The 44,501-nt window shown below is 70.8% G+C and carries 35 protein-coding genes and 2 pseudogenes; 11 read left to right on the top strand and 26 right to left on the bottom strand.

Going from position 1 to position 44,501, the window contains the following annotated elements:
* Positions 1-178 precede the first annotated feature (178 nt).
* The gene (locus tag ACFWA7_RS26745) at positions 179-2,134 is read left to right on the top strand and encodes an APC family permease (protein ID WP_385538076.1); all 1,956 of its coding nucleotides are present in this window, start codon (positions 179-181) and stop codon (positions 2,132-2,134) included.
* A 3-nt stretch (positions 2,135-2,137) separates the two neighbouring features.
* Here ACFWA7_RS26745 and ACFWA7_RS26740 read toward each other — a convergent pair whose 3' ends face one another.
* On the bottom strand, positions 2,138-2,527 hold the full coding sequence (locus tag ACFWA7_RS26740) for a winged helix-turn-helix transcriptional regulator (protein WP_385538073.1): 390 nt from the start codon (positions 2,525-2,527) through the stop codon (positions 2,138-2,140).
* A 105-nt stretch (positions 2,528-2,632) separates the two neighbouring features.
* Between ACFWA7_RS26740 and ACFWA7_RS26735 the strand changes: the two genes are divergently transcribed.
* From ACFWA7_RS26735 to ACFWA7_RS26720, 4 genes and pseudogenes are all read left to right on the top strand, one after another.
* Positions 2,633-3,502 carry an SDR family oxidoreductase gene (locus tag ACFWA7_RS26735; protein WP_385538071.1) on the top strand — a complete coding sequence of 290 codons (870 nt, stop codon included), beginning with the start codon at positions 2,633-2,635 and terminating at the stop codon, positions 3,500-3,502.
* Positions 3,503-3,709: 207 nt separating this feature from the next.
* Positions 3,710-4,526: pseudogene (gene rarD, locus ACFWA7_RS26730) on the top strand (EamA family transporter RarD); the annotation flags it as partial.
* A 566-nt stretch (positions 4,527-5,092) separates the two neighbouring features.
* Positions 5,093-6,418 carry a M28 family metallopeptidase gene (locus tag ACFWA7_RS26725; RefSeq protein WP_385825556.1) on the top strand — a complete coding sequence of 442 codons (1,326 nt, stop codon included), beginning with the start codon at positions 5,093-5,095 and terminating at the stop codon, positions 6,416-6,418.
* Positions 6,419-6,530: 112 nt separating this feature from the next.
* Positions 6,531-7,106, top strand: coding sequence for a flavodoxin family protein (locus ACFWA7_RS26720; protein ID WP_385538065.1), 576 nt, complete (start codon positions 6,531-6,533; stop codon positions 7,104-7,106).
* Here the strand turns inward: ACFWA7_RS26720 and ACFWA7_RS26715 are convergent.
* From ACFWA7_RS26715 to ACFWA7_RS26700, 4 genes are all read right to left on the bottom strand, one after another.
* Positions 7,072-7,677, bottom strand: a complete 606-nt coding sequence (locus ACFWA7_RS26715; RefSeq protein ID WP_385538062.1) for a TetR/AcrR family transcriptional regulator — start codon at positions 7,675-7,677, stop codon at positions 7,072-7,074. The genes ACFWA7_RS26720 and ACFWA7_RS26715 overlap by 35 nt on opposite strands.
* A 150-nt stretch (positions 7,678-7,827) precedes the next feature.
* Positions 7,828-8,736 carry an ABC transporter permease gene (locus ACFWA7_RS26710; protein WP_385825558.1) on the bottom strand — a complete coding sequence of 303 codons (909 nt, stop codon included), beginning with the start codon at positions 8,734-8,736 and terminating at the stop codon, positions 7,828-7,830.
* Between the two features lie 88 nt (positions 8,737-8,824).
* A complete protein-coding gene (locus ACFWA7_RS26705; protein WP_385538059.1) occupies positions 8,825-9,772 on the bottom strand; it encodes an ATP-binding cassette domain-containing protein in 948 nt (315 codons plus the stop codon).
* Between the two features lie 105 nt (positions 9,773-9,877).
* Positions 9,878-11,134, bottom strand: a complete 1,257-nt coding sequence (locus tag ACFWA7_RS26700) for an outer membrane lipoprotein carrier protein LolA (RefSeq protein WP_385825554.1) — start codon at positions 11,132-11,134, stop codon at positions 9,878-9,880.
* A gap of 556 nt (positions 11,135-11,690) precedes the next feature.
* On the opposite strand from ACFWA7_RS26700, the gene ACFWA7_RS26695 reads away from it, so the two are divergent.
* Positions 11,691-12,257, top strand: coding sequence for a hypothetical protein (locus ACFWA7_RS26695; RefSeq protein WP_385538053.1), 567 nt, complete (start codon positions 11,691-11,693; stop codon positions 12,255-12,257).
* Positions 12,258-12,336: 79 nt separating this feature from the next.
* Here ACFWA7_RS26695 and ACFWA7_RS26690 read toward each other — a convergent pair whose 3' ends face one another.
* Positions 12,337-13,347: a polyprenyl synthetase family protein gene (locus ACFWA7_RS26690; protein WP_385538050.1), complete on the bottom strand. Its 1,011-nt coding sequence runs from the start codon at positions 13,345-13,347 to the stop codon at positions 12,337-12,339.
* Between the two features lie 42 nt (positions 13,348-13,389).
* Here ACFWA7_RS26690 and ACFWA7_RS26685 point away from each other — a divergent pair.
* Positions 13,390-13,990, top strand: a pseudogene (locus ACFWA7_RS26685) (MFS transporter); the annotation flags it as partial.
* A gap of 137 nt (positions 13,991-14,127) precedes the next feature.
* On the top strand, positions 14,128-16,125 hold the full coding sequence (locus tag ACFWA7_RS26680; RefSeq protein WP_385825552.1) for a CocE/NonD family hydrolase: 1,998 nt from the start codon (positions 14,128-14,130) through the stop codon (positions 16,123-16,125).
* A gap of 18 nt (positions 16,126-16,143) precedes the next feature.
* Here the strand turns inward: ACFWA7_RS26680 and ACFWA7_RS26675 are convergent, their stop codons facing one another.
* Both ACFWA7_RS26675 and ACFWA7_RS26670 read right to left on the bottom strand, forming a co-directional pair.
* Entirely contained in the window at positions 16,144-17,343 is a 1,200-nt protein-coding gene (locus ACFWA7_RS26675) for an NAD(P)-binding domain-containing protein (protein WP_385538044.1), read from the bottom strand.
* A gap of 68 nt (positions 17,344-17,411) precedes the next feature.
* Positions 17,412-18,662, bottom strand: coding sequence for an ATP-grasp domain-containing protein (locus ACFWA7_RS26670; RefSeq protein ID WP_385825550.1), 1,251 nt, complete (start codon positions 18,660-18,662; stop codon positions 17,412-17,414).
* A 181-nt stretch (positions 18,663-18,843) separates the two neighbouring features.
* Here ACFWA7_RS26670 and fahA point away from each other — a divergent pair, with 181 nt between their 5' ends.
* The gene (gene fahA / locus ACFWA7_RS26665; protein ID WP_385538039.1) at positions 18,844-20,067 is read left to right on the top strand and encodes a fumarylacetoacetase; all 1,224 of its coding nucleotides are present in this window, start codon (positions 18,844-18,846) and stop codon (positions 20,065-20,067) included.
* A gap of 36 nt (positions 20,068-20,103) precedes the next feature.
* On the opposite strand, the gene recQ is transcribed toward fahA, so the two are convergent.
* From recQ to ACFWA7_RS26590, 15 genes are all read right to left on the bottom strand, one after another.
* Positions 20,104-21,963 (bottom strand): DNA helicase RecQ, encoded by a 1,860-nt coding sequence (gene recQ, locus ACFWA7_RS26660; protein ID WP_385825548.1) that lies wholly within the window; start codon positions 21,961-21,963, stop codon positions 20,104-20,106.
* A gap of 270 nt (positions 21,964-22,233) precedes the next feature.
* Complete coding sequence (gene nuoN / locus ACFWA7_RS26655; RefSeq protein WP_385538033.1) at positions 22,234-23,889, bottom strand: NADH-quinone oxidoreductase subunit NuoN; 1,656 nt, start codon at positions 23,887-23,889, stop codon at positions 22,234-22,236.
* A complete protein-coding gene (locus ACFWA7_RS26650; RefSeq protein ID WP_385538030.1) occupies positions 23,886-25,496 on the bottom strand; it encodes an NADH-quinone oxidoreductase subunit M in 1,611 nt (536 codons plus the stop codon). Before ACFWA7_RS26650 ends, nuoN begins: the two co-directional genes overlap by 4 nt.
* A 3-nt stretch (positions 25,497-25,499) precedes the next feature.
* Positions 25,500-27,446, bottom strand: a complete 1,947-nt coding sequence (gene nuoL, locus ACFWA7_RS26645) for an NADH-quinone oxidoreductase subunit L (RefSeq protein WP_385538027.1) — start codon at positions 27,444-27,446, stop codon at positions 25,500-25,502.
* A 14-nt stretch (positions 27,447-27,460) separates the two neighbouring features.
* Positions 27,461-27,760 (bottom strand): NADH-quinone oxidoreductase subunit NuoK, encoded by a 300-nt coding sequence (gene nuoK, locus ACFWA7_RS26640; RefSeq protein WP_385538024.1) that lies wholly within the window; start codon positions 27,758-27,760, stop codon positions 27,461-27,463.
* Positions 27,757-28,569 carry an NADH-quinone oxidoreductase subunit J gene (locus ACFWA7_RS26635; protein ID WP_385538087.1) on the bottom strand — a complete coding sequence of 271 codons (813 nt, stop codon included), beginning with the start codon at positions 28,567-28,569 and terminating at the stop codon, positions 27,757-27,759. Before ACFWA7_RS26635 ends, nuoK begins: the two co-directional genes overlap by 4 nt.
* Positions 28,569-29,213: an NADH-quinone oxidoreductase subunit NuoI gene (nuoI, locus tag ACFWA7_RS26630; protein WP_385538021.1), complete on the bottom strand. Its 645-nt coding sequence runs from the start codon at positions 29,211-29,213 to the stop codon at positions 28,569-28,571. The genes ACFWA7_RS26635 and nuoI overlap by 1 nt, the downstream gene beginning before the upstream one ends.
* Positions 29,206-30,603 carry an NADH-quinone oxidoreductase subunit NuoH gene (gene nuoH / locus ACFWA7_RS26625; RefSeq protein ID WP_385825546.1) on the bottom strand — a complete coding sequence of 466 codons (1,398 nt, stop codon included), beginning with the start codon at positions 30,601-30,603 and terminating at the stop codon, positions 29,206-29,208. The genes nuoI and nuoH overlap by 8 nt, the downstream gene beginning before the upstream one ends.
* A gap of 61 nt (positions 30,604-30,664) precedes the next feature.
* Positions 30,665-33,166, bottom strand: coding sequence for an NADH-quinone oxidoreductase subunit G (locus tag ACFWA7_RS26620; protein ID WP_385825544.1), 2,502 nt, complete (start codon positions 33,164-33,166; stop codon positions 30,665-30,667).
* Positions 33,163-34,533 carry an NADH-quinone oxidoreductase subunit NuoF gene (gene nuoF, locus ACFWA7_RS26615; RefSeq protein WP_385825542.1) on the bottom strand — a complete coding sequence of 457 codons (1,371 nt, stop codon included), beginning with the start codon at positions 34,531-34,533 and terminating at the stop codon, positions 33,163-33,165. Before nuoF ends, ACFWA7_RS26620 begins: the two co-directional genes overlap by 4 nt.
* Positions 34,533-35,345 carry an NADH-quinone oxidoreductase subunit NuoE gene (gene nuoE / locus ACFWA7_RS26610; RefSeq protein ID WP_385538084.1) on the bottom strand — a complete coding sequence of 271 codons (813 nt, stop codon included), beginning with the start codon at positions 35,343-35,345 and terminating at the stop codon, positions 34,533-34,535. The genes nuoF and nuoE overlap by 1 nt, the downstream gene beginning before the upstream one ends.
* Positions 35,346-35,371: 26 nt before the next feature.
* Positions 35,372-36,706, bottom strand: a complete 1,335-nt coding sequence (locus ACFWA7_RS26605; RefSeq protein WP_385538010.1) for an NADH-quinone oxidoreductase subunit D — start codon at positions 36,704-36,706, stop codon at positions 35,372-35,374.
* Positions 36,706-37,431 (bottom strand): NADH-quinone oxidoreductase subunit C, encoded by a 726-nt coding sequence (locus ACFWA7_RS26600; RefSeq protein ID WP_385538007.1) that lies wholly within the window; start codon positions 37,429-37,431, stop codon positions 36,706-36,708. Before ACFWA7_RS26600 ends, ACFWA7_RS26605 begins: the two co-directional genes overlap by 1 nt.
* The gene (locus tag ACFWA7_RS26595) at positions 37,428-37,982 is read right to left on the bottom strand and encodes an NADH-quinone oxidoreductase subunit B family protein (RefSeq protein WP_067163033.1); all 555 of its coding nucleotides are present in this window, start codon (positions 37,980-37,982) and stop codon (positions 37,428-37,430) included. The genes ACFWA7_RS26600 and ACFWA7_RS26595 overlap by 4 nt, the downstream gene beginning before the upstream one ends.
* Before the next feature lie 17 nt (positions 37,983-37,999).
* Entirely contained in the window at positions 38,000-38,359 is a 360-nt protein-coding gene (locus ACFWA7_RS26590; RefSeq protein ID WP_007383963.1) for an NADH-quinone oxidoreductase subunit A, read from the bottom strand.
* 805 nt (positions 38,360-39,164) lie between these two features.
* Here ACFWA7_RS26590 and ACFWA7_RS26585 point away from each other — a divergent pair.
* A complete protein-coding gene (locus ACFWA7_RS26585) occupies positions 39,165-39,986 on the top strand; it encodes a C40 family peptidase (protein ID WP_385538004.1) in 822 nt (273 codons plus the stop codon).
* Positions 39,987-40,239: 253 nt separating this feature from the next.
* Here ACFWA7_RS26585 and ACFWA7_RS26580 read toward each other — a convergent pair whose 3' ends face one another.
* On the bottom strand, positions 40,240-41,526 hold the full coding sequence (locus ACFWA7_RS26580) for a geranylgeranyl reductase family protein (protein ID WP_385825540.1): 1,287 nt from the start codon (positions 41,524-41,526) through the stop codon (positions 40,240-40,242).
* A 100-nt stretch (positions 41,527-41,626) separates the two neighbouring features.
* Here ACFWA7_RS26580 and ACFWA7_RS26575 point away from each other — a divergent pair, with 100 nt between their 5' ends.
* A complete protein-coding gene (locus ACFWA7_RS26575; RefSeq protein ID WP_385537998.1) occupies positions 41,627-42,178 on the top strand; it encodes a GNAT family N-acetyltransferase in 552 nt (183 codons plus the stop codon).
* A 521-nt stretch (positions 42,179-42,699) separates the two neighbouring features.
* On the opposite strand, the gene ACFWA7_RS26570 is transcribed toward ACFWA7_RS26575, so the two are convergent.
* Positions 42,700-43,611: a glutaminase gene (locus tag ACFWA7_RS26570; RefSeq protein WP_385825538.1), complete on the bottom strand. Its 912-nt coding sequence runs from the start codon at positions 43,609-43,611 to the stop codon at positions 42,700-42,702.
* 21 nt (positions 43,612-43,632) lie between these two features.
* Positions 43,633-44,328 (bottom strand): demethylmenaquinone methyltransferase, encoded by a 696-nt coding sequence (locus tag ACFWA7_RS26565; protein WP_385825536.1) that lies wholly within the window; start codon positions 44,326-44,328, stop codon positions 43,633-43,635.
* Positions 44,329-44,501 lie beyond the last annotated feature (173 nt).

Below are 44,501 nucleotides of genomic sequence, written 5' to 3'. Positions count from 1 at the left end.
TGGCCGACCAGCTCGACACCGCCACCGAACAGCATGGCAAGGGCGACCTCGACGCCCTCCTCACCGGCAACGACACCTGGACCGTCCCCGGTTAGGACCACCATGGGGGCAACCTGAATCAGTACGGGTGCCCGGCCGGGGAGTCTGCGCGGGCACCCGGGCGGGCACCCGTACTGATATGCCCATGGACCGTCTCGCGTACCGCGTCAAACGGCGGCTGCTCGGCAAACCGCTCACCACCGAGCGCATCGGCGACGAGAAACTGGACAACCGCACCGCGCTCGGGGTGCTGGCATCGGACTGCATCAGCTCGTCGGCGTACGGTTCCGAGGAGATACTCCGGGTCCTGGTGCCCGTGGTCGGGGCGGCGGCGTTCAGTCTGCTCATGCCCGTGACCGGGGCGATCCTCTTCGTCCTGGTGCTTCTGACGCTCTGTTACAGCGATGTCGTCACCATCTACACGCGGGCCGGCGGCTCGTATGTCGTGGCGCGCGAGAACTTCGGGCCGGACGTCGCGCAGATCGCGGCCGTGGCGCTGCTCGTCGACTACATCGTGACCGTCGCCGTCCAGGTGTCGGCCGGGACCAACGCGATCATCTCGCTCGCGCACCTGCTGGGCGGCGGCTGGACCGGCATGGACCACCTCCAACTGCCCATCTCCGTCGGAGTGGTCCTCCTGCTCGCGTACGGGAACCTGCGCGGGGTGCGCGAGGCCGGGCGGCTGTTCGCGCTGCCCGCCTATCTGTTCATGGCGGCCATCGCGCTGCTGCTGGCCGTCTCCGCCGCGCGCGGGCTCAGCTCCGGGCTGCCGCGCGCCGATCTGCACGCGGCGGGGGCGATCCCGGTCGGCAGTGCGGGCAGCGGCTGGCTGTACGGGGCGTCGCTGTTCATGGTGCTGCGGGCGTTCGCCAACGGCGGGTCGTCGCTCACGGGGCTCGAAGCGATCTCGAACGGCATCTCGGCGTTCCGCGAGCCGCAGGGCCGCAACGCCCGCCGCACGCTGATCACGATGAGCTGTGTCCTGGGCGTGCTGGTGCTCGGTGTGTCGACGCTCGCGCACTTCACGCACGCGGTGCCGTACAGCGACGGGACCCCGACCGTCATCGCGCAGGAGGCCCACTTCGCGTTCGGCGGCGGGGCGCTGGGCACGGCCGGGCTCGTCTTCGTACAGCTCGCGACCGCGCTGATCCTCTACACCGGCGCCAACACGCCGTTCACCGGCTTCCCCTACCTGGCCAGCTTTGTGGCCGAGGACCGGTTCCTGCCACGGCTGTTGACCCGGCGCGGGCACCGGCTCGCGTTCTCCAACGGGATCATCTCGCTGACCGTCGTCGCGATGGCGCTGCTGCTCGTGACCCGCGCCAACGTCGACGAGCTGGTGGCGCTGTACGCGATCGGGGTGTTCACCGCCTTCACCATGGCCGGGGCCGGGCTCACCGCGTACCACCTGCGGCGGCGCGAGCGGCACCGGCGGCTGAAGGTCGCCGTCAACGGGCTCGCGGCCGTGGTGTCGGCGGCCGTCGTGCTGATCTTCGCGGTCACCAAGTTCACCGAGGGCGCCTGGCTGGTGGTCGTGGTGTTCCCGCTGGGGGTGTGGGCGCTGACGCGGATCAACCGGGAGTACCGGCGGGAGGCGGCGGCCCTCGACACCCTCCAGGCGCCCGGCGCCGATCTGCCGCACGGCCGCCGCCATCTGGTGTTCGTGCTGGTGGAGACGCTGGACCTGGCGGCGCTCAAGGCGCTGCGGTACGCGCACGAGCTGCGGCCCGACGAGACCCGGGCGGTCCACTTCGCGATCGACGAGCCGCACGCGCGGCGGCTCTCGGCGCAGTGGGAGGCGACGGCGGCGACCACGGTGGCGCTGGAGCTGGTGGAGTGCCCGGACCGGCGGCTGCGGCACGCCATGAAGGAGCTGGCGGCCCGGACGACCGAGGACGGCCGGACCTGGCTGACGGTGCTGGTCCCGCACCGCACGTACACCGGATTCCTCGGCAGGCTGCTGCACCGGGGCACCGGCGAGGCGATGGCCAAGGCGCTGGAGCAGCTGCCGTCGGTGGCGGTGACGGTGCTGCCGTTCGACGTGTCGCGGGCGCTGCGGTCGCTGGACGCGGGGCGGGAGCCGCAGCGCGACTAGGCATCACGCCTGCCTGGCCTCCCGGGCCGTGTCGTAGACGGCGCGTGCCTCCTGCACCTGCTCCATCCGCACGCCGGTCCACTCGGCGAGGGCCCGGACGCGTTCGGCGGCCTCGCGGCCTAGGGGGGTCAGCGAGTAGTCGACGCGCGGCGGGATGACCGGCTTGGCGTCTCGGTCCACGAAACCGTCGCGCTCCAGCGTCTGGAGGGTCTGGGCCAGCATCTTCTCGCTGACCCGGCCGACGTGCCGGCGCAGCTCGCCGAACCGGTACGACCGGTCGAGCAGCGCGAGCAGGACGAGGACGCCCCAGCGGCTGGTCACGTGCTCCAGGACGAGCCGGTGCGGACACATCGCCTCGCGGAGGTCCTCGGAAGACCGAGTACTTACTGCCATGCCAGTACCTTACTTCAAAGTGGGTACTTACGAAAGGTTAGCGCCAGCCGTACGGTGAGTGGCACGGGGTCCGCACGGGAACCCAGAGCCAAGGAGTCAGCAGCCATGAGCATCGTCGTCACCGGAGCCACCGGAGCCCTCGGCCGTCTCGTCGTCGACGAGCTGCTCGCTGCGGGCGTGCCCGCGAGCGGGATAGCGGCCGTCGTACGCAACAAGGAGAAGGCCGCCGGGCTCGCCGAGCGCGGTGTGGAGCTGCGCGTGGCCGACTACAGCGCGCCCGAGACGCTGGCCGGGGCCTTCCGCGCCGGTGACCGCGTGCTGCTGATCTCCGGCAGCGAAGTCGGGCAGCGGGTGGCCCAGCATGCGGCCGTGATCACGGCCGCGAAGGACGCCGGGGTGGCGCAGCTCGCCTACACCGGCATCCTCGGCGGACCGCAGGCCGACTTCCGCCTCGCGGACGAGCACAAGGCCACCGAGCAGCTGATCCTCGACTCGGAGCTGCCGTACACCTTCCTGCGCAACGGCTGGTACACCGAGAACTACACCGCCCACCTGGAGCCGGTCCTGGCGCACGGGGCCGTCGTCTCCAACGCCGGCGAGGGCCGGGTGGCCTCGGCCGCCCGCGCCGACTACGCGGCCGCAGCGGCGGCGGTGCTGACCGGCGAGGGCCACCTGGGCCGGACGTACGAGCTGAGCGGTGACGTCGCGTGGTCCTTCGCGGAGTACGCGGCCGAGGTCGCGCGGGCGACCGGCAAGGAGATCGCGTACCAGGCCGTCGCCCCCGAGGTGCACCTCGGCATCCTCACGGGCGCGGGCATCCCGGCGCCGTTCGCCGAGATCCTGGTCGACGTGGACCTGGCGATCGGGCGGGGGCGGCTGGCGGGCACGTCCGGCGAGCTGTCCCGGCTGATCGGGCGGCCGACGACGCCGATCTCGGAGACGATAGCGGCGGCCACCGCGGGGGCCGTGGCCTGACGGGATCCGGCAGCGAAATCGGGCCACACCACGGTCAGGACCGTTTTCGGATATAGGGCATGACAGGTGCGGACACCTGGCGCTACCTTCGATCACGTCGACGTGCGCGCGTCGACGTGCGCGCAGGGAGGGCCCGTGGCCGAGGAACCGAGTACCGCCGCCGGTGAAGAGCGGACAGGACTGCTCTACGGGATCGGCGCCTACGGGATGTGGGGGCTGGTCCCGCTCTTCTGGCCGCTCCTGAAGCCGTCCGGCGCGATCGAGATCCTGGCCCACCGGATGGTGTGGTCCCTCGCCGCCGTCGGCGTCGCGCTCCTCGTACTGCGCCGCTGGGCGTGGATCGGTGAACTCCTGCACCAGCCGCGCCGGCTCGCGCTCATCGGCCTCGCCGCCGCCGTGATCACGGTCAACTGGGGCGTCTACATCTGGTCGGTGAACTCCGGCCACGTCGTCGAGGCTTCGCTCGGCTACTTCATCAACCCGCTGGTCACCATCGCGATGGGCGTACTCCTGCTCAAGGAGCGGCTGCGGCCGGTGCAGTGGGCGGCGGTGGGGATCGGCGCGGCGGCGGTGGTCGTCCTGGCGGTGGGCGCCGGCCGGCCGCCGTGGATCTCACTCACCCTCGCGCTGTCGTTCGCCACGTACGGACTGGTGAAGAAGAAGGTGAACCTCGGCGGGCTGGAGTCGCTGGCCGCCGAGACGGCCATGCAGTTCCTGCCTGCGCTGGCGTATCTGGTGTGGCTCGGGACGCGGGGGGAGGCGACCTTCGCGTCCCACGGCGCCGGGCACGGGGCGCTGCTCGCCGCGACCGGGGTCGTCACGGCGGCGCCGCTGGTCTGCTTCGGCGCGGCCGCGATCCGTGTCCCGCTGTCGACGCTGGGGCTGCTGCAGTACCTGGCGCCGGTGTTCCAGTTCGGCCTGGGCATCCTGTACTTCCACGAGGCGATGCCGGCCGAGCGGTGGGCCGGGTTCTCACTGGTGTGGCTGGCGCTGACGCTGCTGACGTGGGACGCGACGGGGGCGGGTCGCGCTGGCGGCGGCTGGGCGGCGGGTCGAGCCCCTCCCCGCCCCTTCGCCAAACCCTCCGGGGGTGAGGGTGGGGGAAGAGTAGGGGTTTCTTCCCGGGGCTCCGCCCCGGGACCCCCGTTGCGGGGCCTGCGGCCCCTGCACCCCGCTTTCGGAGCTCCGCCGGATCCCCTTCGCCCGCGGGTCGTCTGTGGCCGGTCGCGCCCACGCGGCGGATCCGCACATGTCACAGCCCGCGCCTTCGAGGGGCGGGGCCCACGCCCCTGCCCCGTCCCTCGAACGCCGGAGGGGCTGGAGGCACCCGCCCCCCTTCTGCCTGCCTTTAGGGGCGCGGGGAACTGCGCGACCTCCCCCACCGGCCCGCAGTCAAACGGGTCCCCGGGGCGAGGCCCCCGGCCGCCCGCCCAGGGCTTGAGGGAACGGGCGGGGTGAGGGAACAATCCAGCCACTGTCCGCCCACCGAACACCCGTGTCCGGAATACGTTCTTGACGGTGAGTGAAACTCTCCCTGAACATCAGGCTCGCGTTTCCGTACCATCCCCGAACGGAATACGGAGCCCCCACATGCGCACCAAGCACTCCAAGTACCCCAAGTACCGCAGAAGCACCCTCGCGGCCGCGACCCTCGCCGTCACCACCCTCGGCCTCGGCCTCGCCGCGCCAGCCGCTCAGGCCACCGCCACCGCCGCCGCGCCCGACATACCCCTCGCCAACGTCAAGGCACACCTCGCCCAGTTCCAGCAGATAGCCAACGCCAACGGCGGCAACCGCGCCCACGGCCGGGCCGGTTACAAGGCCTCGCTCGACTATGTGAAGGGCAAGCTGGACGCGGCCGGGTACACCACCTCCGTCCAGCAGTTCACCTCGTCCGGCGCCACCGGCTACAACCTGATCGCCGACTGGCCGGGCGGTGACACCTCGCAGACCGTGATGACCGGCGCGCACCTCGACTCGGTGACCGAGGGGCCCGGCGTCAACGACAACGGCTCCGGCTCGGCCGGGGTCCTGGAGACCGCGCTCGCCGTCTCCCGCGCCCAGCTCAAGCCCGACAAGCACCTGCGGTTCGGCTGGTTCGGCGCGGAGGAGCTGGGTCTGGTCGGCTCGAAGTACTACGTCAACAGCCTGTCGTCGGCCGACCGCGGCAAGATCTCCTCGTACCTCAACTTCGACATGATCGGCTCACCGAACCCGGGTTACTTCGTGTACGACGACGACCCGGCCCTGGAGAAGGTCTTCAAGGACTACTTCGCGACCCTCTCCATACCCACCGAGATCGAGACGGAGGGCGACGGGCGCTCCGACCACGCGCCGTTCAAGAACGCCGGCATACGCGTCGGCGGCCTCTTCTCCGGCGCCGACTACACCAAGACCTCGGCCCAGGCCCAGAAGTGGGGCGGCACGGCGGGCCGCGCCTTCGACGCCTGCTATCACTCCTCCTGCGACACCAGCGCCAACATCGACGACTCCGCGCTCGACCACAACAGCGACGCCATCGCGTACGCGCTGTGGCAGCTGTCCGCGGGCACCACGACCCCGCCCACCGGGGACGCGTACGAGAACACCACCGACGTGACCATCCCGGACTCCCCCGGCGCGGCCGTGACCTCGTCGGTCTCGGTCACCGGGCGTACGGGCAACGCGCCCGCCGCGCTCAAGGTCGGGGTGAACATCGTCCACACCTACAGCGGCGACCTGGTGGTCGATCTGATCGGCCCGAGCGGCAAGGCGTACCGGCTGCACAACTCGTCGTCGGACTCCACGCCGAACATCAACACCACGTACACCGTGAACGCGTCCACCGAGACGGCGAACGGGACCTGGAAGCTGAAGGTGCAGGACAAGGGGCCGCAGGACACCGGCTACATCAACAGCTGGAAGCTGACCTTCTGACGGCCCGCCCCCGGACCCTGGCCCTGGCCCTGGCCCTGGCTCTGGGGCCACCACTCCCGCAATGAGCATGCGCGTGCATACTGCACGCGCATGCTTTTCTCTGGAGGGGACCATGGCCCGCAACTTCCTTTTCCTGCTCGGCAGTACGCGCTCCGGCGGCAACACGGAGGCGCTGGCCAGGCTGGCCGCCGAGCAGCTGCCGAGTGATGTCTCGCAGCGCTGGCTGAACCTCTCCCAGCTGCGGCTGCCCGAGTTCACCGACCGGCGCCACGACGGCGAGGGCCTGTACGCCGACCCGGCCGGGGACGCCGCGACCCTGCTCGGCGCGACCCTGGAGGCGACCGACCTGGTCATCGCCTCACCGCTGTACTGGTACGGCGTCTCGACCCCCGTCAAGCACTACCTCGACCACTGGTCGGGGTGGATGCGGGTGCCGGGTCTGGAGTTCCGGCCGCGGATGGCCGGGCGCACCATGTGGGGTGTGACGGCGCTCGCCACCGCCGACCAGTCCGTGGCCGATCCGCTGGTGGGGACCCTGCGCCACACCGCCGCGTATATGAGCATGCGGTGGGGCGGCGTACTGCTCGGCTCCGCCAACCGGCCCGGCACCATCGGGCAGGACACGGGGGCGACGGTCCGCGCCAAGACCTTCTTCAGCTCGGAGACGGTGCTCGCAACGCACGCATGACGTGCGCCACCAGCGAGGCGATCCTGTCAGGGGCGTGGAACGGCCGCTTCAGCGCATGCCGGTAGTACAGCGGCCCGTACAGCATCTCCACGGCCAGCTCCAGATCGGCGTCCGGCGGCAGCTGGCCCTGGCGCTGTCCGGCGCGCAGCCGCTCGTGCACCAGCGCGACGCGCGGGCCGACCAGCTCCTCGTTGACGGCCGCCGCCAGCGCCTCGTCGTGGAGCAGCTCGGAGAGGATGCCGGTGTACGCGGGGCCGATCACCGGCGAGGTGAAGACCCGCATCACGCTGGTGACATGCGTCACCATGTCCGTGTCGATGTCCCCCGTGTCGGGCAACGGCGAGGTGCTGACCACGGCCTCGATCACGGCCTCCAGGAGCACCGCGCCCTTCGTCGCCCACCAGCGGTAGATCGTCTTCTTGCTCACACCCGCACGGGCGGCGATGCCCTCGATCGTGACGCGTCCATAGCCGTTTTCCGCGCAGAGTGCGAGGGCCGCGGAGAGGATCGCGCGGCGCGATCTCTCGCTCCGGCGCCGGGGGTTGGGGGCGGGGCGTGGCGACTCGGTCACGAGGCGAGTCTACGAGGACGGTCCGTAGCGTATTGACAGCGGAATGGTCTGCTCCAAGAATGTGCCAAGGAAACGGTACGTGTCGTGTCGAGCCGCCACGGGGGTCGGCTCGCACGACCCGTCCCTTCCGTCGTCGCCCCGGGCCCTTTCTCAGGCCGTGATGTCCTTCGCCGTGAAGCGCGCCCAGGCCGCCGAGCCGAACACCGCCACGTACAGCGCCTGCAGCTCCAGGTTCTTCACCAGCTGGTCCCAGTAGACCGGCACCCGCAGCAGGTCCGCGAAGGACAGCCAGTAGTGCGGGAACAGATACGGGTGTATCGCGTGCAGCTGGGGGATCTGGTCCAGGATCTGCACGGTGATCAGCAGGCCGACCGTCGCCGCCATCGCCGCGACACCGCTGCTGGTGAGAGTGGAGATGAACAGGCCGAGCGCGGCCACGCCGGTCAGCGACAGGGCCACCACCCCGGCGATCGCGAGCGCGCGTACCAGTCCGTCCGCGAACGATATCTGCGTGCCGGAGATGGTCGTGACCTCGCCGAGCGGGAAGAGCAACGCGCCCACGGCGAGCGCCGACGCCGCCACGACCAGGGTGGCCAACAGGCAGAACGCGAGCACCGACGCGTACTTGGCGAGCAGCAGCCTGGTCCGCCCGGCCGGGGCGACCAGGAGGTAGCGAAGGGTGCCGCTGTTGGCCTCGCCCGCTATCGCGTCGCCCGCGACCACGCCGATCGCCATCGGCAGGAAGACGGGGAGGGTCGCGGCGAGCCCCGCGAAGACGAGGAAGAGCCCGTTGTTGGTGACCTGCGAGATGAAGGCGGGGCCGTCACCGCCGCTGGGACCGGCCGTGCCGCCGTCGCTCGTCTCGATCTTCACGGCGATGCCGATCAGGACCGGGACGGCCGCAAGCACCCCGAGCAGCGCGAGGGTGCGCCACCGCCGCACGACGGTGACCAGCTCGGACCGGAAGAGCCCGAGCGCCCAGAGGAGGCTGGGCCGCCGGCCCCCGGGGCCCGGCCCGTCCGGAGCGGCCTGGGCCTCTGCGGCCTCGGCCCTCTCCACCCCTGTGGCGGACCCGGCCTCTGCGGTCCGTGCCGCGTCCGGGCCCGGCGGGGGCGCCGACGTGGGCACGTCCTCCGTTGCGTTCACCTCAGCCCGCGACATCGAACCCCTCCCCCGTCAGTGCCACGAACGCGTCCTCCAGCGAGGCCCGTTCGACCCCGAAGGCCCTCACCCGTACGCCGCCGTGCACCAGCGCGGCGTTGAGCTCCGCCAGTTCCACGTCGTCCGGCGGGACTTCGCCCGTCACGCGGTCTCCGTCCACGGTCACGTCCGCGACCCCGCGCTCCTTGAGCAGCCGGGCCGCGTCGGCCGGGTCCGGGGTGGTGACGGCGAGCCGGCCCCGGTTGCCCGCCGAGAGCTCGGCGACCTCGCCCTGGACGACCAGACGGCCCTGGGTCATCACCGCCGCGTGCGTACAGACCTGCTCGATCTCGTCCAGGAGGTGCGAGGAGAGGAAGACCGTGGTGCCGTCGGCGGCGAGCTCCCGCACCAGGGCGCGGATCTCCCGCATGCCCTGCGGGTCGAGGCCGTTGGTCGGCTCGTCCAGGACCAGCAGCTTGCGCGGCTGGAGCAGAGCGGACGCGAGCCCGAGCCGCTGCTTCATGCCCAGCGAGTACGCCCGCGCCTTCTTGCCGGAGGCGGCGGCGAGCCCGACCCGCTCCAGGGCGTGGGCGACCCGGCTCGCGCGGGTGCGGGGGTCGGCGGTCGGGTCGGCCGAGTCGTACCGTACGAGGTTGTCGCGGCCGGACAGGAATCCGTACAGCGCGGGGCCCTCGATCAGGGCGCCCACCTGCGGCAGGACCGTGCGCCCCGCGCGGGGCATGGGGCTGCCGAGGACCCGGGCCGTGCCGGAGGTCGGCTCGATCAGGCCCATCAGCATGCGGATGGTGGTCGTCTTGCCCGAGCCGTTGGGGCCGAGGAAGCCGAAGACGCTGCCGCTGGGGACGGTGAGGTCGAGGCCGTCCACGGCGAGTTGGCCGCCGCGGTAGCGCTTGCTGAGACCGTGGGTCTCGATCACCGATGGAGAGTTCCCCACCCCGCCCCTTCCCGTAACTGGTGCTTGGCCCCGGCCCCCCCGGCCGGTCAGCGCTGAGATTCCAGGAGGTTGCGAGGGGGGACCCGAGTCCCCCCTCCTCCCTCACTACTTCGCCGCGTTCGCCGCGTTCACCAGCGCGTCCTTGTTGACCGCGCCCACGAACACCTTGCCGTCGTCCGTCACCAGCGCGTTGACCAGGCGGGTCTTGTAGACCGTGCCCGAGCCGAACTTGCCCGTGACCTTGTCGCCCAGGGAGTCGAGGAACTTCCGGGCCTCCGGCGGGACATCGCCCTTGCCGCCCTTGCCGGAAGGTGCGGTCGGGATGCCCTTACCTCCTGGAACGTCGAGGCGGGCGATGGAGTTCCAGCCCTTCCCGATGATGTTGAGGCCCTTGAACTCGCTGCCGTCGGAGCCCTTGAAGCCCTTGTCGCCCCGGCCCGCGTGCGCCTTGCCGTCGTCCTGGGTGACCTTCGCCCCCTTGGGCGGGGTGAAGTCGAACGTCGAGGCGGACGGCTTGCCGAAGTCGACCTTGGTGAAGCCCGCGTCGATCACGGCCTTGCCCCCGCCGGACGGCGCGAGCGTGAACTTCAGCGGCACCCCGTTCTTCGCGTCCACCGCGATCCGGATCGCGCCGATGGTCGAGCCGGACTGCTTCGGCTTGATCACCAGCTGGTAGGCGTCCCGGCCCGCCACGTGGGACGTGCCGTCGACGGTGACCGAGGTGGTCGGGTCGACCGCCTTCAGGGCCTGCTCGGCCATCGCCTTGGGCGTGGTCGGCAGGGCCTCCGGAGCCTTCCCGGGACGGCCGTGGCGCTTGGCCGCGTCGCCCCCGAGCTCCTTCTTGCCGTCGCCGGCCCGCTTCGAGTGGTACACCTCGTTCGAGGCGCTGTCGTACGCCCACACGTCGTCCCCGGTGTGGATGACGCTGTACTCCGACGCGTTGTCGAGCACCGACAGCTTCTGCTTGTCCGGGCCGTCGGCCGCGACCCGCAGGGTGTGCGAGCCGGAGGCGAGCTCCATCAGCTTGCTGTCGGGCGAGGCGGACGAGCCGCCCTTGCCCGCGCCGCCCTTGGGGGCGAACGAGCCGAGGCCGCCGAAGGACGGCAGACCCAGGTCCGTCTTGATCTTCACCGTGCCGGAGAGCTGCTGGGCGTCCGACGCGGCGATCTTCTCGATGAGCTGCTGTGCGCTGATCTTCGGCAGATCGGGGTCACCTGAATCCGCGAGCGCCGGGACCAGCCCGATGGTCGCGGCCGCCACCCCCGCCACCGCGACCGGGACCAGATACCGCGCGGCCTTGCGGCGGCCCGCGACGAGGTCCCCGGCCTCCTCGGTGGTGTGTGCGCTGTCGTTCGGTGCCATGTGTGCCTTACCTCCGTGGTCGGCGGCGTCCGTCCGTAGTGCTGCGCTCTGTCCACTCCGCGCCGCCATTCTCACCCGAATTGGTCAGGAGTGGTTGTTCTCAATCTGACCAAATCAGCCGCCGTCAGGCGTCACCCCTCGGGAGCAACCTCGTGTACCTCTCTGGGATGACAACGGCACGTGAGACCTCCCCCGACCAGTAGGGGTTGTACGTCGCGTACCTGTCAGAAGCGCCAACTCCGCCGAGGCCGGGCGGGATTGCCTCCCGCCACCGCCAACGACCCTCGGCGCGCTCCGGGCTGAGCCGCCTTCAGGAGCGGCCCGTACGCCGAGACACTCCACCGCCGCCCACCCCCCACGGCGGCGACATCCGCGAGCCGCTCCCCTCCTCGCGGTTCACGTTGTTTCGCCAGCTATGCCACCGTTTGCACAGCGTCACCAGGCATCCAATAGTGTGACCTGGGCCACACTATTGACAGATCGGGTGTTCGAGTCGCTTTGGGCCGGAATCCGTACACCTGAGTGAGAGCAACCGGCACCACAAAAGGGGATCGCCATGCTCACCGTCCACCGCATCGCCGTCGGCGCTGCCGCCGGGACAGCCGTCCTCGCGCTGGCCGCCACGGGGTGCGGAAGCAGCAACAGCAGCAGCAAGACCGAGAAGCCGTCGACCACCACGACGGCCCCCGCGACCCCGAATCCGGCCGCCCCCACCCTCAGCGCCGCCGACGTCGACAAGGTAGGCACGGTCGTCACCGACAGCAACGGATACGTCCTGTACCGCTTCGACGAGGACACCGCGAAGCCGTCCCACTCGAACTGTCTGGCCGCCTGCGCCGCGATCTGGCCCCCGGCCCCCGCCACCGACGCACTGACCGTCAAGGGCATCGACAAGGCCCTGGTCGGCAAGGTCACCCGCCCGGACGGCAGCGCCCAGCTGACCCTCGCGGGCTGGCCGCTCTACCGGTACGCCAAGGACGACGGGCCCCGCGAGGCGTACGGGCAGGGCGCCGGCGGCACCTGGTTCGCGATCACCCCGACCGGGGCGAAGGCCACGGCCGACACGGGCGGAGGCACGACCTCGGGCGGTGTCATGACACCGCCGGGCGGCTCCGGCTACTAGAACGGGTGCTCGTTACGGGTACCCGTAACGAGCACCGGAACAGGAACCGGACGGGTACCGGGACCGGCGGAGACGGGTCCTAACCCGCCCGGTGCACCACCGCGTCGCACAGCTCCTCCAGAGCCGACTTCGCGTAGCACCCCGGCAGCGGCGCCAGCGTGGCGCGGGCCTCCTCCGCGTACCGCACGGTGTCCCTGCGTGCCTGTTCGAGCGCCGGGTGCACCCGCAGCCGGCGCAGCGCCTCGGCGTGCCGGGCGTCGTCCGTCAGGTCGCCGTCGAGCAGCGCGACGAGCTCCAGGTCCTCCGGACGGCCGTGCTGGGCGGCATGCGCCCGCACGTGCAGGACCGGCAGCGTCGGGATGCCCTCGCGCAGGTCGGTGCCGGGGGTCTTGCCGGACTCGTGCGAGTCGCTGGCGATGTCCAGGACGTCGTCGGCCAGCTGGAACGCGGTGCCGAGCCGCTCGCCGTACTGCGTGAGGATGTCGACGACCGACTCGTCGGCGCCCGACATCATCGCGCCGAACCGGCCGGAGACGGCCACCAGCGAGCCGGTCTTGCCCGCGAGCACGTCGAGGTAGTGGTCCACCGGGTCGCGGCCGTCGCGCGGACCGGCGGTCTCCAGGATCTGGCCGGTGACCAGCCGTTCGAACGCCTCGGCCTGGATGCGCACGGCCTCCGGGCCCAGGTCGGCCAGGATGTGCGAGGCGCGGGCGAACAGGAAGTCGCCGGTGAGGACCGCGACCGAGTTGCCCCAGCGGACGTTGGCGCTGGGCACCCCGCGCCGCACCTCGGCCTCGTCCATGACGTCGTCGTGGTACAGCGTCGCCAGATGCGTGAGCTCGACCACCACCGCCGAGGGCACGACACCCGGCGCGTAGGGGTCGCCGAACTGCGCGGAGAGCATCACGAGCAGTGGCCGGAAGCGTTTGCCGCCCGCGCGCACCAGGTGCTGCGCGGCCTCCGTGATGAAGGGGACCTCGCTCTTGGTGGCGTCGAGCAGGCCCGCCTCGACTGCCGCCAATCCGGTCTGGACATCGGCTTCAAGAGCCTGGTCCCGCACGCTCAGCCCGAACGGCCCGACGACGGTCACGAGGGGTACTCCTGTCTGCTGACGATCACACGGATTGTCGATGTGTCGCTGCCTTCACTCAAGTCAGCGTATCCGGTCGCTGTTCGATCACCGCTGGCGCCTTCCCGTCACCCCCCGCGCACAGCCCGATGGACCCCGGTATGTTCGTGATCAACTCATACGATCAGGAGTAGACCTTTTGTCCGGAACGACCATCGACACCGCGACCGACCCCGGCGCCGAGCGGCCGCCGCCCCGGGACGACCACGCCTCCCTCGGCCACCCGAAGGGGTCGCTGACGCCCTCCGGCCTGAAGGTGTGGGAGCGCTTCTCCTTCCTGGGAATGCAGGCGATCCCGGTCCTCTCCTTCGCCGACACCGTGGCGCACGGCGGCATGGGCCTGGACGCGGCCACGGCGGCCTCGGTCTCGGGCGGCGTACGGAACGCTCGTCCATCTGGTCTCGCTCGCGGGCGGCCGGCTCGCGGACCGCATCCTCGGCTCGTACCGCGCGGCCTTGTACGGCGGCGTCCTGATCGCCTGCGGCCACCACACGATGGCCGTCCCCGCCCAGCCGCGACCTGGGCCGGACTCGGCCTGATCAGCGCCGGTACGGGCCTGCTCAAGCCGAATACGGCCTCAATGGTGGGCAAGCCCCACCGCACCTGCGGAAAGGTCTCCAACGCCGCCTGCTCCGGCGTCAACGGCGCGATCGCGGTGGCGCCCGGCCTCGCGGTGATCGCGGCCGCGCCCTGGCCCAAGCGCACCATGCACCCCGTCCACTGAGGTCCTGCGAGGCTGCCATGCGGATCCGAACCGACTTCCCGTACGAGACCACCCGAGTGGACGTGCGCATTCCGCTCCCCGACGGGACGCTCCTCTACGCCCGGATCTGGCGCCCGGTGACCGACGAGCCCGTGCCGGCGCTGCTCGAATACCTGCCGTACCGGCTGACCGACTGGACCGCGCCGCGCGACTGGCAGCGCCATCCCTGGTACGCGGGGCACGGCTACGCCTCCGTGCGCGTCGATGTGCGCGGGCACGGCAACAGTGAGGGCCTGCCGGGCGACGAGTACGACGCGCGGGAGCTCGCGGACGGGGTCGCGGTCGTCGAGTGGCTCGCCGCGCAGCCCTGGTGCGACGGCAAGGTCGGCATGTTCGGGATCTCCTGGGGCGGCTTCAACTCCCTCCAGATCGCGGCCCTCGCGCCCGAGCCGCTCAAGGCGGTCGTCACGGTCTGCTCGTCGGACGACCGCTATGACAACGACGCGCACTACATGGGAGGTTCCGTCCTCGCCGTGGACATGCACGCCTGGGCGGCGACGATGCTGGCGTTCACGGCGCGCCCGCCGGACCCCGCGTACGTCGGCGACCAGTGGCGGGACATGTGGCTGACGCGCCTGGAATCCATGGAGCCCTACATCCACACCTGGCTGGCGCACCAGACCCGCGACGACTACTGGAAGCACGGCAGCGTCCGCGAGGACTACGGGGCGATCGGCGCGGCGGTGCTCGCGGTGGGCGGCTGGCACGACCCGTACCGGGACACCGTGCTGCGGCTGGTGGAGCACCTGCCCGCCGACCGGGTGCGCGGGCTGATCGGGCCGTGGTCGCACCAGTACCCCGACCGGGGGCTGCCGCCGGGGCCTGCCATCGGCTTCCTCCAGGAGACGCTGCGCTGGTGGGACCACTGGCTCAAGGGCAAGGACAGCGGGGCCATGGAGGAGCCGCTGCTGCGCTGCTGGATCAGCGAGTCGCACCGGCCCGCCACGGTGTACGAGGAGCTGCCCGGCCGCTGGGTCGGCGACCCGGCGTGGCCCTCGCCGCACGTCACCCCCGTCCCGTACGCGCTCGGGGGCGCCCCCGTCCGGGTCGACTCGCCGCAGCACACCGGCCTGGACGCGGGCCGCTTCTTCCCGTTCGGCAACGACGGCGACCTGCCGCCGGACCAGCGCGCCGAGGACGCGCACTCGGCGGCGTTCGACTTCGCGGTGCCGGACGACGGGCCGCCCCTTGAGATCCTCGGGCGCCCGGAGGTGACGCTGCGGCTGCGCATGGACGTCCCGTTCGGGCAGGCGATCGCGCGGCTCTGCGACGTGGCGCCGGACGGCTCGTCCACGCTGGTCACCCGGGGCGCGCTCAATCTGTCCGCGCGCGAGGGCCGGGACCGCGCGGACGCCTGGCCGCTGGGCGCCACCCAGGACGTGACGTTTCTCCTCAACGGCATCGGCCACAGCTTCCCGCCGGGCCACCGCGTCCGCCTCGCGGTCTCCTCCGCGTACTGGCCGTGGATCTGGCCGCAGGCGGACTCGGTGGGCTTCACGATCGACCCGGAGGGCAGCTCTCTGAGCCTGCCGGTCCGGGAGCGGACGGCCGACGCGATCGCCTTCGAGGAGCCCGAGCAGTCGGCGCCCCTCGGTGTGGTCTCCCCCGCCTCGCTGGACGAGCCCCGCCCGGAGCGCCTCGTCGTCCGCGACGTCGCCAAGGGCGAGTGGCGCCTGGAGGTGGACCCGCGCTACGGCGGTACGCGGGTCTACCCCGACGGCCTGGAGTTCACCGAGGACGCCCTGGAGACGTACACGATCGACGAGGCGGACCCCCAGTCCGCGCGCACCCGCTCGGACTGGACGATCCGGCTGCACCGGCCGGAGCTGGCCTGGGACGTCACGATCACCACGCGGTCCGAGATCGCCTGCGACGCGGCGGACTTCCTCACCTCGGACGAGGTGGTGTGCCGGGACGGCGGGGAGGTCGTCTTCCACCGGACGTGGGAGAAGCGCATCCCCCGGACGGCGGGCTGACGCGGCGCCCCGGCCGTTTCAGCCGCCCGCCGCCACCGACGCCGCGAGCCGGGGCGAGGCGTACTCCGTACCGCACACGAACCGCATCACCGGCCCGAACGACGACGCGGCCGGCAGCCCCGTGAAGTACAGGCCGGGCACCGTCGACCGGTACCCGGCGTCCAGGACCGGCGCGCCCCGCGAGGTGGAGAGCTGGGTGCGCAGGCCCGGGCCGAGGTAGTCGAGGGCGGCGACGTCCATGCGGTAGCCGGTCGCCGCCAGCACGTGGTCGGCGGCCAGTTCGCGCTGGGCGCCGGCGGCGCCGCTCAGCGTCAGGACCGGGCGGCCGGACTCGACGCGCGCGTGGACCACGCGGCGGCCGTCGGTCACCGCGACCCTGCCGGTGAACCGGTCGCGCAGCCACCACGCGCCCAGCGGGCCCAGCACCCTGCGCACCAGGTAGTGCCGGGTGGGCGCGGGCAAGTGGCGGAAGTGGGTGGCGTGGTACGAGAACGCGTACAGCGACCAGGCGCGGCCGAACGGCGAGTCGGGGCTGAGCCGGGGCTGCTGGTCGGGCGCGGCGCCGAAGCGGACGGCCCCGCTCCGGCGCGCCACGATCCGTACGCTCGCGCCCGCCTCCGCCATCAGCACCGCGCTCTCGATGGCCGACTGGCCGGCGCCCACGACCAGCACCTCGCGCCCGGCGAAGCGGGAGAGGTCGGCGTGCTGCGAGGCGTGCGAGACGGGGCCGGTGACACAGGGGCCGTCGGGGACCGCGGCGGCCAGCTCGCGCGGCATCCGGGCCAGTCCGGCGAGCCCGGTCGCGACCACCACCGCGCGCGCCTCGAAGGCCTCGCCGGAGTCCAGCTTCAGCTCGAAGTGGCCCGTCCTGGTGCGGTCCACGGAGACCACCCGTACGTCCTCCAGACCGGGCAGCAGCTTCTGGGCGAACCACTGCCCGTACGCCGCGAAGTCCTCCACCGCGATGAGGTCCCAGTCGGATTCGTACCGCCGGATCCCGGTGTCGGCGCAGAAGTCGACCAGGGTGTGGCCGGGTTGGGGCGCGTCGATGCTGGAGGCGGACGGCGTCGACTTCAGGACCATGCCCGCGGGCATGTGCGCGCGCCAGCTCACCATGGGCGAGCCGAAGACGCGGACCGGGAGGCCGCGCCCGCGCAGATGCGCGGCGGTGGACAGACCGTAGGGCCCCGCCCCGATGACAGCTACCGGACGAATCACGTGAAGGTCCCCTCCCCAGGGTGGTACGCGCAGGTGCTGGTCGTGCCTGTTCCGCTGGTCCCGCCGGGCTACTCGGCGATCGCGCGACGGGAGCTCCGCCACAACTGGTACAGGTGCTCGGCCCCCGGTCGTACGAAGCGGGCGAGCATGGTGAAGAACGGCCTCGGGTCGTCCCGGGCGAGCCACGCCAGCTCGGTGCCACGGGGGCGCGCGGGCGCGTGCGGGGTGGTGTAGCCGCTGCGCCGGTAGGCGAGCAGCGCGGGCAGGTCGATGTTCTCCACTACATAGCGCCGCCCCGCCCGCTGTTCGCCCTCGGGGACCGCGCGGCCGGTGAGGTGCAGATGCTGGGCGCGGACGACGTCGATGCCCGCCTCGCTCTCGAAGAGGCGGAACTGGGCGCCCATCCGCGGGTTGAAGTCGAGCAGTTTGTACCGGCCGTCACGCCGGTCGAACCGCAGGTCGAGGTCGACGATCCCGCTGAAGCCGATCCGCTTCACGAACTGTTCGGCCAGCAGCGCGAGTTCGGGGTTGTCGACGACGTACGCGGTGGCGGTCATCCCCGCGTGCGGCGGCCAGGAGCGGACCTTGACGCCGGTGAACATCGCCAGCGGCGTCGCGTTCTCGTCGAAGTAGGCGTGGACGATCCAGTCCTCGGCCTCCTCGCGCGGCAGGTACTCCTGGAGGATCACACCCGGCCGCTCGCCCCACTCGCGGGCGAGGGCGAGCAGGTGCGCGGCGCTCTCCACACGGGTGGTGCCGCGGACCGCGGGCCGCCGGCGCCGGACGAACGCCTCGCGGTTCTTGGCGACCAGCGGGAAGCGGGCGTGCCGGGCGAAGTCCTCGATGTCGTCGTACGTGTCGGGGAAGGCGGCCGCGGGCGAGGGCACCCCGTGCTCGACACACAGCTCGTGCAGCCCGCGCTTGCTGGCCAGCCTGCGGGGCAACTCCGGGGCCACGGGCGGGAAGAGGAAGTGCCCGTCGAGCTCCTTCTGGTGCTCGGCGATCAGCACCGCCGCCTCCTCGTCGGTCGGCACGAGGACGGTCGGCCGGCCGATCCGCCGCCCGATCCGCAGCAGCCCGTCGACCAGGGCGTCCGGGTCCTCGCGGCCGGTGGTGGGCCAGGCGAAGGCGCGGCGCAGATAGCGGGAGTGCGCCGCGGGTGTCCAGCGGTCCTCGGTGATCGCGTACATCGGCACGCCGAGTCTGCCGAGGCTGCGGATGGCGCCGACGCCGCCGTGGTGCAGCGGATAGCTCCCGATCTTCACGATGAGTGCGGGCACGGTCCGGTCGGCCGTGAACAGGGCATTACTGCTCGACACCAGTCCCCCCTCAGGACGCACGGCCCCCTCGCCGCGTTCGTGTCCCGGCAAGGACGGTAAGGGGGAATCTCCCCCTCCGGACGGGAAGTTTCCGGACATTACGAACTCTTTAGACACTGCCTACGCAACCATCGCCGACGTAACGTGTCCTGCACACCCGTGGAAAGCGAGGCAGGCACAGATGTCCGAGCAGAGCCCGCTCGACCTGGCCGAGGGCGACCCCTTCGGCCCGCACAACCTTCCGTACGGCGTCTTCTCCACGCCCGACGCGCCCGAGCACCGCCGCGTCGGCGTCCGCGTCGGCGATCACGTCCTGGACGCGGGAGCCGCCGCGCACGCACTCGGCTCCCCGTACGCGGCACTGCTCGCCCGGCCTTCGCTGAACCCGCTGCTCGCGGCCGGGCGCACGGCCTGGCGCGATGTGCGGCGCGCGCTGACGGCGTGGGTCACCGTCCCCGCGCACCGGCCCGACATAGAGCCCCTGCTGCACCCGCTGGACACGGTCACCCTGCATCTGCCGTACGAGGTCTCGGACTACGTCGACTTCTACGCGAGCGAGCACCACGCCACCAATGTGGGCCGGATCTTCCGGCCGGACGGGGACGCGCTCACCCCCAACTGGAAGCACCTGCCGATCGGTTACCACGGCCGGTCCGGCACGATCGTGGTCTCCGGTACGGACGTGGCGCGCCCGCACGGGCAGCGCAAGGCGCCCACCGACCCGGCCCCGGTGTTCGGCCCCTCGGTGAAGCTGGACATCGAGGCGGAGGTGGGCTTCGTGGTGGGCACCCCGTCCGCCCTCGGCCGGCCGGTGGACCTGGCCTCCTTCGAGGACCACGTCTTCGGCCTCTTCCTTCTGAACGACTGGTCGGCGCGGGACATCCAGGCGTGGGAGTACGTGCCGCTCGGCCCGTTCCTGGGCAAGTCCTTCGCCACGTCGGTCTCGGCGTGGGTCACTCCGCTGGAGGCGCTGACGGCCGCCCGGGTGGCCCCGCCCGCGCGGGACTTCCCGCTGCTGCCCTACCTCGACGACGCGGACGCCGAGGTGCCGGGCGGCTTCGACATCCGCATCGCCGTCGCGCTCAACGGTCAGCTGGTGGCCGAGCCGCCGTTCGCGGGCATGTACTGGACGGCCGCCCAGCAGCTCGCCCACATGACGGTGAACGGCGCGTCGCTGCGGACGGGCGACGTGTACGGCTCGGGGACCGTCAGCGGCCCCGAGCGCGACCAGCGCGGCTCGTTCCTGGAGCTGACCTGGAACGGTACGGAGCCGATGGAACTCCCCACCGGCAAGCGCACGTTCCTGGAGGACGGCGACGTCGTCACGATGACGGCGTGGGCCCCGGGGCCGGACGGGGTCCGGGTGGGTCTCGGCGAGGTCACCGGGCGGATCGTGGAGGCCTGACGGGCGTGCGGGGGGCGCCCCCGGCGCCCCCCGCGGCTACTCCTGCTCCCCCAGCACCTCCAGCACACCCTCCCCGTACGTCGCCAGCTTCTTCTCGCCCACCCCGGCGATCGTGCCCAGCTCCTCCACCGAGCCGGGGCGGGCGACGGCGATCTCCCGCAGGGTCGCGTCGTGGAAGATCACATACGCCGGGACGCCCTGCTCGCGGGCCTGCGCGGCCCGCCACGCGCGCAGCGCCTCGAAGAGCGGGGCCGCCTCCTCCGGGAAGTCGGCCGGGGCCGCCTTCGCCTTGGCCGCGCCCCGCGCGCGGGGCGCGCGCTCCGGCTTCGCCGGTTCCGAGCGGAACCTCACCTCGCGCCGGCGCCCGAGGACCTCGCCGCTGGTCTCCGTCAGGACCAGCGTCCCGTACTCGCCCTCCACCGCCAGCAGGCCCTGGGCGAGCAACTGCCGCACCACGCCCCGCCACTGCGCCTCGGAGAGGTCCTCGCCGATACCGAACACCGACAGCGCGTCGTGGTCGAACTGGATCACCTTCGCCGTCTTGCGGCCGAGCAGGATGTCGATGATCTGGCCCGCCCCGAACTTCTGGCGCCGTTCCCGCTCCAGCCGTACGACCGTGGACAGCGCCTTCTGCGCGGCCACCGTGCCGTCCCAGGTCTCGGGCGGGTTCAGACACGTGTCGCAGTTGCCGCAGTGGTCGGCCGGGGCGTCCTGGCCGAAGTAGCCGAGGAGCTGGGCGCGGCGGCACCCGGCCGTCTCGCAGAGCGCCAGCATCGAGTCCAGGTGCGCGGCCGCCCGGCGCCGGAACGCCTCGTCGCCCTCGCCGCTCTGGATGAGCTTGCGCTGCTGGACCACGTCCTGCAGGCCATACGCCATCCACGCCGTGGACGGCAGGCCGTCGCGGCCCGCGCGGCCCGTCTCCTGGTAGTAGCCCTCGACCGACTTGGGCAGGTCCAGATGAGCCACGAACCGGACGTCAGGCTTGTCGATGCCCATGCCGAACGCGATGGTCGCCACCACGACCAGCCCGTCCTCCCGCAGGAAGCGGGACTGGTGCCGCGCGCGCGTGCCCGCGTCCAGCCCCGCGTGGTACGGCACCGCCGCCACCCCGTTGTCGCTCAGATACTGCGCGGTCTTGTCCACGGAGGCGCGCGAGAGGCAGTAGACGATGCCCGCGTCCCCCTCGTGCTCCTCCTTCAGGAAGGTCAGGAGCTGCTTCTTCGGGTCGTTCTTCGGCACGACCCGGTACTGGATGTTCGGCCGGTCGAAGCTCGCCTCGAAGTGGCGCGCGTGCGGCATCACCAGGCGGTCGGTGATCTCCCGGTGGGTGACCCGCGTCGCCGTCGCCGTCAGCGCGATGCGCGGCACGTCCGGCCAGCGCTCCCCCAGCAGCGAGAGCGCCAGGTAGTCCGGGCGGAAGTCGTGGCCCCACTGCGCCACACAGTGCGCCTCGTCGATCGCGAAGACCGAGATCCTGGCCCGCGAGAGCAGGTCGAGCGTGGCCTCCACGCGCAGCCGCTCGGGAGCCAGATACAGCAGGTCGAGCTCGCCCGCGAGGAGCTCCGCCTCCACCGTGCGGCGCTCGTCGAAGTCCTGGGTGGAGTTGATGAACCCGGCCCGCACACCGAGCGCCCGCAGGGCGTCCACCTGGTCCTGCATCAGGGCGATCAGCGGCGAGACGACGACGCCCGTACCCGGTCTGACCAGGGCCGGGATCTGGTAGCAGAGCGACTTTCCGGCGCCCGTCGGCATGAGCACCACGGCGTCCCCGCCGGCCACCACGTGCTCGATGACCGCGCCCTGGTCACCGCGGAAGGTCTCGTAGCCGAAGACCCGGTTCAGCGTCCGCAGCGCCTCGCTCTCACCCACCGCAGCCTTCTCGTCCGTCCCGATCATCGCTCTGTCCCCGCCCGTCGTCCTCGTAACTCCGCCACCCCTGCCACGATAGGTGCCCGGGCCGACAGGCCCGGCCGAGGCGGTGCCAGATTTCCCCGGTACGGGCAAGAAACCCAAGGTCAGGGGCGGTAAAAAGTTATCCACAGGGGGCAGCGCAAAGCCCCGGCACCACCCGCACGTGCCAGGGCCATGCACCCCTTGAGGGGCGCGGGGAACCGCGCGACCAGCCACAGCGGACCCGCGGCCAAACCGAACCGCCCCCGCGGAGCGTCAGCGCACGAACACCCCCGCCTGACTGGCCAGATCCAGGAAGTACTGCGGCGCCACACCCAGCACCAGCGTCACCGCGACACCGACGCCGATCGTCGTCATCGTCAGCGGCGAGGGGACCGCCACCGTCGGCCCGTCGGCCTTCGGCTCGCTGAAGAACATCAGCACGATCACCCGGATGTAGAAGAACGCCGCGATCGCCGACGAGATCACACCGACCACGACCAGCGGGCCCGCGCCGCCCTCCGCCGCCGCCTTGAACACGGCGAACTTCCCGGTGAAGCCGGACGTCAGCGGGATGCCCGCGAAGGCGAGCAGGAAGACCGCGAACACGGCCGCCACCAGGGGCGAACGGCGCCCGAGCCCGGCCCACTTGGACAGGTGCGTCGCCTCACCGCCCGCGTCGCGCACCAGCGTGACCACCGCGAACGCCCCGATCGTCACGAACGAGTACGCCGCCAGGTAGAACAGCACCGACGAGATGCCGTCCGCGTTGGTCGCGATGACACCCGCCAGGATGAACCCCGCGTGCGCGATCGACGAGTACGCGAGGAGCCGCTTGATGTCGGTCTGGGTGATCGCGACGATCGCGCCACCCACCATCGTGACGATGGCGACGCCCCACATCACCGGCCGCCAGTCCCACCGCATCCCGGGCAGCACCACGTACAGCAGCCGCAGCAGCGCGCCGAAGGCCGCGACCTTGGTGGCGGCCGCCATGAAGCCGGTGACCGGGGTGGGCGCGCCCTGGTAGACGTCCGGCGTCCACATGTGGAACGGCACGGCGCCGACCTTGAACAGCAGCCCCATCAGGAGCATCGCGCCGCCGATCAGCAGCAGCGCGTCGTTGCCCATCGTGCCCGCGAGCGCCGGGTCCACGGTCTGGACCGTGCCGTCGACGACGTCCGCGATGGTCGCGTACTGGACCGAGCCCGCGTAGCCGTACAGGAGCGCGATGCCGAACAGCAGGAACGCCGACGAGAAGGCGCCGAGCAGGAAGTACTTCACCGCCGCTTCCTGCGACATCAGCCGCTTGCGGCGGGCCAGCGCGCACAGGAGGTACAGCGGGAGGGAGAAGACCTCCAGCGCCACGAAGAGCGTCAGCAGGTCGTTGGCCGCCGGGAACACCAGCATCCCGGAGATCGCGAAGAGCGCCAGCGGGAAGACCTCGGTGGTCGTGAAACCGGCCTTGACCGCGGCCTTCTCGCTCTCGCTGCCCGGTACGGACGCGGCCTGCGCGGCGAAGGAGTCGACCCGGTTGCCGTGCACGTCGGGGTCGAGGCGGCGCTCGGCGAAGGTGAAGATCGCGACGATCGAGGCGAGGAGAATGGTGCCCTGGAGGAAGAGCGCCGGGCCGTCGACGGCCACCGCGCCCATCGCCGCGATGTGCGCCTTCGTCGTGCCGTATCCGTCGGCGGCGAGCCCGACGACCGCGGCGAAGGCGGCGGCGAGCGCGACGACGGAGAGGAACACCTGGGCGTAGTAACGGCTCTTGCGCGGGACGAACGCCTCGATCAGTACGCCCACCACCGCCGCGCCGATCACGATCAGCGTGGGGGAAAGCTGGGCGTACTCGATGTGCGGCGCAGGGATCTTGTCCACCTTGCCGTCGGCCGCCGTCGTCCACAGGCTGTGGACAGCTGCTGCTGTACTCACTGGGCCGCCTCCACCACGGGCTTGGGGTCCTTCTTGTGTACGTCTGTCATGGTGTGCTGCACCGCCGGGTTGACGATGTCGGTCAGCGGCTTCGGGTAGACCCCCAGGAAGACCAGGAGCGCGATCAGCGGGGCGACCACCAGGAGCTCGCGGACCCTGAGGTCCGGCATGCCCTGCACCTCGGCCTTGACCGGGCCGGTCATCGTCCGCTGGTAGAGCACCAGCACGTACAGCGCGGCCAGCACGATGCCCAGCGTGGCGATCACGCCGATCGCCGGATAGCGGCTGAACGTGCCCACCAGGACCAGGAACTCACTGACGAAGGGCGCGAGCCCCGGCAGCGACAGGGTCGCCAGACCACCCACCAGGAACGTGCCCGCGAGCAGCGGGGCCACCTTCTGCACCCCGCCGTAGTCCGCGATCAGACGCGAGCCGCGGCGCGAGATCAGGAAGCCGGCCACCAGCATCAGCGCGGCCGTCGAGATCCCGTGGTTGACCATGTACAGCGTGGCGCCGGACTGGCCCTGGGTGGTCATCGCGAAGATGCCCATGACGATGAACCCGAAGTGCGAGATCGACGCGTACGCCACCAGGCGCTTGATGTCCCGCTGGCCGACCGCGAGCAGCGCCCCGTAGATGATGCTGATCACGGCGAGGACCATGATCACCGGGGTGGCCCACTTCGACGCCTCCGGGAAGAGCTGGAGGCAGAAGCGGAGCATCGCGAAGGTGCCGACCTTGTCGACGACCGCCGTGATCAGCACGGCGACCGGGGCCGTGGCCTCGCCCATCGCGTTCGGCAGCCAGGTGTGCAGCGGCCAGAGCGGGGCCTTCACCGCGAAGGCGAAGAAGAAGCCGAGGAACAGCAGCCGCTCGGTGTTGGTCGCCATGTCCAGCGAGCCGTTCGCGCGCGCGGCCGCGATCTCGTCCAGCGAGAACGTCCCGGCCACCACGTACAGCCCGATCACCGCTGCCAGCATGAGCAGGCCGCCGACCAGGTTGTAGAGCAGGAACTTGACCGCCGCGTACGACCGTTGGGTGGCCGCCGCCTCGTCCCCGTGCTCATGGGCGCGGTCGCCGAAGCCGCCGATGAGGAAGTACATCGGGATCAGCATGGCTTCGAAGAGGATGTAGAAGAGGAAGACGTCGGTGGCCTCGAAGGAGAGCACCACCATCGCCTCGACGGCGAGGATCAGGGCGAAGAAGCCCTGGGTCGGCCGCCATCGATAGTTCTCGGTCTCCTTGGGGCCTCCCGTGCTCGAACGAAGTGGAGAGCTTGGGGAAGGGTCCGCGTCGTGCCAGCCCGCGACGATGATGAACGGGATCAGCAGCGCGGTGAGCGCGATCAGCGCCACGCCGATGCCGTCCACGCCCAGCTCGTAGCGGACGCCGAAGTCCTTGATCCAGGAGTGGGACTCCGTCAACTGGTAGCGGTCGCCGCCCGGTTCGAACCGTACGAGCTGGACGGCGCCCAGGACCAGCGTGCCGAGCGAGACCAGCAGCGCCAGCCACTTGGCGGCGGTCCGCCGCTCGGCCGGGACGGCGGCGGTGGCGATCGCGCCGATCGCCGGGAGCGCCGCCGTCGCGGTAAGGAGGGGGAACGACATGCCTTACACCGCCCTCATCAGCAGGGTGGCGGCGATGAGCACCGCCGCACCTCCGAACATCGAGACCGCGTACGAACGGGCGAAGCCGTTCTGCAGCTTGCGCAGTCGGCCGGAGAGCCCGCCGAACCCCGCTGCGGTGCCGTTGACCACTCCGTCGACCAGGGTGTGGTCGACGTACACCAGCGAGCGGGTGAGGTGCTCGCCGCCGCGGACCAGGACCACGTGGTTGAAGTCGTCCTGGAGCAGGTCGCGGCGGGCGGCCCGGGTGAGCAGCGAACCGCGGGGGGCGACGACCGGGACCGGCTTGCGGCCGTACTGCGCCCAGGCGAGGCCCACGCCGACCAGCAGCACCACGATGGTGGCCGCGGTGACGACTCCGGCGCTCACCGGCGAGTCGCCGTGCGAGAAGCTCGTGACCGGCTCCAGCCACTTCACGAACGCCTCGTTGATGCTGAAGAGCCCGCCCGCCAGGACCGAGCCGAAGGCCAGGACGATCATCGGGATCGTCATGGTGCCGGGCGACTCGTGCGGGTGCGGCTCGGCGTGTGCGCCCGGGGTCTCGGCCGCGGGCTCCACGCCCGGCTCCGCCGGCGACGGGGTCGGCGCGTTGCGCCAGCGCTCTTCGCCGAAGAACGTCATCAGCATCACGCGCGTCATGTAGTACGCGGTGATGGCCGCGCCGAGCAGGGTGACCGCGCCGAGGATCCAGCCCTCGGTGCCGCCCTTGGCGAACGCCGCCTCGATGATCTTGTCCTTGGACCAGAAGCCGGACAGGCCCGGGAAGCCGATGATGGCGAGGTAGCCGAGACCGAAGGTGACGAAGGTGACCGGCATGTACTTGCGCAGGCCGCCGTACTTGCGCATGTCGACCTCGTCGTTCATCCCGTGCATCACGGAGCCCGCGCCGAGGAAGAGTCCGGCCTTGAAGAAGCCGTGGGTGACCAGGTGCATGATCGCGAAGACGTAGCCGATGGGGCCGAGGCCGGTGGCGAGGATCATGTAGCCGATCTGCGACATGGTCGAGCCCGCCAGGGCCTTCTTGATGTCGTCCTTGGCGCAACCGACGATCGCACCGAAGAGGAGCGTCACCGCGCCCACGACCACCACGACCGTCTGCACGTCCGGCACCGCGTTGAAGATGACGCCGGAGCGGGTGATCAGATAGACGCCCGCGGTCACCATGGTCGCCGCGTGGATCAGGGCCGAGACCGGGGTCGGGCCCTCCATCGCGTCACCGAGCCAGGACTGCAGCGGCACCTGGGCGGACTTGCCGCACGCGGCGAGCAGCAGCATCAGGCCGATGGCGGTGTTGCGGCCGTCGCCGGTCTCGCCGACCTCGTTGAAGACCGTCGAGAAGGCGAACGAGCCCCAGGTGGTGAACATGACCATGATGGCGATGGACAGGCCCATGTCGCCGACCCGGTTGACCAGGAACGCCTTCTTGGCCGCCGTCGCCGCGCTGGGCTTGTGCTGCCAGAAGCCGATGAGCAGGTAGGACGCCAGACCGACGCCCTCCCAGCCGACGTACAGGAGCAGGTAGTTGTCGGCGAGGACCAGGAGCAGCATCGCCGCCAGGAACAGGTTGAGATAGCCGAAGAAGCGGCGGCGGTTCTCGTCGTGCTCCATGTAGCCGATCGAGTAGATGTGGATCAGCGTGCCCACACCGGTGATCAGCAGGACGAAGGTCATCGACAGCTGGTCGAGCTGGAAGCCGACGTCGGCCTGGAAGCCCTCCACCGGGACCCAGCTGAACAGGTGCTTGTGCACCGCCCGGCTGTCGGCCGAGCGGCCGAGCATGTCGGCGAAGAGTGCCACACCGAGGCCGAAGGACACGGCGGCGAGCAGCGTGCCCAGCCAGTGTCCGACGGCGTCGAGCCGCCGCCCGCCGCACAGCAGGACGGCCGCTCCTAGCAGAGGCGCCGCGATGAGCAGCGCAATCAGGTTGTCCACGATTCAGCGACCCCTTACAGCTTCATCAGGCTGGCGTCGTCGACCGAGGCCGAGTGGCGGGAACGGAAGAGCGACACGATGATCGCGAGCCCGACGACGACTTCCGCCGCGGCGACGACCATCGTGAAGAAGGCGATGATCTGGCCGTCGAGGTTGCCGTGCATCCGGGAGAAGACCACGAACGCGAGGTTGCAGGCGTTGAGCATCAGCTCGATGCACATGAAGACCACGATCGCGTTCCGCCTGATGAGCACGCCGGCCGCGCCGATGGTGAACAACAGGGCGGACAGGTACAGGTAGTTGACGGGGTTCACTTCGCGGCCTCCTCTTCACGGCCGAGCCGCTCGGCGGAGCGCTGCTCCAGCGCCTTCAGGTCGGACAGCGCCTCGCTGGACACGTCGCGGATCTGGCCCCGGCCGCGCAGTGTCTGGTTGACGGTGAGCTCGGACGGGGTGCCGTCGGGCAGCAGGCCCGCGATGTCCACCGCGTTGTGCCGGGCGTAGACACCCGGGGCCGGCAGGGGCGGCAGGTGCTTGCCGTCGCGGACGCGCTGCTCGGAGAGCTCGCGCTGGGTCTTGGCGCGCTCGGTGCGCTCGCGGTGCGTGAGCACCATCGCGCCGATCGCCGAGGTGATCAGCAGGGCGCCGGTGATTTCGAAGGCGAACACGTACTTGGTGAAGATGAGGGCGGCCAGGCCCTCCACGTTCCCCCCCGCGTTGGCCTGCTTCAGTCCGTCGAAGTGCTTCAGGGAGGCGTTGGAGATGCCCGCGATGAGGAGCACCCCGAAGCCGATCCCGCAGACCGCGGCCCAGATGCGCTGGCCCTTGATGGTCTCCTTCAGCGAGTCGGCGGCGGTGACACCGACCAGCATCACCACGAAGAGGAAGAGCATCATGATCGCGCCGGTGTAGACGACGACCTGGACGATGCCCAGGAAGTACGCCCCGTTGGCCAGGTAGAAGACCGCCAGGATGATCATGGTCCCGGCCAGGCACAGCGCACTGTGCACGGCCTTCTTCATCAGTACGGTGCACAGCGCGCCGATGACGGCGACGGTGGCAAGCACCCAGAACTGGAACGCCTCCCCGGTGGAGGTCGTCGTGGCGGAGACGGCGAGCTGCATCATGCGTCCACCTCCTCGGGCTGTTCCCCGTCGGCGGGCTGCTCGCCCCTGGAGACGGCGGCCTGGCGGACCGTGCCGGGCGCGGCCTCGGTGACCAGGCCCCGGTAGTAGTCGCCCTCGGTCATGCCCGGGTAGATGGCGTGCGGCGAGTCGACCATGCCCTCTTCGAGGCCGGCGAGCAGCTGCTCCTTGGTGTAGATGAGGTTCGCGCGGCTGCTGTCGGCCAGTTCGAACTCGTTGGTCATCGTCAGCGCGCGCGTGGGACACGCCTCGATGCACAGCCCGCACAGGATGCAGCGGGCGTAGTTGATCTGGTAGACGATTCCGTACCGCTCGCCCGGCGAGTAGCGCTCCTCGGCCGTGTTGTCCGCACCCTCCACGTAGATCGCGTCGGCCGGGCAGGCCCAGGCGCACAGCTCGCAGCCGACGCACTTCTCCAGGCCGTCCGGGTGCCGGTTGAGCTGGTGGCGCCCGTGGAAGCGGGGAGCCGTGGTCTTTGGCTGCTCCGGATACTGCTCGGTCAGCCGCTTCTTGAACATGGCCTTGAAGGTCACGCCGAAGCCGGCCACCGGGTTCAGGAACTTGGCCTCGGACGAAGCCCCGGGCTCCCCCGAAGTCTCCGCCGGTTCCGATGACTTAGACACCCTCGCCCTCCCTTCCGTCACGGTCACTCTCAGTATCGGACCCACCACTGACAACCAACTCCCGCTCTCCCCCACGCTCGGCTTCGCTCGCGCGGGGGGACCCCCATCGCGGACGTCGGCGAGGCACCGGTGGAAGGGTCTGTCCGGGCAGCGGTGGCACCGGGAATCCGCCCGCCATCGGGTCGAACGCGGGTGGTGGCCCCTCCTCGGCCGCCGACTCCTCCTGGCGGCCCCGGAAGACGTCCGCGACCAGCGAGATCAGCAGGACCGCGACGACCGCGCCCCCGACGTACAGCACGATCTTGGAGAAGTCGTGGCCGTCGTTGCGCAGCGCGCGCACGGTCGCCACCAGCATCAGCCAGACGACCGAGACCGGGATGAGGACCTTCCAGCCGAGCTTCATCAGCTGGTCGTAGCGGACGCGGGGCAGCGTGCCGCGCAGCCAGATGAAGAAGAAGAGCAGCAGCTGGACCTTGATGACGAACCAGAGCATCGGCCACCAGCCGTGGTTGGCGCCCTCCCAGAAGGTGGACACGGGCCACGGGGCCCGCCAGCCGCCCAGGAACAGGGTGGTCGACACCGCCGAGACGGTGACCATGTTGACGTACTCGGCCAGCATGAACAGCGCGAACTTGATCGACGAGTACTCGGTGTTGAAGCCGCCGACGAGGTCGCCCTCGGACTCGGGCATGTCGAAGGGGGCGCGGTTGGTCTCGCCCACCATGGTGACGACGTAGATGATGAAGGAGACCGGCAGCAGCACGATGTACCAGCGGTCGTGCTGCTGGGCGACGATCTCCGAGGTCGACATCGACCCCGAGTAGAGGAAGACCGAGGCGAACGCGGCGCCCATCGCGATCTCGTACGAGATCATCTGCGCGCACGAGCGGAGCCCGCCGAGCAGCGGGTACGTCGACCCGGAGGACCAGCCCGCGAGCACGATCCCGTAGATGCCGACCGAGGCGCACGCGAGGATGTAGAGCATCGCGATCGGCAGGTCGGTGAGCTGCATCGTGGTGCGGTGGCCGAAGATCGACACCTCGTTGCCGGACGGCCCGAAGGGGATCACGGCGATCGCCATGAAGGCCGGGATGGCGGCGACGATCGGGGCCAGGACGTAGACCACCTTGTCGGCCCGCTTGACGATGAGGTCTTCCTTCAGCATCAGCTTGATGCCGTCGGCGAGGGACTGGAGCATCCCCCAGGGGCCGTGCCGGTTGGGCCCGATGCGCAGCTGCATCCAGGCGACGACCTTGCGTTCCCAGACGATCGAGAACAGCACGGTCACCATCAGGAACGCGAAGCAGAACACGGCCTTGAGGGCGATGAGCCACCAGGGGTCGCGGCCGAACAGGGAGAGGTCCTCGGCCGCGAGGAAGGTCGGGGTCACGCGCGCACCTCCGGTACGTGGACGGCGGCGCCCGGTGCCGCGGGGCGGACGGGGAAGTCGGTCACGGCTGCACCTCCGGTGCGGCGGTGGCGGCGTCCTGTGCCGCCGGGCCGATACGGACGACCTGGCCCGGGACCGCGCCCGTGTCCGCGTACACGCCGGTACCGGTCGAGTTGAGCGGCAGCCACACCACCCGGTCGGGCATCTCGGTGACCTTCAGCGGCAGCCGGACCGCGCCCGCGGGGCCGCTCACCTCCAGCGGGTCGCCGTCCTTGACGCCGGTCTCGGCCGCCGTGGCCGCCGAGAGCCGGGCGAGGGCCGCGTGCCGGGTCCCGGCCAGCGCCTCGTCGCCCTCCTGGAGGCTGCCCAGGTCGAGCAGCAGCCGGTGGCCCGCGAGGACCGCCTCGCCCTCGGCGGGCCGGGGCAGCACGTGCGCCGTCTCCAGCGGCTCGGTGGCGCGTGGGCCGCCCCAGTGGCCCAGACCCCGCAGCTCCGCGCGCGCGGCGCGGTTGTCGGGGAGCGCGAGATGCACGTCCATGGCGTCCGCCAGCATGTGCAGCACGCGCGCGTCGGCGGGCGCCAGACGCCGGGTCATCTGCTCGGGCTTCAGCGCGGCCTCGAACATCCGCGCCCGGCCCTCCCAGTTGAGGAAGAAGCCGGACTTCTCGGCGACGGCCGCGACCGGGAAGACCACGTCCGCCCGCTCGGTGACCTCGCTCGGCCGCAGCTCCAGTGAGACCACGAAGGCGCCGGCGAGTGCTTCACGCGCGCGTACCGGGTCCGGCAGGTCGGCCGGGTCGACGCCCGCGACGAGCAGCGCGCCCAGCTCGCCGGTGGCCGCGGCCTCCATGATCTGGCCGGTGTCCCGCCCGAAGCGGTGCGGCAGTTCGCGTACGCCCCAGGCCGCGGCGACCTCTTCACGCGCGCGTGGATCGGTGGCCGGGCGCCCGCCGGGCAGCAGCGCCGCCAGGGCGCCCGCCTCGATCGCACCCCGCTCGCCGGCCCGGCGCGGGATCCACACCAGCTCGGCGCCGGTCGCGGCGGCGGCCCGTACGGCCGCGGTCAGCGCGCCCGGCACGGCCGCCAGCCGCTCGCCGACGACGATGACGGAACCGGTGGCCCGCAGGGCCTCGGCGGCGGCCGGGCCGTCGCCGTCCAGGCCGGCCCCGCCCGCCAGCGCGTCGAGCCACTCGGTCTCGGTGCCGGGTGCGGCGGGCAGCAGCGTGCCGCCCGCCTTCCGCAGGCCCGGGGTGAGGTGCGTGGCGAGCGAGAAGGTGCGCTGACCGTGCTTGCGCCAGGCCTTGCGCAGCCGCAGGAAGACGCCGGGCGCCTCCTCCTCCGCCTCGAACCCGACGAGCAGCACCGCGGGCGCCTTCTCCAGCGAGGCGTACGTGACGCCCTCGCCGGTGAGGTGGCCGCGCCCGGCGACCTTCGCCGCCAGGAAGTCGGCCTCCTCCGCGGAGTGCACGCGCGCGCGGAAGTCGACGTCGTTGGTGTCGAGGGCGATCCGGGCGAACTTGGCGTACGCGTAGGCGTCCTCGACGGTCAGCCGTCCGCCGGTGAGCACCCCGGCCCGGCCCCTGGCCGCCGTGAGCCCGGCCGCGGCCGCCTCCAGCGCCTCGGGCCAGGAGACCGGCTCCAGCTCACCGGCCGCGTTGCGCACCAGCGGGGTGGTCAGGCGGTCCGGCTTCTGTGCGTACCGGAAGCCGAACCGGCCCTTGTCGCACAGCCATTCCTCGTTGACCTCGGGGTCGTTGGCCGCCAGGCGGCGCATGACCTTGCCTCGCCGGTGGTCGGTGCGGGTGGCGCAGCCGCCCGCGCAGTGCTCGCACACCGACGGCGAGGAGACCAGGTCGAAGGGGCGCGAGCGGAACCGGTACGCCGCCGAGGTCAGCGCGCCGACCGGGCAGATCTGGATGGTGTTGCCGGAGAAGTACGAATCGAACGGGTCGCCCTCTCCGGTGCCGACCTGCTGCAGCGCCCCGCGCTCCAGGAGCTCGATCATCGGGTCGCCCGCGATCTGCTCGGAGAAGCGGGTGCACCGCGCACACAGCACGCACCGCTCGCGGTCGAGCAGCACCTGCGTCGAGATCGCCACCGGCTTCTCGTACGTGCGCTTCCTGCCCTCGAACCGGGTGTCGGGGTCGCCGACCTGCATGGCCTGGTTCTGCAGTGGGCACTCGCCGCCCTTGTCGCAGACCGGGCAGTCCAGCGGGTGGTTGATGAGCAGCAGCTCCATCACCCCGCGCTGGGACTTCTCGGCCACCGGCGACGTCAGCTGCGACTTGACCACCATGCCGTCGGTGCAGGTGATGGTGCAGGACGCCATCGGCTTGCGCTGGCCCTCCACCTCCACGATGCACTGGCGGCAGGCGCCGACCGGGTCGAGCAGCGGGTGGTCGCAGAACCGGGGGATCTCGATGCCGAGCTTCTCGGCGGCCCGGATCACCAGCGTGCCCTTGGGGACGCTGATCTCGATGCCGTCGATGGTCAGCGAGACCAGGTCCTCCGGCGGCACCGCCGCCTCTCCGCCGCCGGAGGGAGCGCCAGTCGTCACCGTCATGCGTTCACCTCCGTGGTGCGGTGCGGGGTGTCGGCCCACAGGGTCGACTTGGCCGGGTCGAAGGGGCAGCCCCGGCCCGTGATGTGCTGCTCGTACTCCGCGCGGAAGTACTTGAGCGAGGAGAAGATGGGCGCGGCGGCGCCGTCGCCGAGCGCGCAGAACGACTTGCCGTTGATGTTGTCGGCGATGTCGTTGAGCTTGTCGAGGTCGCCCATGGCGCCCTTGCCCGCCTCGATGTCGCGGAGCAACTGGACGAGCCAGTAGGTGCCTTCGCGGCAGGGCGTGCACTTTCCGCAGGACTCGTGGGCGTAGAACTCGGTCCAGCGGGTGACCGCCCGTACGACGCAGGTGGTCTCGTCGAAGCACTGGAGCGCCTTGGTGCCGAGCATCGAGCCGGCCGCGCCGACGCCCTCGTAGTCCAGCGGGACGTCGAGGTGCTCGTCGGTGAACATCGGGGTCGAGGAGCCGCCCGGGGTCCAGAACTTGAGCCGGTGGCCCGGGCGCATCCCGCCGCTCATGTCGAGCAGCTGGCGCAGCGTGATGCCGAGCGGGGCCTCGAACTGGCCCGGGTTGGCGACGTGCCCGCTGAGCGAATACAGCGTGAAGCCGGGTGACTTCTCGCTTCCCATCGATTTGAACCAGTCTTTTCCGCGAGTGAGGATCGCGGGAACGCTGGCGATGGACTCGACGTTATTGACAACAGTGGGGCACGCGTAGAGACCGGCGACCGCAGGAAAGGGGGGACGCAGCCGGGGCTGACCGCGACGGCCTTCCAAGGAGTCCAGCAGGGCGGTCTCCTCACCGCAGATGTACGCGCCCGCGCCCGCGTGCACGGTGAGTTCGAGGTCGAGACCGCTGCCCAGGATGTCCTTGCCGAGGTAGCCGGCCGCGTAGGCCTCCCGCACGGCCTCGTGCAGCCTCCGCAGTACGGGGACGACTTCCCCGCGCAGATAGATGAACGCATGCGACGACCTGATCGCGTAACAGGCGATCACAATGCCCTCGATGAGGCTATGCGGGTTGGCGAAGAGGAGCGGGATGTCCTTGCAGGTCCCGGGCTCCGACTCGTCGGCGTTGACAACTAGATAGTGCGGTTTGCCATCGCCCTGCGGGATGAACTGCCACTTCATGCCCGTGGGGAAGCCCGCGCCGCCCCGGCCGCGCAGCCCGGAGTCCTTCACGTACGCGATGAGGTCGTCCGGCGACATGGCCAGGGCCTTGCGCAGCCCCTCATAGCCGTCGTGCCGGCGGTAGGTCTCCAGGGTCCAGGATTCGGGCTGGTCCCAGAAGGCCGACAGAACGGGTGCCAGCAGCTTTTCGGGGCTGCTTCCGTTTCCGTTCCCACTCAGTTCGGCTGCCAAGGTCATCACTCCCCCTCCTCGTCGACCGGGCCCGCCGGGTGCGCGGGGTCGGACGCAGAGGTCTGCTGCGGTGCGTCATGCGAGCTCAAGTGCTCGGAGCCGGGCTGAGGTTCGTCGCGGGGGCCCTCGCCGCGCGGGTGGACCACGCGCGGCTGCGGGGTCTCGCCCTTCGCCAGGCGCAGACCGGTCAGGGAGGCCGGGCCCGCGCCGCCGCTCGCCGCGACGGCGCCGGGGCGCTCGTCGGGGAAGCCGGCCAGGATCCGGGCGGTCTCCTTGTAGGTGCACAGCGGAGCCCCTCGGGTGGGCTCCACCGGCCTGCCCGCGCGCAGGTCGTCGACCAGTTGCCTGGCCGACTCGGGGGTCTGGTTGTCGAAGAACTCCCAGTTGACCATCACCACGGGCGCGAAGTCGCAGGCGGCGTTGCACTCGATGTGTTCGAGAGTCACCTTGCCGTCGGTGGTGGTCTCGTCGTTGCCGACACCGAGGTGGCGCTTGAGCTCGTCGAAGATGGCGTCCCCGCCCATCACCGCGCACAGGGTGTTGGTGCAGACGCCCACCTGGTAGTCGCCGGAGGGCTTGCGCCGGTACATCGTGTAGAAGGTGGCGACGGCGGTCACCTCGGCGGTCGTGAGGTCCAGCATCTCGGCGCAGAAGCGCATCCCGGTGCGGGAGACATGGCCCTCCTCCGACTGCACGAGGTGCAGCAGGGGCAGCAGCGCGGAGCGGCTGTCCGGGTAGCGGGCGATGACCTCCTTGGCGTCCGCTTCGAGCCGGGCGCGGACCTCGGCCGGGAAATCGGGCGCGGGCAGCTGGGGCATGCCCAGGCTCGTCGGCGTGGTCTCGGTCACCGGTCGACGCCTCCCATCACGGGGTCGATGGACGCGACGGCGACGATGACGTCGGCGACCTGGCCGCCCTCGCACATCGCCGCCATGGCCTGGAGATTGGTGAAGGACGGGTCGCGGAAGTGGACCCGGTAGGGGCGGGTGCCTCCGTCGCTCACGACGTGCACCCCGAGCTCGCCCTTGGGCGACTCGACAGCCGCGTAGGTCTGTCCGACGGGAACCCGGAAGCCCTCGGTCACCAGCTTGAAGTGGTGGATCAGGGACTCCATGGAGGTGCCCATGATCTTCTTGATGTGGTCGAGGGAGTTACCGAGTCCGTCCGGGCCGAGCGCGAGCTGGGCGGGCCAGGCGATCTTCTTGTCGGCGACCATGACCGGGCCGGGCTCCAGGCGGTCCAGGCACTGCTCGACGATCCGCAGCGACTGGCGCATCTCCTCCAGGCGCACCAGGAAGCGGCCGTAGGCGTCGCAGCTGTCGGCGGTGGGGACCTCGAAGTCGTAGGTCTCGTAGCCGCAGTAGGGGTCGGTCTTGCGCAGGTCGTGCGGCAGGCCCGCGGAGCGCAGGATCGGTCCTGTCGCGCCGAGCGCCATGCAGCCGGTCAGGTCGAGGTACCCGACGTCCTGCATACGGGCCTTGAAGATCGGGTTGCCGGTGGCGAGCTTGTCGTACTCCGGCAGGTTCTTCTTCATCGTCTTCACGAACTCGCGGAGCTGGTCCACCGCGCCCGGGGGCAGGTCCTGGGCGAGCCCGCCGGGGCGGACGAACGCGTGGTTCATCCGCAGACCGGTGATCAGCTCGAAGACGTCGAGGATGAGTTCGCGGTCGCGGAAACCGTAGATCATGATCGTCGTCGCGCCGAGCTCCATACCGCCGGTGGCGATGCAGACCAGGTGCGAGGAGAGCCGGTTCAGCTCCATCAGGAGCACCCGGAGGACCGAGGCGCGGTCGGGGATCTGGTCGGTGATGCCGAGCAGCTTCTCCACACCCAGGCAGTACGCCGTCTCGTTGAAGAACGGCGTCAGGTAGTCCATGCGTGTGACGAAGGTGGTGCCCTGCGTCCAGTTGCGGAATTCGAGGTTCTTCTCGATGCCGGTGTGCAGGTAGCCGATGCCGCAGCGGGCCTCGGTGACCGTCTCGCCGTCGATCTCCAGGATGAGGCGCAGCACACCGTGCGTGGAGGGGTGCTGGGGGCCCATGTTGACGACGATGCGCTCGTCGTCGGCGCGGACGGCGGTGCGGGCGACCTCGTCCCAGTCGCCGCCGGTGACCGTATATACGGTCCCCTCCGTCGTCTCCCTGGCGGAAGCGCGCGAAGTTGCGCTGTCGGTGTTCATCAGCTGTACGACCTCCGCTGGTCCGGAGCCGGGATCTGGGCGCCCTTGTACTCGACGGGGATGCCGCCGAGGGGGTAGTCCTTGCGCTGCGGGAAGCCCTGCCAGTCGTCCGGCATCATGATCCGGGTGAGGGCGGGGTGGCCGTCGAAGATCAGGCCGAAGAAGTCATAGGTCTCGCGCTCGTGCCAGTCGTTGGTCGGATAGACACTGACCAGCGACGGGATGTGCGGATCGCTGTCCGGGGCGGTGACTTCGAGGCGGATCAGCCGGCCGTGGGTGAGCGAGCGCAGGTGGTAGACGGCGTGCAGCTCGCGGCCCTTGTCGCCCAGGAAGTGGACGCCGCTGACGCCCGTACAGAGCTCGAAGCGCAGGGCCGGGTCGTCGCGCAGGGTGCGTGCCACGCGCAGGAGGTGCTCGCGTGCGATGTGGAAGGTGAGCTCGTCGCGGTCGACGACCGTCTTCTCGATGGCGTTCTCGGGGAGCAGGTCCTGCTCCTCCAGGGCGCCTTCGAGTTCGTCGGCCACCTCGTCGAACCAGCCGCCGTAGGGGCGGGAGGAGGCGCCCGGCAGGGTCACGGTGCGCACCAGGCCGCCGTAGCCGCTGGTGTCGCCGCCGTTGGCCGCACCGAACATGCCCTTGCGGACGCCGATGACGTCACCGGTGTCGTCGCGCTGGGCGGGCAGGCCGCCGTTCTCCGGCGCCTCGGGAGTACGGTCGTCGCTCACCGCAGCAGCCCCTTCATCTCAATGGTGGGCAGCGCCTTGAGGGCGGCCTCCTCCGCCTCGCGGGCGGCTTCCTCCGCGTTCACCCCGAGCTTGGAGCCCTGGATCTTCTGGTGGAGCTTGAGGATCGCGTCGATCAGCATCTCGGGCCGGGGCGGGCAACCGGGCAAATAGATATCGACCGGCACAATGTGGTCGACGCCCTGCACAATTGCATAATTGTTGAACATTCCGCCCGAGGACGCACAAACCCCCATGGAGATGACCCACTTGGGGTTGGGCATCTGGTCGTAGACCTGCCGCAGGACCGGGGCCATCTTCTGGCTGACCCGGCCCGCCACGATCATCAGGTCCGCCTGGCGCGGTGAGCCGCGGAAGACCTCCATACCGAAGCGGGCCAGGTCGTACCGGCCGGCGCCCGTCGTCATCATCTCGATGGCGCAGCAGGCCAGACCGAAGGTGGCGGGGAAGACGGACGCCTTGCGCACCCAGCCCGCGGCCTGTTCGACGGTGGTCAGCAGAAAGCCGCTCGGCAGTTTCTCTTCGAGTCCCATAGGTGCCCCTCAGCCCCTCAGTCCCATTCCAGGCCGCCGCGCCGCCACACATACGCGTAGGCGACGAAGACGGTGAGCACGAAGAGCAGCATCTCCACGAGCCCGAAGACCCCCAGGGCGTCGAAGGTGACGGCCCAGGGGTAGAGGAAGACGATCTCGATGTCGAAGACGATGAAGAGCATCGCCGTCAGGTAGTACTTGATGGGGAAGCGGCCGCCTCCGGCCGGCGTGGGCGTCGGTTCGATACCGCACTCGTACGCCTCAAGTTTCGCCCGGTTGTACCTTTTTGGGCCGATAAGCGTGGCCATGACCACGGAGAAGATCGCAAACCCAGCCCCTAGGGCGCCGAGCACGAGGATGGGCGCGTAGGCATTCACGCTCCTCGCTCCTTCCAGTCGTCCTTGACCGTTGGACCGCACACGGGCACCGCTGCCGCCCCTCGCCGCGCGAAGATCGCGCACATGTGAGGCAGTTCACAAGCCCGACAGCACCGCATCCTATGCCCGGTGGTCTGTGATCTGCGACACGGGGTACGCCAACGGCTTTGTGATCTCCACCACCTGACGAAGGATCATGAAGTCGGATGAGCAGTGATCTTCACACCCGAAGCGGCCGAGTGATCACAAGGCGTAGCATCCACTCCTGTTACCGCTGGTCGCAAGGGGTGCGGCACTATCAAGACATGGGCCCTACAGGCAAATTGGCGATGGACTCATTCGAGTGATAAGGGGTCGCGGCTCACTCGTGCGGGTGAGAGCTTCGCCGGAGGGTGGACCTGTGCACGCGTTCACGAACTCCGGACCGCCCCGGGGCCGACCCGGATCGGCTCGAAGTGATCTAGAACCAACTCCGGGCCGACCACCCCCGCCACCCCGCCCCCGCCCCGCTGATCACGGGCCGGTCACGGGACGGCCGACAGCTGGATACGAAGTGACCTGCGTCACAGGAAATCGTCACGGATTAAACCGGGCTTGGCCAACGGTGTGAACGGATGGTAGGCGACGGGCAATTCGGACTATTTATAAAAACCACATGATCACAGCCGTGATCACGCATGCCCGGATTGCCCGTTACGGCGTCAATAAGGGCTCAGAGGAGGCAGATTCGTCCGTCCCGACCGCAACTGTGGCGCAGCACACGTTTCTTGAAGGGAACCGTGAACCCCTGATAGCGGTTGTCCTCATGTCCCACACCGCTCACATACCCAGCCACCGGAAGCCCCGCCGCAGCGCCTCCAAGCTCGCGCTCCGTGCCGGAGTTGCCGGTGGCGTCCTCAGCACCATCGCGGTGGCAGGCGCCACAGGTCAGGCGCAGGCCGCCCAGCCGGTGACCGAGACCATCGAGATGCCCACGCTCACGACCGGGCTCGCGAGCACCGCCGCCGCTTCCGCCGAGGCCACCCAGCAGGTCGCCGCCGACCTCCAGCTGAAGGCCCAGCAGAACGCGGCCGCCTCCAGCGCCGCCAAGGTCGCCAAGAAGGCCAAGGCCGACGCTGACGCCAAGGCCGAGGCGGAGAAGAAGGTCAAGGCCGAGGCCGAGGCCAAGGCGAAGGAGGAGGCCGCCGCGCGCGCCTCCCGCTCCTCCGCGCGCACCACCCTGAGCACGTCGACCGGTGGCAGCAGCTCCGTCACCTCGTCCTCCACCGCGACGGGTTCGGCCGCCACCATCGTGAACTTCGCGCTGGCGCAGGTCGGCAAGGCGTACGTGTCGGGTGCCACGGGCTCCAGCGCGTACGACTGCTCGGGCCTCGTGCAGGCCGCGTACCGCCAGGTGGGCATCGACCTGCCGCGGGTCTCGCAGGACCAGTCGACCGCGGGCCGCCAGGTCTCGCTCTCCAACCTCCAGGCCGGCGACATCCTGTACTGGGGCGGCGCGGGCTCCGCGTACCACGTGGCGATCTACGTGGGCGGCGGCAAGTTCGTCGGTGCGCAGAACTCCTCGACCGGTGTGGTCGAGCGCGGCATGGACTGGGACCGGCCGACCGGCGCGGTCCGCGTTCTCTAGTCCTGGCGCTCACAGACGCGCAGAAGGGCCGGTGCTCCCCGGAGAGGGGGGCACCGGCCCTTCTGGCGATACGGGCCGGACGAGCCGTACGAGCGCGTACGGGACGCGCTCAGGCCTCCCTCAGGCCTTCCTCAGGCCTCCCTCAGGCCTTCCTCAGGCCTCCCTCAGGCCTTCCTCAGGGCCTCCCAGACCTTCTCAGACCTTGGGAGCCACCTCGGCAAGGCCGGATCAGTGATGATCCGGCCTTGAATGATCAAGCTTTGGGAGCCACCTTCGAGAGGCCGTTGATGATGCGGTCCATCGCGTCGCCGCCCGTGGGGTCGGTCAGGTTCGCGAGCATCTTCAGCGTGAACTTCATCAGCAGCGGGTGGGTCAGACCGCGCTGCGTCGCGATCTTCATGACCTTCGGGTTGCCGATGAGCTTCACGAAGGCGCGGCCCAGCGTGTAGTAGCCGCCGTAGGTGTCCTTGAGGATCTTCGGGTAGTTGTGCAGCGCCAGCTCGCGCTGGGCCGGGGTCGCGCGGGCGTGCGCCTGAACGATGACGTCCGCGGCGATCTGCCCCGATTCCATGGCGTATGCGATGCCCTCGCCGTTGAACGGGTTGACCAGGCCGCCCGCGTCGCCCACCAGCAACAGGCCCTTGGTGTAGTGCGGCTGACGGTTGAAGGCCATGGGGAGCGCGGCGCCGCGGATCGGGCCCGTCATGTTCTCGGGGGTGTAGCCCCAGTCCTCGGGCATCGAGGCGCACCAGGCCTTCAGGACCTCGCGCCAGTCCAGCTCCTTGAAGGAGTTGGAGGTGTTGAGCACGCCGAGGCCGACGTTGGAGGTCCCGTCGCCCATGCCGAAGATCCAGCCGTAGCCGGGCAGCAGCCGGTCCTCGCCGGGCCCGCGCCGGTCCCACAGCTCCAGCCAGGACTCCAGGTAGTCGTCGTCGTGGCGGGGCGACTGGAAGTACGTCCGTACGGCCACGCCCATCGGGCGGTCCTCGCGGCGGTGCAGACCCATCGCGAGGGAGAGCCGGGTGGAGTTGCCGTCGGCGGCGACGACGAGGGGCGCGTGGAGGGTGACTTCCCGCTTCTCCTCCCCGAGCTTGGCGTTGACGCCGGTGATGCGGCCGGTGCGGTCGTCGATGACGGGGCTGCCGACGTTGCACCGCTCGTACAGCCGCGCCCCGGCCTTCTGCGCCTGGCGGGCCAGCTGCTCGTCGAAGTCGTCGCGCTTGCGGACGAGTCCGTAGTCGGGGTAGCTGGCGAGCTCCGGCCAGTCCAGCTGGAGCCGGACGCCGCCGCCGATGATGCGCAGGCCCTTGTTCCGGAGCCAGCCGGCCTCTTCGGAGATGTCGATGCCCATGGCGACCAGTTGCTTGGTGGCCCGCGGGGTGAGCCCGTCGCCGCACACCTTCTCGCGCGGGAAGGCGGTCTTCTCCAGCAGCAGTACGTCGAGTCCGGCCTTGGCCAGGTAGTACGCGGTCGTGGATCCGGCGGGGCCGGCCCCGACGACGATCACATCCGCGGTGTGTTCGGAGAGGGGCTCGGTCACAGCGGGTTCTCCCGAAGACTCGATTTTGCGTGCCGGAAAGCACGGGACTTGTGCAGTCTATGGGTGGCTGTTGATCGTTATCGCGAAGGGTTGCCCCGCTATGAGCTTGTCCGAGGAGAAGTCCCTGCCGCCGTCCCTGCCGCCGTCCCTGCCGTCCCCGCCCGTCGTGCGCCTGCGTGTGCCGACCGAGGAGGACGCGTACGCGTGGCACGAGGTGTTCGACGACCCGGAGGTCATGGAGTTCCACGGGGGTGCGGCGGCGGAGCTGTCGGTGTACGAGGAGCTGACGGCGCGGCAGCGCAAGCACGACGCGGAGCGGGGGTTCTGCCTGTGGACCCTCCTTGGGGAGGACGACCAGGTGCTCGGCTTCACCGGGGCGCAGCCGTGGCCGCATGCGTGGGGGCCGGTGGGGGAGGTGGAGATCGGGTGGCGGCTGGCCCGGTCCGCGTGGGGCCAGGGGTACGCGACGGCCGCTGCCCGGGCCACTCTTGAGCGGGTGCGGGCGGCCGGGGTCGACCGTGTGGTGGCGATGGTGGACGCGCGGAACGCGCGGTCTGTGGCGGTAACGCGGCGGCTCGGGATGCGGCTTGCGGAGACGTTCGTTACGCCGGCGTCCGACCGGGAGGGGTATTGCTTCCGGCTGTCGCTGTGAGCGCGCCCGGATCGCCTCGGCCTCTGTCTGCGGGCCGGTGGAGGCTGGCCGCGCCCCGCGCCCCTGGGTCGCCTTGACCTGTGTCTGCGGGCCGGTGGGGCTGGTCGCGCCCCGCGCCCCCAAGACCGGCTTGCCCTTCGCCTGCGGGCCGGTGGGGGCTGAGTGCGCCGTTCCCCGCGCCCCTGAACCCCTGTGTGTCTGCGGGCCCTCTCGGGCTGAGCACGCCGTTCCCCGCGCCCCTAAGGGGCGGCGGAGCCGCAAATGTCACAGTCCCGCGCCCCTAAACCCCCGTGGGTGAACGTCTTTCGGCCAAGCTCGGGCCAACCCCCCCAGGGGCGCGGGGAACTGCGCGACCAGCCCAGCACGGCCCGCAGAGAAAAGACCGCACGACGCCACCCACTTCCCAAGGGCGCGGGGAACTGCGCACTCAGCCCCCACCGGCCCGCACCCCAGGGGCGCGGGGAACTGCGCGAGCAACCCCCACCGGCCCGCAGACACAGCCTCGTACGAAGGGCGCGGGCTCAGAAAACCGACAAGCCCGTCAGGGTCGTGAAGCGGTCCAGGGCCGCAACCCCCGCCACCGAGTTGCCCCGCGCGTCCAGCCCCGGGCTCCACACGCACAGCGTGCAGTGGCCGGGGACGACCGCCACGATTCCGCCGCCGACGCCGCTCTTGCCGGGGAGACCGACGCGGTACGCGAAGTCGCCCGCCGCGTCGTACGTCCCGCACGTCAGCATCACCGCGTTGATCTGCTTCGCCTCGCTGCGCGACAGCAGCCGCGAGCCGTCGGCGCGCAAGCCGTGGCGGGCCAGGAAACGGGCCGCCAGTGCCAGGTCCGCGCAGCTCATCTCGATGGCGCACTGCCAGAAGTAGTGGTCGAGGAGCGTGGGTACGTCGTTGGCGATGTTGCCGTACGAGGCCATGAAGTGGGCCAGGGCCGCGTTCCGGTCGCCGTGCGCCGCCTCCGACTCGGCCACCACCGCGTCGAAGGCGAGCTCCGGGTTGCCGGTCTCCTCCCTCAGGAACTCCAGCAGCTCGCTGCTGGCGTCACCCGTGAGGGTCTGGAGCCGGTCGGTGACGACCAGCGCGCCCGCGTTGATGAACGGATTGCGCGGGATCCCGTTCTCGTACTCCAGCTGGACGAGCGAGTTGAACGGGTTGCCCGACGGCTCGCGGCCGACGTGCTCCCAGAGGCTGTCGCCGCCGCGCGCGAGCGCCAGGGCGAGCGTGAAGACCTTGGTGATCGACTGCGCGGAGAACGGCCGCTGCCAGTCCCCCACCCCGTACACCTTGCCTTCGAGGTCGGCCACGGCCATCCCGAAGCGGGACGGGTCGACGTCGGCGAGGGCGGGGATGTAGGCGGCGGGGGTGCCGCGCCCCACGAGGGGCGCGACGTCGTCCGCGATCTGGTGGAGGACGGCCTGGTAGTCCACGGTGGTGTGCTGCTCGCCGGGTTACTGGGGCTTGCGGCCGCGGTGCAGCGCCACCACACCACCGGTGAGGTTGCGCCAGGCGACCTTGGACCAGCCGGCCCGCTGGAGCCGCGCGGCGAGCGCGGGCTGGTCGGGCCAGGCGCGGATGGACTCGGCGAGGTAGACGTACGCGTCCGGGTTGGACGACACGGCCGTGGCGACCGGCGGCAGCGCCCGCATCAGGTACTCGCTGTAGACCGTACGGAACGGCTTCCAGGTCGGCTGCGAGAACTCGCAGATGACCACGCGCCCGCCGGGACGCGTCACCCGGAACAGCTCGCGCAGGGCCGCGTCGGTGTCCTGTACGTTGCGCAGCCCGAAGGAGATGGTGACGGCGTCGAAGGTGTCGTCCTTGAACGGGAGCGCGGTCGCGTCCCCGGCCGTGAACGGCAGGTGCGGGTGGCGCCCCTTGCCCACCTTCAGCATCCCGATGGAGAAGTCGCACGGGACGACGTACGCACCGGTGGCGGCGAAGGGGAGCGACGAGGTGGCCGTGCCGGCGGCGAGGTCCAGGACCTTCTGGGCGGGGCGCGCGTCGACCGCCTTCGCGACCTCCTTGCGCCACAGCCGGGACTGGCCGAGCGAGAGCACGTCATTGGTGAGGTCGTAGTTCGCGGCGACGTCGTCGAACATCGTGGCGACTTCGTGCGGCTGCTTGTCCAGAGTTGCGCGGGTCACCCCTTCATTGTGCCCCCGGGTCTCCGCCCCGCCGCCCACGCCCCCCGTCTGCGGCCAGGTGGGGGTTGCTCGCGCAGTCCCCCGCGCCCCTGGGGTGCGGGCCGGTGGGGGCTGAGTGCACCCCTTCCCGAAACTCTCCGAGGGCTGTCGTTCGTCTGCGGGCCGTGCTGGGT

It is taken from the genome of Streptomyces sp. NPDC059994 (genome assembly GCF_042737755.1).
In the GTDB taxonomy this organism is placed as follows: Bacteria; Actinomycetota; Actinomycetes; order Streptomycetales; family Streptomycetaceae; genus Streptomyces.
Note: the sequence above shows the minus strand (reverse complement) of the source record. Positions and strands in the feature narration are given on the sequence as shown.

Coding starts and splice junctions, on each gene's coding strand:
- ACFWA7_RS26745 (WP_385538076.1), top strand. CDS start 179: ATGCCCATGGACCGTCTCGCGTACCGCGTCAAACGGCGGCTGCTCGGC.
- ACFWA7_RS26740 (WP_385538073.1), bottom strand. CDS start 2,527: ATGGCAGTAAGTACTCGGTCTTCCGAGGACCTCCGCGAGGCGATGTGT.
- ACFWA7_RS26735 (WP_385538071.1), top strand. CDS start 2,633: ATGAGCATCGTCGTCACCGGAGCCACCGGAGCCCTCGGCCGTCTCGTC.
- ACFWA7_RS26725 (WP_385825556.1), top strand. CDS start 5,093: ATGCGCACCAAGCACTCCAAGTACCCCAAGTACCGCAGAAGCACCCTC.
- ACFWA7_RS26720 (WP_385538065.1), top strand. CDS start 6,531: ATGGCCCGCAACTTCCTTTTCCTGCTCGGCAGTACGCGCTCCGGCGGC.
- ACFWA7_RS26700 (WP_385825554.1), bottom strand. CDS start 11,134: ATGGCACCGAACGACAGCGCACACACCACCGAGGAGGCCGGGGACCTC.
- ACFWA7_RS26695 (WP_385538053.1), top strand. CDS start 11,691: ATGCTCACCGTCCACCGCATCGCCGTCGGCGCTGCCGCCGGGACAGCC.
- ACFWA7_RS26680 (WP_385825552.1), top strand. CDS start 14,128: ATGCGGATCCGAACCGACTTCCCGTACGAGACCACCCGAGTGGACGTG.
- fahA (WP_385538039.1), top strand. CDS start 18,844: ATGTCCGAGCAGAGCCCGCTCGACCTGGCCGAGGGCGACCCCTTCGGC.
- recQ (WP_385825548.1), bottom strand. CDS start 21,963: ATGATCGGGACGGACGAGAAGGCTGCGGTGGGTGAGAGCGAGGCGCTG.
- ACFWA7_RS26650 (WP_385538030.1), bottom strand. CDS start 25,496: ATGTCGTTCCCCCTCCTTACCGCGACGGCGGCGCTCCCGGCGATCGGC.
- ACFWA7_RS26635 (WP_385538087.1), bottom strand. CDS start 28,569: ATGCAGCTCGCCGTCTCCGCCACGACGACCTCCACCGGGGAGGCGTTC.
- ACFWA7_RS26620 (WP_385825544.1), bottom strand. CDS start 33,166: ATGACGGTGACGACTGGCGCTCCCTCCGGCGGCGGAGAGGCGGCGGTG.
- nuoF (WP_385825542.1), bottom strand. CDS start 34,533: ATGACCTTGGCAGCCGAACTGAGTGGGAACGGAAACGGAAGCAGCCCC.
- nuoE (WP_385538084.1), bottom strand. CDS start 35,345: ATGCCCCAGCTGCCCGCGCCCGATTTCCCGGCCGAGGTCCGCGCCCGG.
- ACFWA7_RS26605 (WP_385538010.1), bottom strand. CDS start 36,706: ATGAACACCGACAGCGCAACTTCGCGCGCTTCCGCCAGGGAGACGACG.
- ACFWA7_RS26595 (WP_067163033.1), bottom strand. CDS start 37,982: ATGGGACTCGAAGAGAAACTGCCGAGCGGCTTTCTGCTGACCACCGTC.
- ACFWA7_RS26585 (WP_385538004.1), top strand. CDS start 39,165: ATGTCCCACACCGCTCACATACCCAGCCACCGGAAGCCCCGCCGCAGC.
- ACFWA7_RS26575 (WP_385537998.1), top strand. CDS start 41,627: ATGAGCTTGTCCGAGGAGAAGTCCCTGCCGCCGTCCCTGCCGCCGTCC.